A 56,156-nucleotide genomic window follows, 5' to 3' on the forward strand; every position below is an offset into this window, starting at 1 on the left:
CGACTTGCGCTGCTCGATGTTGGCCTTCACCTTGCGCTCGAACCCGGCGTAGGAGTGGATGACGTACCACTTGCCCTCGAGCGAACGGAGCTCCTGGCGGAACGCCTCGTACGGGTCGTCCGAGGTCTCGTCCTCGTCATCGCCGAGCTCGGGACCGTCGTAGGGGGCCACCTCGTCGGCTGCGGCCGCGGCGCGCTCGGCCTCTTCGTCGGCGAGCGACTCGGTGAGCACCTCTGCGGCGGCCTCGGCCTCGTCGGCCTGGTCGATCTCGAGCGCGTCGTTGACGATGCGGTCGGCTTCGGGGTCCTCGATCACGACGGCGTCCTCTCCGGTGGGCTCGTCCTCGACGGGCTCTTCGTCTTCGATGTGCAGCGCGGCGTGCTCGGCGGACTCGGCGGAACGCTCCTGGCCGGCCAGGACGTTGCCCTCCTGCGCCTCGTCGTCCTCACTGGACTGCTCCGCGGCGGTCGACCAGTCGGCGTCGTCGACATATCGTTCGGTCACGTCATTCACTTCCCTGCAGATTCGGCTTCGATGTTCGACGGCAACGCGGCGGGCGGTTCAGATGATCCGGGATGCCGTCCGTCACCGCGACGGATGATCGTCCCGACGTCACCTTGGAACGTCGAAGACGATGTTCGTGATCCAGGTGAAGAACAGGTCGAGCCCGTAGACGATGGCCATAACGACCACGACGAATCCGAGGACCACGAGGGTGAACTTCACCAGCTCCTGACGGGTCGGTGTCACGACCTTGCGGAGCTCGGCGATCACCTGGCGGATGAAAAGGGCGATCCGCTGGAAGAAGTTGAGCTTCTTCTCACGGGTGGCGCCGCTGCTGGCAGCGACGACCTCGCCGTTCGGCTCATCCTGGACCATTCAACCCACCTGTTGCTCGGTTCGAGTCAGCTGACGCTGACGCGCAGGGCGGACAGGAATCGAACCTGCAACCTGCGGTTTTGGAGACCGCTGCTCTGCCAATTGAGCTACCGCCCTAAGGTCTTGCGACCCGGGGATCCGCATTCCGTCCGACCCATGGGCACGGCAAAAGAATGCAGACAACTGCGTGGACAAGCATACGGCATGGCTCGGAGGGTGGCGAACGCGCGGCATCCCTCGCCGTCGTCCGTCGCCGTCGCTAGGCTTGATCGGCCGTCCCGCAGCCGGCGCATCGGGGGGCGCGGCATCGGACGAACGACGACTACCGAGGAGCGCGGTGACCGACAGTACTGCCGCCCAACAGTTCCAGGTCGACCTCCGCGGGGTCATCGACCTGTTGAGCCGCCACATCTACTCGAGTCCGCGCGTGTTCCTGCGCGAGCTGCTGCAGAACGCGGTAGACGCGATCGCGGCACGACGTGCGGTGGACGGTGGCGGCGGACGCATCCGCATCACGCCCGTCAGCGACCGTTCAGCGGAGTTCGTGATGCGCGACGACGGCGTGGGGCTCACCGAGGCCGAGGTGGCGGATCTCCTCGCGACGGTGGGACGCAGTTCCAAGCGCGACATCTTCGACCTGCCGCGAGGTGACTTCCTCGGTCAGTTCGGCATCGGGATGCTCTCGTGCTTCATGGTGTGCGACACGATCGTCATCCGTTCGCGGAGCGCCGCGGGGTCCGCTCCTGTCGAATGGACGGGGCACTCCGACGGGACCTTCACGGTTGCGCCGTATCCCGAGGACATCCCGGTCGGCACGAGTGTGCACCTCACGCCGCGCGCGGACACGCGATCCCTGCTCGGCACGAGCACGGTCATGGAGCTCGCCGAGGCATTCGGACGGTACCTGCCGCACGCGGTGGTGGTGGACCTCCCCGGCGGCGGCGAGACGACCGTCACCGAGCCCGCCCCCTTCCTCGACGGGGACCCGGAGCGCCAACTGGCGTACGGGCGTCAGCTCATCGGGGCGGAGCCGCTCGATGTCATCCCCCTGCACGTCCCGGGCACGCAGACACGAGGGGTCGCCTTCGTGCTGCCGTACGCCCCTCCCCCGTCGGCTCGTCAGAGCACCCGCGTCTACCTGCGGCGGATGCTGTTGACCGAGCGGGCTGACGAGCTCCTCCCGTCGTGGGCCTTCTTCGCTCGTGCGGTGGTCGACTCCGGCTCGCTCCACCCGACCGCCAGCCGGGAGTCGCTCGTCGACGACGACGCGCTCGAACAGACCCGTCAGGAGATCGGCGAGGCGATCCGCCGCTGGATCCTGGAGGTCGCGCTGCAGGACCCGGTGAGGTTGTCGCAGTTCGTCTCGATCCACGAGGTGGCGCTCAAATCGCTCGTCCGTCACGACGACGAACTGGCGCGGTTCATCGTCCGGTGGCTGTCGGTCGAGACGACGGCGGGTCGCCTGCGTGTGGAGGAGCTCGCCAGTCGGTTCCCTGTCGTGCGTTACGCCGAGACCGTCGACGAGTTCCGTCAGGTCGCCAGCATGACCTCGGCCGGTGGCATCCTCGTCAACGGCGGCTACCTCTACGACGCCGACCTCGTCCGCCGCATCCCGGAGCTGTTCCCCGGCGTCGAGGTGGAGCGCGTCGACGTCGTGGGCGAGATCGACCGACTCGACCTCGCGCCCCTCGACGACCGCGCCGCGGCGACAGCCCTCGAGGAGCGCGCCGCAGCGGCGCTGGAGGACGTCGACGTCGCGGTCCGCACGTTCGAGCGCGCCGACCTGCCGGGGCTGTTCGTCGCCGACCCCGAGGTGCTCCGCGCGCTCGATCGGGGCCGCGCGCGCAGCGCCGGCGGTGCGCTGTGGGGAGGCGTCCTCGACCGCGCAGCGAACATCGTCTCGGGCGGCCGCAGCGCGGACGCCCTCGCCGCGCGCCTGTGCCTCAACTGGACGAATCCGATGATCCGCAAGCTCGCCGCTACCCCGCCCGGTCGCGTGTTCGATCTGAGCGTGCAGCTGCTCTACGTGCAGTCGCTGCTCGCGGGGCACCATCCTCTCGGCCCCCGTGATCGCACGATGATGTCCGCCGCCCTCTCCGAGCTCGTCGATCGCGCGATCGACACCGACACCCCGCCCGCGGCAGAAGGAGCCTCATGACCGGTTACGCAACCCGCATCCGATCCCTCTTCGACGAGATCGACAACACCCCGTGGGGCCCGCAGGAGCAGGCGCTCGTCGCGCAGGCGGTCGCGCTCGCGCAGGAGAGCGGCGACGAACGCCTCGAATACGAGGCCCGCCTGCGGCAGACCTCGAGCGCGAACATGGGCGGCGACACCGACCTCATGCTGACGTCGTTCGCGTGGTGCCTGGCTCACCACGACGCCGACCCGGAGCGGTTCCCCGCCGAGGTCGAGGGCGCGGGCGACGTGCTCTGGCAGTACAAGTGGATGGCGAGTGCTCTCGGCAGCTCGCCCGAATTCCCGGCGGAGCAGATCGCCGCCGTGCTCGACGACATGGAAGCGCACTACCGACGCGCCGGTGTCGGTCCGAGCGGCGTCCTCATGGCTCGCTTCGAGGACGCTTGGGCCGCCGGTCGCATGGACGAGGCCGCCGAGCTGCAGCGCACGCTCGAGGCGACGCCCCGCGACGACTACAGCCACTGCGACGCGTGCGTCCGCAGCCAGTTCGCCGGGTTCTTCATCGAGACCGATCGGGAGGAGGAGGCGATCCGTCTCGTCGGCGAGATGATCGAGAACGGCTTCTCGTGCGGCGAGGAGCCCGAGCACGCCCTGGCGCGGATCCTCCTCCCCTACCTGCGGGCCGGAATGCTCGACGAGGCACGTACCGCGCACCTCCGTAGCTACCGCCTCGCGAAGGACAACCCCGACAACCTCGCGATCGTCGCCAAGAACGTCGTCTTCTGCGCCGTCACGGGCAACGAGGCGCGCGCCCTCGCGCTCGTCGAACGCCACCTGCCGTGGCTCGTCCACGACGGCCTCGACGCCGATGCGCACGCTGCGGCCCTCGGCGCCTTCGGGCTCACCCTCGACGCCGTCGGCGCCGCAGGCCATCCCGGACTCACCGTCCGCGGCTCGGACGCGGAGGCGCTGGTCCCCGTCTTCGGTGCGCACGACGGCCCGTGGCGCGTCGACGACCTCGCCGCAGCCGCCTGGCAGGCCGCCGGCGACATCGCCCTGGCATTCGACCGCCGCAACGGCACGGACGCCCACACCCGGAACCTCGAGCGTCTGCGCGAGGTCGGCGGGGAGCGCTACGACGTGCCGATCCGCTCGCACGACTTCTCGACGGTGGTCGCGCCCTCGCCCGTCCTGACGCGAGAGGACCGTGTCGCGCGCGCCGTCGCCCTGGCGCACGCCGGTTCGTCAGCCGCGATCGACCCGCTCCGCGAGCTGTTGACGGATGCCGCTCCCGCCGAGCGTGTGGTGCTGTCCTCGCACCTGCTGGGTGGCCTCGTCGCGACCGGTCGGATCGCCGAGGCCGAGGCGTTCCTGCCGGAGCGCCTGACCATCCTCCGCGCGGCCGGTCAGCCGGAGCAGGCTGATCTCGAGGAACGCCTCGGCCTCGTCCTGTTCGGGAAGGACCTCGCCGAAGCAGGCGACGCCCTCCGCGCCGAGGTGACGGCCGCAGCCGGAGCCCCCGCGGCGGTCCGGGCGGACCTCGTCGCGACGCTCGCGGTCGCGAAGATGTACGAGGGGTCGCACGCCGAAGCCCTCGAGGATGCCCGCGGGGCGGCGCGACTGTTCACCGAGGCGGGCGACGCGGTCCGCGCACAGGGGGTGCGACTGCTCGCGATCGACGCCGCCGCATCCGCTTCGCTGTTCGACGACGCGCGCGCCGATCTGGCCGCCCTCCTGGCGGAGCCGATCAGCGACGGTCGTCGCGCGCGAGCCCTGGCGGTGCAAGCCCGCCTGCACGGCGTGGCCGAGGAGTTCGCCGAAGGCGCGACCGCCGCCGACGACGCGGCGCGGCTCCTCCTCACGCTCGGTGCGGACGATGTGCGCATCGCCGAGGCGTTCGTGCTGGCCGGAGCGCTCCACGAGGATGCAGGAGAGGCATCGCTCGCCGCCGGCCGCTACCGCACCGCGGTCGAACGGTACGAATCGGCGGGCGCTCCGACGGCGGATCCGCGCTACCGGCTGGGGCGTGCCATGATCACCGCTGGGATGCCGGAGGAGGCCGTCGACGCGCTCCACCAGGTCCTCTCCGACGAGATCGCCGCGGACGTGCCCGCCGGATCCCGCGCCATCACGGTGGGGCTCCTCGCCCGGGCCTACGAGGGCGCCCGCGACTTCGGCAATGCCGTGGGTGCGTGGGGCTTCGCCGCCGACCTCCATGAGGAGGCCGGCGAGGCCGAGGGCCAGGCCTTCGCGCTCGTCGCGCAGGGCCGCCACCTCGGCAACTTCGGCGAGTACGACGACTCCGTGATCGCGCTCGAGACCGCCATCGGTCTGACCGGCGGACACGAGGACCGGATCGGCCTGCACGCCGAGGCGCTGCACCTCCTCGCGCAGGCGAAGATGCAGCGCGGCGACGAAGACGCGTTCGAGGTCATCGATCAGGCGCTGGCCCTCGGGCGCGCCAACGAGGCGCACTGGTACGTCGCCGATGTCCTCGACACCCGGGCGCGCCTGCTGGCTGCCCGCGAGCGCACCGATGAGGCGGTGGCGACCGCGCTCCAGGCCGCGGACGGATTCGCTCAGGCCGGCGACGCCGGCTCTGGGGCCGGATCCGAACTGCTCGCCGCGCGGCTGCTCGTCGGCGCCGAGCGACCGGCCGACGCCGTCCCGCTCTACCGATCCGCGATCGAGCACGCGGCCGAGAGCGAGAACGAGCCGCTCCGCCAGCAGGCGGCGCTGGAACTGGGCGACGTCTACGAAGGCCTCGGCCGTCACGGCGAGGCTGCGGAGATCCGCGCCACGACCTCGGCCTGATCCGCGAACGGTGAGGGGCGACATCCGATCGGATGCCGCCCCTCACCGTTCGTTCATCCGATGCGGACGAGCTTCTTGTTGACGAACTCCTCGGCGGCCAGGAGGCCCAGCTCACGACCCGTGCCGCTGCGCTTGATGCCGCCGAAGGGCAGGCCCGGCTCGTCGGCGAGGACGAGGTTCACGTAGACCATGCCCGCCTCGATGCGGTCCGCGACGCGGGTCGCCTGATCGGGGTCGGTCGTGTACACGTACGAGCCGAGACCGAACGGGGTGTCGTTGGCGACGCGGATCGCCTCGTCTTCATCGGCGACGCGGTACACGACACCGGCGGGGCCGAACAGCTCCTCGCGGTACACGTCCATGTCGGGAGTGACACCCGTGAGGACGGTCGGCGTGAAGAACGCCCCGTCGCGCGTGCCGCCGGTGACGATCGTCGCGCCCTGGGCCGCGGCATCCTGGATCTGCTTCTCGAGGCGCTCGGCCGCGGCGACCGACGACAGCGGGCCGAGGACGGTGTCGGTGCTCCACGGGTCGCCCACCGACGCCGCCGACATCTTGGCCGTGAACGCCTCGAGGAACGCGTCGTACAGGTCGTCGACGACGATGAAGCGCTTCGCGCCGTTGCAGGACTGGCCGGTGTTGTCCAAGCGCGCGTCGACGGCGGCCTGCGCGACCGCGTCGATGTCGTCGGTCGCGAGAACGATGAACGGGTCCGAGCCGCCGAGCTCGAGCGCGACCTTCTTGAGGTTCCGTCCGGCGACTTCGGCGACGGCGGCGCCGGCGCGCTCCGAACCCGTCACCGAGGCACCGTGCACGCGCACGTCGGCGATCACGTCGGCGGCCTGCTCGTTCGTGAGGTACACGTTCGTGTAGACCCCCGCCGGGAAGCCCGCGTCGCGGTAGATCGCCTCGATCGCGGCCGCCGACTCGGGGCACTGCGGCGCGTGCTTGAGCAGGATGGTGTTCCCGACCGCGACGTTGGGGGCGGCGAAGCGAGCCACCTGGTAGTACGGGAAGTTCCACGGCATGACGCCCAGCAGCACACCGAGGGGCGCTTTGCGGATGACGGCGGTCCCCTCTCCCTCGATCGGGATCTGTGCGTCCGCGGTGATCTCGTCGATGTGGTCGGCGTAGTACTCCGTGATGTCGGCGGCGAAGTCGACCTCGCCGAGGGCGCCGTCGATCTGCTTGCCCATCTCGCGGACGATGATCTTCGCCAGGTCCTCGCGCCGCTCGCGGTGCAACTGCGCCACGCGGCGAAGCAGGTCGGCACGCTCGGCGGGAGTCGACGTCCGCCCCCACCCCCGGGCCGCGTCGTCGGCGGCCCCGAGGGCGCGCTCCACCTCGTCGGCGGTGGCCGTCGGGTATGTCGCGTGGGTCTGGCCGGTGGCGGGGTCGATGACGGCGTAGTCGCTCATGGTGCTCCTCTGTACTTCCGTTCGGTCAGGGGTTCCGGTCAGGCCGGGATCAGGGTGTACTTCACGTTCAGGTACTCGTGGATGCCTTCGAGGCCGCCCTCGCGGCCGATGCCCGATTGCTTCACGCCGCCGAAGGGCGCTGCCGCGTTCGAGACGACACCGACGTTGAGCCCCATCATCCCCGTCTCGAGACGGTCGATCATGCGGTGCCCGCGCGCGAGGTCCTGCGTGAAGACGTAGGAGACGAGGCCGTACTCGGTGTCGTTCGCGAGACGCACGGCCTCGTCCTCATCCGAGAACGTGCTGATGGCGAGCACCGGGCCGAAGATCTCCTCGCGGAGGATCGCACTCCCGGGAACGACGCCCTCGACGACGGTCGGCTCGTAGAACGTGCCGGGTCCTTCCAGGGCGTTGCCGCCCACGACGACGCGGGCTCCCCGCTCGACGGCGTCACCGACGAGGTCCTTCGCCTTCGACACCGCCCGGTCGTCGATGAGGGGACCGATCTGCACACCGTCCTCCGTACCGCGCCCCACCGTCATCTCGCGGACCCGGTCGGCGACGCGGCGCGAGAACTCGGCAGCCACGGACTCGTGGACGATGAACCGGTTCGCCGCCGTGCAGGCCTGACCGATGTTTCGGAACTTCGCGAGCATGGCGCCGTCCACCGCCTTGTCGAGGTCGGCGTCGTCGAACACGACGAACGGCGCGTTGCCGCCGAGCTCCATCGACACGCGGAGGACGCCCTCGGCGGCCTGCGCGATGAGCTTCTGCCCGACCGGCGTCGATCCGGTGAACGAGAGCTTCCGCAGGCGCGGGTCGGCGATGATCGGGCCGGAGACCGCGCCGGAGGACGCCGTGGTGATGACGTTGACGACACCGGCCGGAACGCCCGCTTCGGCGAGCAGCTCGACGAAGAACAGGGTCGTCAGCGGAGTGAGCTCGGCCGGCTTGACCACGACGGTGCAGCCGGCGGCGAGCGCGGGGGCGATCTTGCGGGTCGCCATCGCGAGCGGGAAGTTCCACGGAGTGATGAAGAACGACGGTCCGACGGGGCGCTGCGAGACGACGATGCGCCCCGTCCCCTCGGGGTTCATACCGTACCGACCCGAGATGCGGACCGCCTCTTCGCTGAACCAGCGGAGGAACTCGCCGCCGTAGGCGACCTCGCCGCGCGACTCGGCGAGGGGCTTGCCCATCTCGAGCGTCATGAGCAGCGCGAGGTCCTCCTTGCGCTGCTGCACCAGGTCGAAGGCCCGGCGGAGTATCTCGCTCCGCTCGCGGGGGGCGGTCGCCGCCCACGCCTCCTGCGCGGCGACGGCGGCGTCGAGGGCGCGGATGCCGTCGGCCGGGGAGGCGTCCGCGATGCTGCGGATGACCTCGCCCGTCGACGGGTCGACCACGTCGAGGGTCTTCGCCCCCTCGGCATCCACCCACTCACCCCCGATGAAGAGCTGGTTCGGGATGCGGGACAGGAGGTCGGACTCGCGGGAGGTCATCGGTGGTTCTCGCTTTCTGCGCGCAGCTTTCGCGCGCTGGGGGGTGCGTCGAGGGACAGGGTCTGACCGCGGAAGAACGCGGGAGCGACGATACGCATCACGATCATCAGCACGATGCCGAGCACGATGATGCCGAGACCGAGGAAGAACACGATGCCGATGCCGAAGATGTCTTTGCCGCTCTCGGAGTACTCCGGGGCGGCCGAATCGATGAGCGTGGTCACGAACAGCACGGCCAGGATGATGCCGCCGACCAGCGGGAACAGGAAGGTGAAGAACACGTTCCGCACCGAGTCGAACCATTGGTGGCGGAAGTACCAGACGCACGCGAACGCCGTGATGCCGTAGTAGAAGCAGATCATGAGGCCCAGGGTGAGGATCGTGTCCCAGAGCGCGTTCTCACTCACCGCACGCATCACCGCGTAGAAGACCGCGGCCACGACCGCCGACACGACCGTCGCGAAGCCGGGGGTGAAGAATCGCGGGCTCACCCGGGCGAACTGCTTCGGGAGGGCGCCGTAGTGCCCCATCGCGAGGAGCGTGCGGGCGGGGCTCACGAAGGTCGACTGCAGCGACGACGCCGAGCTCGTCAGGACGGCAAGCGACACGAGGAACGCCAGCGGACCCAGGATCGGACCGGACAGGAAGAAGAACACGTTGTCCTGGATGTCGGCGTTGCCGAGCCCCAGCTCCCCGTCACCGGTGCCGGAGTACATGAGCATCGCGACGGCCAGCAGCAGATAGATGGTCACGATCGTGACGACGGTGATCGTCGCCGATCGCCCCGGGGTTCGCTCCGGGTCCTTCGTCTCCTCGTTCATCGTGAGGGTGACGTCCCAGCCCCAGAAGATGAAGATCGACAGCGACAGGCCTGCAGCGAGCGCGCTGAACGACGACACCGCGAACGGATTGAACCATTCCAGGTCGAACGGTTGGAAGTCGAAGCCGCCCCCGCTCACCGCCGCCGAGATGGCGGCGACGGCGAAGAACACCAGCACGATGACCTGGAAGCCGACGAGCACGTACTGCAGCTTCTGCGTCGTCTGCATGTCGCGGTACGAGATGAAGGTCGCCCCAGCGATGAACAGCAGGCAGACCACGATGTTGAGCTCGGGGATGCCGGCGAGATCGGCGATCGAGGGATCGCCCGTGATCTGCGACACGAGGAGGAAGAGGAAGTCGACCGCGACCCCGGCGAGGTTCGAGAGGACGAGCACCGTCGCGACGATGAGCCCCCATCCCGCCATCCACCCGATCCAGGGGCCGAAGGCGCGCGTCGCCCACGTGAACGACGTCCCGGCGTCCGGCATCCGATTGTTCAGCTCTCGATACCCGAAGGCCACCAGCAGCATCGGGATGAACCCCACGAGGATGACGGCGGGGATCTGGGCACCGACCGCCGATGCGGTCGGGCCGATCGCCGCCGTGAACGTGTACGCGGGCGCGATGCAGGAGATGCCGATGACGACGGCACCGATGAGGCCGATCGTCCCGGCACTGAGGCCCTTCTTCGAGAGGCCGCCGTCGGCGACGGGGGCTTTCTCGGCTGCGTGCTGGCTCATCGTCGAGCTCCTTCGGGTCAGCGGGACGAGTCGGTGGTGCGGGTACGGGGGACGACGACCATCGGCACCGGGATCTCGCTCAGCAGCTTCGCAGCGACGGAGCCGAGGAAGAGGCGCCGCGGCTGGGCGAGGCGGCTCGACCCGACGAGGATCAGCTCGCCCGGCAGCCAATCGAGGTGCGCCACGGCATCCTCGATGCTGTCGCCCTTCGCGGTCACGATGTCTGCGCGAACCCCCTCCGGGATCGCGGCGAGCACGTCGGCGAGCACCTTCTCGGCGTGCGCCGCGCCGGCGAGGCGGATGACGCCGGTGTCGACGGATGCCGGGAGGTCGACCGTCACGAGCGAGACGAGTCGCAACGAGGCACCGGTCGCCGACGCGAGGGCGACGGCCTCCTCGAGGAGGACGTCCGCTCCGGCGCGGGTGCCGACGGCGACGGTGAGTCGCGGGACACCGGCATCCGTCACCCGCTTGCGGGCACCGCGCGGGACGAGGACGACCGGCACGTCGGAGGAGTGGAGCAGCTGGCTCGTGGTGGAACCGAGCCGGTGCCGCCCACGGGCGCCGCCGTCGGCCGCACCGACGACGAGATGCGTCGCGCCGAACTCGTCGGCGGCCTCGACGAGCCCCTCGGCGAACGACTCGGCGTAGCGCGCGTGCTCACGGTGCACGACGCCCGTCTGCACCGATGCGGCGGCCTCGGCGAGCCAGGACTCCGCCTGGCCGAGCAGGTACCGGTCGTACGAGGCGTCCGGCGGGGTGATGACGCTCCGGCCCTCGCCGGGCAGGACGAGGACGATGTCGAGTTCGGATCCGGATGCCGCCGCGATCCCGCCCGCGACGGCCACCGCGTCGCGGCCCGCCTTCGTCGCGGTGTACCCGACGACGATGCGGCTCGTCATGCCCGGCCGTCCTCGAGGATGTTCCGCGCGGCGAGGCGACCCATCCGGATCGCGCCGTCGACGTGCTGGTAGCCGGCGCCGGCGATGTCGCTGCACGCGAACTGGATCGGACCGACCGGGGTGCGGACATCGGCGCCGTAGCGGTGGAGTCCGCCGAGGTCGAAGCTCGCGGCGTACGCGCCGCGCGTCCACTCCTCGGTGCCCCAGTCGCTCTCGTAGTAGACGACGGGGTCCTTCGCCTCGGGACCGTAGTAGTGCGCCAGCGATTCGAGGATGCGCTCCCTGCGCTCCTCGGCGCTGAGGCGGAACATGTCGTCCGCGTTGCGATCCGAGACGAAGCCGACGAGCGTCCCGCGCGGATCGTCGTGGTTCGTGTTGTCGTAGGCTTCGTGGCAGATCTCGTACGGGCTGAAGGCGGTGCCCGAGAGCCCCTTCTCACGCCAGAACGGCGTCTCGTAGACGGCGTGCACCTTGATCACGAAGCCCATCGAGATGTGCTGGTGCATCTGGTGCTGCAGGCGCGGCATCGGCGGGACGAACGAGATGCGGTTGTAGAGCACGGGTGCGACGGCGAGGACCGCGCTCCGGGCGCGGACCGTCAGCCCGTCGGCGTGCGCCGTGACCCCGGCATCCGACCACTCGACGGTACGGACGGGACGGTTCAGGAAGACGTCGTCGCCGAGGCGTTCGGCGAGGAGGACCGGAACCTGCTGGAGTCCGCCGACGACGCGCTTGTCGAGGATGAAGTCCGCGTCGACGAGGTGCGAATAGCTGCCCGCGCTCGCGGCCATGAGGAGCGACTGCAGCAGCGAGAACGCGTGGGTGGGCTTCGTGAGCATGGCGGATCCGGTCGCGAACGCCAGGTTGCGGACCGCCTCGTCGTCGTCGGTCTGCTGGCGCAGCCACGCGTCCCACGTGATCGTGTCCCACTCGGCGGCCTTGGGATGCGCGAAGGGACGGTCGGGGTCGATCTCGGCGACCATCGCGTCAAGGCGTCGGGTGATCTCGTCGATCGTCCGCTCGGTCTCGGGGCTCACCGGGAACATCTCCCCCGTGAAGCGCGAGACGGTGCCGTCCGGGCCGACGTAGACGCTGTCGCCTTCCCGGTAGCGGCTGAAGGTGTCGAGGCCCAGCTCGGCCACCGTGTCGATGAGCGCGTCCTGGTCGGGTGAGACCCACTGGCCGCCGAGCTCGAGCATCGCGCCCTCGACGACGTCGGTCCACAGTCGCCCGCCGACGCGCTCGCGCGCCTCGAGGACGGCGACCGACAGACCGGCCTTGCGCAGTTCGTTCGCGGCGGTGAGGCCGGCGGCGCCGGCGCCCACGATCACGACGTCTCGGGTGATCTCAGTCATTCACGACTCCTTCGTTGGAGGGGATGCGCTCGTTCGACGCGTGGTCGGGACGGCGACGGAGGTTGCGCCGCACGAGCGGCCAGAACACGAGCAGCACAGCCGTGGCGATGAGACTCGTCCACACCTGCGACCGGCCGGACTCGGACGTCAGCATGACGGCCACGACGGCGGCGATGGCCGCGATGAGGAGGATGTTGAGCCACGGGTGCAGCCATACCTTGAGCTTCAGCTTCGCGACCTCGTCGGGGGTCATCTTCTGCCGCAGACGCATCTGCGTGAGAGCGATGAAGACGTAGACGAACAGGGCCACGAGACCGGCCGAGTTCATGATGAAGTCGAAGATTCCCGAACTGGGTGCGACGAAGTTGACGAGCGTCGCGATCAGTCCGCCGATGGTGGAGGCGAGCAGCGCGATGACGGGGACGCCCGTTCGCGAGCGGGTCGCGACGACCTTCGGGGCGAACCCCTTGTCGGCGAGGGCGGCGAACATACGCGACGCCGAGTAGAGCCCCGAGTTGAGCACCGAGATGACAGCCGTGAAGATGACGAGCTGCATGATGACGTCGGCTCCGGGGATGCCGAACTTCGCCAGCGCGATCGTGAACGGCGCATTCGCGACGTCGGTCGGCACGGGGAGCTCGTCCCACGGGACGACGGTCACGATGACGAGGACCGAGCCGACGAAGAAGAGCAGGATGCGCCAGATGATCGTGCTCGTGGCCTGCCGGATGCCCTTGGCGGGATCGACCGATTCGGCCGAGGCCATGACGGCGATCTCCGTGCCGAAGTACGAGAAGATCACGAGCGCGACGCCCGTGAAGGCCACGCCGATGCCGTTGGGGGCGAAGCCGCCGTGCTCCCACAGGTTGGGGACGGCGACCGTCGCGTTCGGCCAGAGCCCCAGGGCGAACAGGATGCCGGCGCCCAGGAACACGACGATGGCGAGCACTTTGATGCTCGCGAGCCAGAACTCCACCTCGCCGAAGGTCCGCACCGAGATGACGTTCGTCCCCACGAAGATCGCGATGAGAATGAGCGACCACGCCCAGGACGGCAGGGCGGGGATCCAGGTGTTCATCGTCTCGCCGCCGAGCACCGCCTCGTAGGCGAGGACGCCGACCCAGAAGTACCAGTACAGCCAGCCCACGAGGTAGGCGGCCCAATCGCCGAGACCGACTCGGGCGTACTCCATGAACGAGCCGATGGCGGGGCGGGATGCCGCCATCTCGCCCAGCATCCGCATGGCGAAGAAGACGAGCAGGCCGCCGATCAGGTACGAGACGATCGCGGCGGGTCCGACCTCGCGGATCACGTTGCCGGATCCGACGAACAGACTGGCCCCGATGATCCCGCCGAGGGTGATCATCGTGACGTGTCGCGAGCGCAGCTTGTTCGAGCGTGCCTTCGTGACGGCGCCGAGCCCCGCCGACGTCTCGGGCGAGACGGGGTTCGACCAGTCGTTCGAGCCCGCCACGTTCAGGCCTTCCCGAGCGCCTCAGCGACGACGTCGAGGCCCTCCGCCAGGAGCTCGTCCGAGATCGACAGCGGAGGCAGGAACCGGATGACGTTGCCGTACGTTCCGCAGGTCAGGACGATGACGCCCGCCGCGATGCACGCCTTGGCGATCGCTCCGGTGAGCGCCGCATCGGGGGTGCCCGTGGTCGGGTCGACGAACTCCGCGGCGATCATGGCGCCGAGTCCCCGGACCTCGCCGATGCGGGGGTCGGATGCCGCGAGTTCGCGCAGCCGCGCCGTCAGGATCTTCTCGATCTCCTGCGCCCGCTCGATGAGGCCGTCGTTCTCGAACGCGTCCATCGCGGCAAGAGCGGCGGCGCAGGCGACGGGGTTGCCGCCGTAGGTGCCGCCGAGGCCACCGGTGTGCGTCGCGTCCATGATGTCGGCGCGTCCGGTGACCGCGGCCAAGGGCATTCCCCCAGCGATGCCCTTGGCCGTGGTGATCAGGTCCGGCACGATGCCGAAGTGCTCGCTCGCGAACATGGCGCCGGTCCGGGCGAAACCGGACTGCACCTCGTCGGCGATGAAGACGACGCCGTTCTCGCGACACCAGTCGACGACGGCGGAGAGGAATCCGTCGGCGGGGACGACGAAGCCGCCCTCACCCTGGATGGGTTCGATGATGACGGCGGCCAGGTTGTCGGCACCGACCTGCTTCTCGATCATCGAGATCGCGCGGGCCGCGGCATCCGCACCCGACAGCCCGTCGCGCAGCGGGTAGGAACCCGGCACGCGGTAGATCTCGGAGGCGAACGGACCGAAGCCGCTCTTGTACGGCATCGACTTGGCGGTCAGTGCCATCGTGAGGTTCGTGCGGCCGTGATAGGCGTGGTCGAAGGCGACGACGGCCTGCTTGCCGGTGAACTTGCGGGCGATCTTGACGGCGTTCTCGACGGCCTCGGCGCCGGAGTTGAACAGCGCGCTCTTCTTGGCGTGGTCGCCGGGAGTCAGCCGGTTGAGGGTCTCTGCGACCTCGACGTACGACTCGTAGGGCGAGATCATGAAGCAGGTGTGGGTGAGCTGGGCTGCCTGCGCCGCGATCGCCTCGACGACTTTCGGGTGGGCGTTGCCGACGGTGGTGACGGCGATGCCCGACCCCAGGTCGATGAGCGAGTTGCCGTCCGCGTCGAGCACGACGCCTCCGCCGGCGGCGACGGCCGCGATCGGAACGGTGTGCCCCACGCCCGCGGCGACGGCATCGGCCTTGCGCGCGAGGAGCTCCTGCGAGCGCGGGCCGGGGATCGCGGTCTCGAGGCGGCGTTCCTGCGGAAGGGAGGGTCCACCGAGGGGCGTGCTGACGGAGGCGATCGAGGTGCTCATGCGGCGAGCGTAGAGGTGTCCGCGCGTGCGGTCACTCTCCGCTGCGTCTATTCTCGGCACCAGACTATACACGCCGTACAAACAGGAGGTTGCGCATGGTCGCTCGGGACGCCGACCCCACGCTGCGCGCCCTCCTCACCCGCCGGGAACTCCGCCTGCGTCTGGCGGGCGCGGAGGACGACCTGCCCCCCGGTGCCCTCGACCGGGCGACGCGATGGGTGCACAGCTCCGACCTCGACGACCCGACCCCGTTCCTCGCCGACGACCTCGTGCTCCTCACGACCGGCACGCAGTTCCCCACCGGCATCCGCTACCCCTTCGACACCTACGTGCGGCGACTCGTCGACCGCGGCGTAGCCGCACTGGGGTTCGGGACGGAAGTGGCGCGCGACGGCATCCCGCCGGGACTGGCCTCCGCATGCCGCCGCGCGAACCTGCCGCTGTTCGAGGTGCCGTACGACACGCCCTTCATCGCCGTCGCGCGCGCCAATGCCGAGGCGGTCGCCGCCCAGGCGTACGCGCGGCGCAGCTGGGCACTGTCGGCGCAGCGTGCGATCGCGCTCGCGGCGCTGCGGCCCGACGGGCTCGACGCGACCATCGCCGAACTCGCACGTCAGCTCGACACATGGGTGGGGATGTACGACGCCGCCGGCGAGCTCGTGCGCGAACATCCTGCGAGCACGCTCACTCCCGAGGCGGCGGCGGTGCTGCGGGTCGAGGTCGACGCGGTCCTGCGGCGCGGCGCCCGGGCGGGCTCGTCGCTGCGCTCCGACACCGACGCGTTCACCCTGCAGACCCTCGGGCGGGGCGGGAGCCTCCGCGGCGTCCTCGCCATCGCCGCGAGCGAACTCGACCAGGCGGGACGCGACGTCGTGACCGCCGTGATCGCGATGGCGGGACTCGCCCTCGAGCAGCACCAGCGCCTCTCCCGCGCCCGCACGGCGCTCCGCTCCGGAATGGTCCGCTCGCTCCTCACCGGCGACCCCGCCCTGGCTCGGCAGATCTCGCGCGACGTCTGGGGGCCGTTGCCGTCCGCGCCGATCGTCGTGGCGGTGACGGATGCCGGGGGCCCCCGCACACACGCCCTCATCGACGTCCTCGAACTCCGCGCCGACGAGCGGCACGGCGCGCTGCTGTACGGCACCCTCGACGACGACGTCGTGATCGTGGTCCCCGCCTCCGCCGCAGCGACGCTCGAGGAGATCCCGGCGCGCTTCGCGGTCCGAGTCGGGGTGTCGGAACCGGCGGGATACGCCGACGTGGCCCGCGCCCTCGATCAGGCACGCGCCGCGCGGGGCCGCGCCGCGGCCCCCGGACTGTCGCACTTCGCGCAGGTGCAGACCCGCGGCATCCTCTCGGCGCTGTCGGCGGGCGACGCCGCCACCGTCGCCGCCGGGTACCTCGCGCCGTTGCGTGCGCACGACCGCGACACCGGCGGCCGGCTCGAGGAGACGCTGCGCGCCTGGCTCGAGTCCGACGGCTCGAACGAGCGCGCGGCGACGGCCCTCGGGGTTCATCGCCACACTGTGCGCACACGGCTCGCCGCGGCCGAGAAGGCGCTCGGCACGGATCTCGGCTCGTTCGCCGCGCGGGCGGAGCTCTGGGCGGCGTTCCACCTCGAGGGGTGACACGGCCCCAACGCGCACCGTCAGCCCACGGTCACCGCCGCGCGGCCCTGCTCGAGGCTGATCGGGGCGGTGTGCAGCCCGCGATAGATGTACTGCTCGTCCCACCCGTGGAAGACGAGCACATCGCCGTCCGGGGTCGCCACCACGTCCTGACCGCCGGGACCGCGGAACGCACCGTCACTGCCCGACGTCGACAGGATGGGGTCGCTCTGCTTCGCGTACGGGCCGGTCAGCGTGTCGGACCACGCCGCACCCACGGCGTAGGAATCCCCGCCGTAGTCGTTCGCGGAATAGAGGAGCGCGTAGCCGCCGTCCCGTGCGACGAGCGTCGGCGCCTCGACGAGCTTGTCCTCCCACGGCTGGTCCTGGGTGAGCAGCGTCACGGCGTCGCCGGTGAGAGACAGCCCGTCCTCGGACAGCGGCGCCATCCTCAGATGCGTGTCGAGGGCGCAGCAGTTGCCGTCGGTCTTCCACAGCAGGTAGCGCGTGCCGTCCTCGTCGTCGAACGTGGCTGCATCGATGGCGCCGCCCTCGTCGACGGGGCAGACGAGTGGTTCGTCGGATGCCGGAGCGAACGGTTCGTCGAGGGAAGCCGAGGTGGCCACCCCGATGCACTGCCGCCCGGACGCCGTGTGCTCCGCCGTCACGTACATGACGTATCCCTCGCCCAGCGGCGCGACCTCCGGCGCCCACGTGCGTCCGGTCGACGCCCAGGCGGGGAGGGTCGGGAGCGCGTCGCGCCTGTCGACCGTCCATGTCGCGAGATCAGGAGACGTCGCGACACGGATGTTCAGCCCGTGGCTCCCGGTCGCGAAGGCGACGTAGCCGTCATCCGTCGACACGACATCGGGGTCGGGGAAATCCTCGTCGAGCACGAACCCGGTTGCCGCTGCCGCGGACGGTTTAGACGGAGCGGACGCTGGGGCACCGCATCCGCTGATCAAGACGGCTCCGGCGAGCGCCATCGCAGCCGCGACGACCCGCCTCATCCCTTCACCGCCGCACCGGCCACGGAATCGACGATCTGCCGCTGAGCGAAGGCGAAGAGGATGAGCACGGGGATCGAGGCGATCGCGGCACCGGCCATGACGATGCCGAAGTGGGTGCGGAAGGCCCCCTGCAGCATGGCGAGTCCCGGCTGGAGCGTCATGTTCTCGGGCGAGAGCAGGACGTAGACGGGCCAGAGGAAGTCGTTCCAGTTGCCGAGGAACGACAGCACGGCCAGGGTCGCGAGGGCGGGTCGCGCGAGGGGGAGCGCGACCTGGAAGAAGATGCGGAAGTCCCCCGCGCCGTCGATGCGGGCCGCTTCCTCGATCTCGGGCGGAATGCCGAGGAAGAACTGGCGCAGGAAGAAGACTCCGAACGCGCTCGCCGCCCCCGGCACCGTGATCGCCAGGATCGAGTCGAGCCAGCCGAAGTTCTCGACCAGGAGGTAGTTCGGGATGAGGAAGACGACCGGCGGCACGAGGAGCGTCGCGATGATGAGCCCGAACACGATGTTGCGGCCGGCGAACTCGAGCCGGGCGAGCGCATAGGCGGCCATCGACGCGGTGACGAGGATGAGGACCGTCTGCAGCGTGGCCGCCGCGAAGCTGTTCCACAGCCAGAGGAAGATCGGCTGCTGACCGCTCAGAAGCAGTGTCTGATAGGCCTCGAGCGAGGGCGGGTCCGGAAGCGCGTACGGGTTGCGGACGGCATCCGCGTCGGTCTTCACCGAGGTCAGCAGCATCCAGATGAGAGGGAAGATCACGACGAGGGCGAGGGCGCCGAGAACGGCATACGAGGTGAGGTCACCCGCCCGGCGCGGAGATCGGCGGCGCGCGGGGCGCGCGTACGTCGGGGCGGGACGGACGGCGGTGTCGGTCATGAGGCGGCTTTCTCGCTGCGCTCGCGCTGCAGGCGGAAGTTGACGACGCTGATGATCGCCAGGAACGCGAAGAGGACGTAGCTCATCGCCGAGGCCGGCGCCATGTTGTTCTGGGACAGGCCCTGGTCGGCGATGTACATGATCGCGGTGCGGGTCTCGTTGCCGGGACCGCCGTTCGTCAACAGGAACGACTGTCCGAACATGTTCGCCGAGGCCAGGATGGTCGTCGTCGTGATGAAGATCATCACGGGGCGCAGTCCGGGCAGCGTCACACTGAAGAACGTGCGGGCGGCTCCTGCGCCGTCGAGAGCTGCGGCCTCGTAGAGGTCGGTGTTGATGCCCTTGAGTCCGGCCAGGAAGATGACGGTGTTGAGCCCGGCCGTCCACCAGACGGTGACACCGACGAGCGAGACCCACACCCACGGCGTGTCGACCACCCACGGGGTGTCGCTCGGGAGACCGAACAGCCCCAGCAGATGGTTCAGGATGCCGGACTGCGTGTCGAAGACGTAGCTCCAGATCACACCGACGATCGCGACACCGAGCACGTAGGGCGCGAAGAACACGGTCCGGAAGAAGGTGGCTCCCCGGAGCTTGCGGTTCAGGAGGACGGCGATGAACAGCGGCACGACCACGAGGAACGGGACGCTCAGGACGACGAACAGCCCCGTCGCCCGCATCGAGTTCCAGAAGTCCGCCGAGGTGGTCGAGCCCGCAGTGAAGAGGTCGAGGTAGTTCTTCAGGCCGATGAAGTCCTGGCTGTCGCGGAACGGTGACCAGTTGGTGAGGCTGATCCACACGCCGAACACGGCCGGCACGATGACGAACGTGACGAACAGCGCCAGGAACGGTGCGAGGAACAGGTAGGCGATGAGGGTGCGGCGCCGACGAGCGGCCGGACGACGGCCACGACCGCCCGGCCGACCGACGATGCGGTCGGCCGGGACGGCCGTCGTGGCGGCGAGGTCAATCGCCATACTTCTGCTGGTTCTGTTCGATGATCGCGTCCGCCTTCGCCTTCGCGTCGTCGAGCGCGGCCTGCGGCGTCTTCTTGCCGGTCAGCGCCTCATTGATCGCGGTGGTGATGAGCGCGTTGGCCTCGTTGATGCCGGGCGACACCGTCTCGTAGTGGGCGTAGTCGAGCTGCTCCATGAAGGGCTCGAGGTTCGGGTACTTCTCGAGGATGGTCGGATCCTCGCGGACCGTATTGGCCGCGGGCAGCTCGCCCGTCTCGGCCCAGCCTGCGGAGTTGTCGTTCATCCACTTCACGAAGGTCGCGGCGGCCGACGTCTCGTCGGCGCTCTGCCCCTTGTTCGCGGGGAACACCCAGTGCGTCGAGCTCGACCAGACGGCCTTCTCGTCGCCGATCTGCGGCACGGGGGCGGCTGCCCAGTCGAGGTCGCCGAAGGCGGTGTTGGTCGTCTGCCACACGCCGTTCCAGTTGAAGGCCGTGTCCCCGGCGAGGAGCGCCTTGATGTTGCCGTCCTGCGCGACGTTCTTCGGGCTGTAGCCCTTGTCGACGAGGTCAGTCATCCAGGTGAGCGCTTCGACGCCCGCCTCCGAGTTGAAGGTCGCCTCGGTCACGTCGTCGTTGTACAGATCCCCGCCGAACTGCCAGAGGAGGCTCTGGAACTCGAACGTCCCCGTGAAGACGTAGCCGTCGACCCACTCGCCCTGAACGCCGGCTGCCTTCAGCTTCTCGAGCGCATCGAGGTAGCCCTGACGGTCCGTCGGCACCTCGGTGAGGTCGGCCTTCTTCATGACGTCCTTGTTCGCGAACAGTCCGAGCGGCGTGACGCTCCACGGCACGGCGTACTGCGCGTCGCGGAAGTCCCCCATCTCGAACACGTCGGGCGGGAAGTCGCCCTCGCTGTAGCCGAGCCCCTCGATGATCTCGTCTGCCGGCTGCAGAAGGTTCTGCGCGGCATAGGTCGCGAGATCGTCGCCGTGGAGGACGGCGACGTCGGGCCCCTTGCCCGCCTTCACGGCGAGCGGCATCTTCGAGTTGATGTCGGCCCACTCCTGCGGGACGTTCTTGACCGTGATGTTCTCGTGCTCGGCGTTGAACTTGTCGATCAGCTTCGGGACGATGGTCGGCGCGGCGCCGCCCGTCCAGCCGTGCCAGAAGGTGACTTCGACGGCGGGGCCGTCGTAGTCCTCACCCGACACCCCGCCCTCGCTGGAGTCCGATGCGCCGCAGGCGCTGAGTGAGACGGCGAGCGCCGCAGCGACGCCGAGACCGAGGCCCCGCGAAAGTCGCGTAGTCATGTGATTGCTCTCCTTTGAGTACTCCCCGCCCGGAAGCCCGAGCGCGCTGTGTGAGTGCCGTCGAACTTACAGCGCTAGAAATTTCATGTCAACGGGGTCGGCTGTCGCCTGCCCTGGTGAGCGGGTCTGGCGCTGTACTGTGGCCCGCGAGCCGTTGAAGGGAGCCTCATGCGAGGACCACGCCTGCAGGACGTCGCCGAGCGGGCGGGCGTGTCGATGAAGACCGTCTCCAACGTCGTCCGCGATTACCCCCACGTCTCCGCCGCCATGCGCGAGCGGGTGCAACGGGCGATCGACGAACTCGGCTACCGCCCCAACGTCGTGGCCCGGCGCCTGGCGACCGGCCGGACGGGGTTCGTCGCCGTCGCTTTCGCGGATGTCGCGATCCCCTACTTCGCCGAACTCGCGCACGTCGCCTCCCGCCGGGCCCAGGATTTCGACTACCGCGTCCTGCTCGAGGAGACCGACGACACCCTCGAGGGTGAGCGTGCGCTGATCGCGAGCTCTGAGGCCGGCCTCGTCGACGGCATGCTGTTCCAGCCGTCGAAGATGAGTGCGTCCGAGATCGCCCAGCACCGATCGCAGATCCCGATCGTGCTGCTCGGCGAGATCCCGGCGCCGCTCACGATGGACCACGTCATGATCGACAACGTGGCGGCGGCCCGTGAGATCACGACGCACCTGCTCGATTCCGGCCGACGTCGCATCGGCTTCGTCGGGCACGAGACGACCGCCCTGAGCGAGACATCCCGCCAGCGCATCATCGGCTATCAGGAAGCATTGGCTGCGGCGGGCTTCCGTGCAGATCCGCGGATGCTCGTCGCCACGGCATCCATCGATGCCGCCGATACGGCCTCGGCCGTCCGTCAGGCGCTGGACGAGGGGTGGGACGTCGACGCCGTCGTGTGCCGCGACGACCTCGCCGCGATGGGGACACTGCGCGCCCTGCACGAGCGCGGAATCCGGGTGCCCGAGGACGTGGCGGTCACCGGGTGGGACGACACGCGCCTGAGCGCGGTGACCTTTCCGAGCCTGACGAGCGTCAGTCCCGACGTCGACGCTCTGTTCACCCGCGCGATGGAGCTCCTTCTCGAGCGCGTCGCGGGCTACGACGGCGTCGGTCGCCATGAGATCGCGCCCCACCGCATCGCCATCCGGGAGAGCGCACCCTCGGTTCGGACCACCTGAACGCGTCGACCGATTTCCAGGTTTACAGCGCTGCATGGCATGAGGCATGCTGGACGCCATGATCGATGACGACCACGGCGCCGTGCGTGCCAGCACGCAGGACGGCACCTACCCGAGGCCGCAGCTCGTCCGGCCGGCCTGGGCCGATCTCACCGGCACGTGGGCCTTCGCCCACGACGACGCCGACGTGGGTCTCGCCTCGGGGTGGCCGGCATCCGGCGTCACTCAGGGCGACATCGTCGTCCCCTTCCCGCCCGAGTCGGCCGCGTCGGGCGTCGCGGACACCGGGATGCACCGCGTCGTCTGGTACTCCCGCGACGTGACGGATGCCGACCTGCGGGCCGCCGGTCACGAGTCGGGCCGACGGCTTCTGCTGCACTTCGGCGCCGTCGACTACCGCTGCGACGTCTGGGTCGACGGCTCCCTCGTCGGGTCGCACGAAGGAGGTCACACGCCGTTCGCCCTCGACATCACCCGCGCCGCGCGGGCCGGGTCCCGCCTGGTCGTGCGTGTCGAGGACGACCCTCTCGACATCGCGCAGCCGCGCGGCAAGCAGGACTGGCGCAAGGATCCGCACGTCATCTGGTACCACCGGACGACCGGCATCTGGCAGCCGGTGTGGCTCGAGAGCGTGCCGCCCATCCACGTCGCCGCGCTCCGGTGGACGACGGACCCCCGCGCCGGGATCGTCACGGCCGACCTCGAGCTGTCCGGTCGGCCGATGTCCGCGACGGATGCCGCGATCTCGCTGTCGTTCGACGGTCGGCAGCTCGCGGCGATCCGCACCGTCGTGACGGAGAACGAGGCGACCATCGTCCTGCCCATCGCCGAGCTCCGCAACGGCCAGTCGTACGAAGAGCTCCTGTGGTCCCCCGAGCACCCTCGTCTCATCGACGCCACGGTCACGGTGGGCGACGACACCGTCGCCTCGTACCTCGGCATCCGTACCGCCCACGTCGCCCGCGGACGCTTCTGGCTCAACGACCGCCCCTGCTACGTCCGCTCCGTCCTCAACCAGGGGTACTGGCCAGACACGCACCTCGCCGCCCCGTCGGCGACGGCGCTGCGCGACGAGGTCGAACTGATCCGCTCGATGGGCTTCAACGCGACGCGTGTGCACCAGAAGTTCGAGGATCCGCGGTTCCTGCTCGCGGCGGATCAGCTGGGCCTGCTCATCTGGGGCGAGGCGCCGGGCACGTACACGTTCACGCAGACCGCGATCGAACGGACGACGCGGGAATGGCTCGAGGTCGTCCGACGCGACGCATCCCACCCCTCGATCGTGACGTGGGTGCCGCTCAACGAGAGCTGGGGTGTGCAGCACATCGCGAGCGACGCACGCATGCAGCATTTCGCGCGCGCGCTCGTGTCGCTGACGAAGTCACTCGATCCGACGCGTCCCGTCGTGTCGAATGACGGCTGGGAACAGGTCGACACCGACATCGTCGCGATCCACGACTACGAATGGCGTCCCGACGTCGTGCGGGAGCGCTACCTGACGGATGCCGGCATCCGTCACCTCCTGGAGACGACAGGCCCGGCGGGTCGCGATCTCATCCTCAGCGGCGACGTCTCGGACGCGCCCGTGATGCTCACCGAGTTCGGTGGCATCTCGTTCGACACCGACGCGGCCGACGGCGCGTGGGGCTACTCATCCGCGACATCGCCGGACGACTTCGCGGAGCGCTTCGAGGGACTCATGGCCGCTGTCCACGCGAGCGGGGTGCTGGCCGGGTTCTGCTACACGCAGCTCGCCGACACTCTGCAGGAGACGAACGGCCTGGTGACCGCCGACCGCACGCCGAAGATCCCGGTCGACCGCATCCGCGCCGCCATCACCGGGGGTGTCGACGGCTGAATCTCGCGGTTCTCGGGCGCGGGCAGGCCGGCGTGGCGCGAGCGTCAGCGGATGCAATAGATCCGGCGCGACACGCCGGACGATCAGTCCGGAGTACGGCGCGTCGCCCGCGAACCATTGCATCCGCGAACGCCGCGCCGCGGCATCCGCCCTGCCGGAGCAGGACCTGCCGAGCGGATGCCGTCAGTCGCGGCCGTGGCGCGGCTTGCGCTCCGGCCGGTCGTCGTACGAACGCTTGGGCCGGTCGTCGAACGAGCGCTTCGGACGCTCGCCGCCGGGACGGCCGCGGTCGGCACGGATCTCGATGAGCTGACCCGAGATGCGGGTTCCCTTCAGCCGCTCGAGGACCGAGGCGTCCATCGACGTCGGGAGTTCGACGAGCGAGAAGTCGGGACGGATCGTGATCGCACCGAAGTCGTCGCGACCCAGGCCGCCCTCGTTCGCGAGCGCGCCGACGATCTGACGGGGCTCGACACGGTGACGACGTCCGACCGCGATGCGGTACGTCGTGAAGTCGCCCTTGCCGCGACGCTCGCGCGGTGCGTCCGAGCGCGCCGGGCGGTCCTTGCGCGTGCCGCGCTCGGCGTCGGCGGCCAGCGTCTTCGCGAGCTGGTCGGATGCCGGGTCGAGCAGCAGCGGGGTCTCGCCCTGCGCCACGACGGCGAGGGCGGCCGCGACATCCTGCTCGGGCACGTCGTGGTTGCGGACGTAGTGCGCGATGACGTCGCGGAACCCGGCGATGCGGTCGGTCTCGGCGAGCGCGGCGGTGATCGCGTCGTCGAAGCGGGTCAGACGCGTGGAGTTGATGTCCTCGGTCGTCGGCAGCTGCATCTGCGTCGGCGCCTGGCGGGTCGCGCGCTCGATGTGGGCGAGCAGGTAGCGCTCGCGCGGCGTCACGAAGCTGATCGCGTCGCCCTTGCGGCCGGCACGCCCGGTGCGACCGATGCGGTGCACGTACGACTCGGTGTCGGTCGGGATGTCGAAGTTCACGACGTGGCTGATGCGCTCCACGTCGAGACCGCGGGCTGCGACGTCGGTCGCGACCAGGATGTCGAGCTTGCCGTCCTTGAGCTGCTGGATGCTGCGCTCGCGCTGCGGCTGCGGGATGTCGCCGTTGATGGGCGCCGCGCTGAAGCCGCGGGCCCGCAGCTTCTCTGCGAGGGTCTCGGTCTCGTTCTTCGTGCGGACGAAGATGATCATCCCGTCGAAGTCCTCGACCTCGAGGATGCGCGTGAGAGCGTCGACCTTCTGCTGGTACGACACGATCAGGTAGCGCTGCGTGATGTTCGTGTTGGTGGAGGTCTTGGTCTTGACCGTGATCTCCTCCGGGTCGCGCAGGTACTGCTGCGCAAGGCGACGGATGGATGCCGGCATGGTCGCCGAGAACAGCGCGACCTGCTTCTCCGCCGGGGTCTTCGCGAGGATCTGCTCGACGTCCTCGGCGAAGCCCATCTTCAGCATCTCGTCGGCCTCGTCGAGGACGAGGTTCTTGAGCTGCGAGAGGTCGAGGGTGCCCTTCTCGAGGTGGTCCATGATGCGGCCGGGGGTGCCGACGACGATGTGGACACCGCGGCGGAGGGCCGACAGCTGCACGCCGTAGCCCTGCCCGCCGTAGACGGGGAGGACGTGGACATTCTTCATGCGGGCGGCGTACGACTCGAACGCCTCGCAGACCTGGAGCGCGAGCTCACGGGTCGGGGCCAGGACGAGCGCCTGCGGCGTCTTCTGCGTCAGGTCGAGGTTCTCCATGATCGGCAGGGCGAACGCGGCGGTCTTGCCGGTGCCGGTCTGGGCCATGCCGACGACGTCGCGGCCGCCGAGGAGGACGGGGATGGTCGCGGCCTGGATCGCGGAGGGCGTCTCGTAGCCGAGGTCCTTGATGGCGGCGAGGACGGGACCGGTGAGGCCCAGCTCGTCGAAGCCGGGAAGGGCGGGGGTGTCTGCGGGTTCGGTCGGGGTCTGGGGGTCACTCACCTATCCACCGTAGTGGAGCGGGCTGGGAAGCGCCCGGGGCGCTCGACCCGTTCGAGGACCCGACGACCTCACCGGCATGGCGGAACCCTCCCGACCACGCCTCATCACGCGGACGTATGATTGTCCGTTGCGCCTGCCGACCGAACGGACTGCCTCGTGATCGAGATCCTCACCCCTGACCAGATCGACCGCGCCCGCACGACGGGCGGACTCGTCGGCGACATCCTCCACGGCATCAAGGAGCGGGTGAAGCCGGGCACGAACCTCCTCGAGATCGACGCATGGGCCAAGGACATGATCCTCGGCGCCGGCGCCGAGTCCTGCTACGTCGACTATGCGCCGTCCTTCGGCAGGGGCCCGTTCGGCCACTACATCTGCACGGCCGTCAACGACGCCGTCCTCCACGGCCGGCCTCGCGACCAGCGCGTCGCCGCGGGCGACCTGCTGACCCTCGACCTCGCGATCAAGACGAGCGGCGTGGCTGCGGACGCGGCGATCAGCTTCACCGTCGGCGGCGGCGCCCACGCCGAGAACGACCCGCTCATCACCGCGACCCAGGAGGCCCTGGCCGCCGGCATCGAGGCGGCGCAGCCCGGCGCGCGGATCGGCGACATCTCGGCCGCGATCGGCGACGTCCTCACCGCGGCGGGCTACCCCGTCAACACCGAGTTCGGCGGTCACGGCATCGGCACCACGATGCACCAGGACCCGCACGTGTCGAACATCGGCCGCGCCGGCCGCGGGTACCGCCTGCGCCCGGGTCTCATGCTCGCGATCGAGCCGTGGGTCATGGTCGACACCGACGAGCTGAAGGTCGACGAGGACGGCTGGACGCTCCGGAGCGCCACGGGATGCCGCACCGCGCACACCGAGCACACGGTGGCGATCCTCGAATCGGGCAACGAGATCCTCACGCGTCCCACGCGCTGACCCGCGTCGCACCTCTCGCCCGAGCGATGCCCGACGGTACGCTCGGAGGGTGACCGAACGCGCCCCCGTCTCCCGCAAGCTCTCCGCCATCGCCGAGTCCGCGACCCTCAAGGTCGATGCCAAGGCCAAGGCCCTCCAGGCCGCCGGTCGCCCGGTGATCTCGTACGCGGCCGGAGAGCCCGACTTCGCGACGCCGCAGTTCGTCGTGGATGCCGCAGCCGAGGCCCTGCGCGACCCCGCTAATTTCCGCTACACGCCCGCCGCCGGCCTGCCGGTCCTGCGCGAGGCGATCGCCGCGAAGACGCTCCGCGACTCGGGTCTCGAGGTCGCGGCCTCGCAGGTCATCGTCACCAACGGCGGCAAGCAGTCCGTCTACCAGGCCTTCCAGGCCGTCGTGAACCCGGGCGACGAAATCCTCCTTCCCGCCCCCTACTGGACCACGTACCCCGAGGCGATCGCCCTCGCCGACGGCGTGCCCGTCGAGGTGTTCGCCGGAGCCGACCAGGAGTACAAGGTCACCGTCGACCAGCTCGAGGCGGCCCGCACCGACAAGACGACGGTGCTCGTCTTCGTCTCGCCGTCGAACCCGACCGGCGCCGTCTACACCCCTGACGAGGTCACGGCCATCGGCGAGTGGGCCCTCGCCCACGGCATCTGGGTGATCAGCGACGAGATCTACCAGAACCTCGTCTACGAGGGCGCCCGCGCGCAGTCGATCGTCGAGGCCGTGCCGGAGCTCGCCGGCCAGACGATCCTGGTCAACGGCGTGGCGAAGACCTACGCCATGACCGGCTGGCGCGTGGGCTGGATGGTCGGCCCCGCCGACGCCATCAAGGTCGCCGGCAACCTCCAGTCGCATCTGTCCTCCAACGTCAACAACGTCGCCCAGCGCGCCGCCCTCGCCGCCCTGACCGGCCCGCAGGACGAGGCCGAGAAGATGCGACAGGCCTTCGACCGTCGTCGCGGCCTGATCGTCTCCGAGCTCGCGAAGATCGCCGGGGTCACGGTCCCGAACCCGCTCGGTGCGTTCTACGCGTACCCCGACGTGACCGGTCTGCTGGGCCGCGACTGGGACGGCGTCCGCATCGACACGTCGCTCGAGCTCGCGGACTTCATCCTCGAGCGCGCCGAAGTCGCGGTCGTCCCGGGCGAGGCGTTCGGCCCGTCGGGCTACCTGCGCCTGTCGTACGCACTCGGCGAGGACCAGCTGCTCGAAGGCGTCCAGCGTCTGCAGCGCCTGTTCGCCTGACGTCGACCTCCGTCGACGATCGTCGACGTCCCACTCCGGCCGGGAATGCGCACGCAGTTTCCGGCCGGAGTGGGACCTCGGCGCCGAGACCCCGAGTCAGAGCTCGACGTCGAAGAGCACCGGCTCGGGTTGCAGGAGCACACCGAACTCGGACTGCACGCGCTGCTGGATGAGACGCGCGAGAGCGGCGACCTCCTCGGCCGTCGCGCGGCCGCGGTTCGTGAGCGCGAGCGCGTGCTTGGTCGAGAGCGATGCCTGCGACCCGGGCAGGCGGAAGCCCTTGCGCATGCCGGCGTGCTCTATGAGCCAGGCGGCACTGATCTTGACGGGCGCGGGTCCCCCGGCCCGCGGCGGGATGAACCCGTCGAACCGGTCGAGCGGGATCACGCGGTCGGCCTCGAGGGCGGGCGCCATCGACCACCGGGGAGCCTCGGCGGGGAGGCTCGCGGCGAACTGCGCCGACACCACCGGGTTCTGGAAGAACGAACCGGCGCTCCACGTGTCGTTGTCGTCCGCGTCGAGGACCATTCCCTTGCGGGATCGGATGTCGAGGACCGTCTCGCGGATCCACGCGAGCGAGACCGCGGCATCCGCGTCGAGTCCCAGCGCCGACCGCAGCTGCGCTCCGCGCACGGGAACGGCGCCGTGGCCGACCTGCGCGAGCTCCAAGGTGACCGACAGGATGACGGCGGAACGCTCGGGTACCGAGCCGTAATGCTTCTTCAGGACCGAGGTGCGAAGCCCCAGACCCAGATCGGATGCCGGGACCACCGACACCTCACCGGTGGACTCGTCGATGAGCTCCACCTCGACGAGGGTCTCGACGATCTCCTGGCCGTAGGCGCCGATGTTCTGGATGGGTGCCGCGCCCGTGGTGCCGGGGATGCCCGCCATCGCCTCGATGCCGCTGAGTCCCGCCGCGACCGTCTGCGCGACGAGGTCATCCCAGGAGTGGCCCGCCTGCACCTTGAGTCGCACATGACCGGGGTTCGGCGAAGGCAACCGCTCGATGCCGGTCGTCCGGACGAGGATCACGGTGCCGTCGAACTCGTCGTCGGCGAAGAGCAGATTCGAGCCGCCGCCGAGCACCAGCCACCGCTCCCCCGCGGCCCAGACGTCGCGGAGCGCGTCGGCGACCTCGTCGGTCGAGCGCGCCTCGACCATGCGATGAGGCGTTCCACCGACGCGCAGCGTTGTGAGCTGCGAGAGGGGGACGGGCGTGATCTCGGGCATCAGGATGCCGCGCGGACGCGCACCTGCGCTTTGCCGAGGACCGTCGTGCCGTCGTGGCTGACGGTCAGATCGATGCGCACGGCGTCATCGTCGACCGCGCCGACCTTCGCGACGACGGTGACGTCGGCGCCGGTCTCGGTGTCGACGACGACGGGGCGCGTGAAGCGGACGCCGTACTCGAGGATGCGGCCGGAGTCCCCCAGCCATTCGACGATCGTCTCGACGGCGAGGCCCATCGTGAGCATGCCGTGGGCGAGGACGCCGGGCAGGCCGACGCGCGCGGCGACGGCGTCGTTGTAGTGGATGGGGTTGAGGTCCCCCGACGCGCCCGCATAGCGGACGAGGGAGGTCCTCGTCAGGTGGACGGTGCGCTCGGCGACGACGGTGCCGATCTCGAGAGTGGTCATTCGTCTCCTCCGACCAGCAGGACGGAGGTCGCGGTGACGACGTGATCGCCACCGGCATCCGTGATCTCGGCCTCGCTCGTCACCATCGCGCCCTTGCCGAAGGCGCGGATGCCGGTGACCGTGAGACGCCCGGTCAGCTCGTCGCCGGCGACGATGGGCCGCGTGTAGCGGAACCGCTGCTCGGCGTGGACGACGCGCTCGAGCACGATGCCGGAGCCCGGTTCGCTCAGCAGCTGCTGCAGCGTGAGGTCCTGGATCACCATCGCGAAGGTGGGCGGCGCGACGACGTCGGCGTAGCCGAGATCCCGGGCAGCGGCGGGGTCGTCGTGCTGCGGGTCGGTGGCGAACACGGCGCGGGCGAACTCGCGCACCTTCTCGCGACCGACGAGGTACGGGGCGGTCGGCGGGAACGCGCGACCGAGCAACTCGGGATTCACAGGCACCGGACGATCCTACCGTCCGGGTCCCGAGCGGGCTCAGCGCGCGCGGTGTGCGCGCACCGCCTTGATCCCGAGCTGGATTGCGATGAAGGTGAGATAGATCGCGAACAGGACGTTCGCCGTGAACGGATCGACGAGCGTCGCGAGCCACGCGCCGAGCGCGGTCGTCGTGCAGGCCGCCACACCGATGACGGCGGCCGCGACGAGGTCGACGTTGTGGCGTCGGAGGTTGCCGACCGTGCCCGAGATGGCGGTCGGGATCATCATGAGGAGCGACGTGCCCTTGGCGACGAGATCGCTCGTCCCGAAGAGGAACATGAGCGCCGGCACGACGATGACGCCGCCGCCGACGCCGAGCAGGCCCGCCATGATCCCGGTGAAGACTCCGAGAACCGCCAAGCCGGCCCCGATTCCCCAGGTCAGCGGCAGCTCCGCCTCGCGCGACGGGACGACGATGAAGAGCATCACGATCACCACGACGAGGAACGCGATGAACCCCCAGCGGATGACGTTCTGAGACAACCGCGCGAGCAGCCACGTGCCGATCTGCGCCCCGACGACCGCGCCCGCGGCGAGGATGATCGCGGGGATCCACGCCACAGCATCGACGACCGCGTAAGAGATGACGCCGACGGCCGCCGTCGGCACGATCGCCGCGAGCGACGTGCCTGCCGCGCGGCGCTGATCGAAGACGAGGAGCGTCAGCAGGAGCGGGACGATGACGGTGCCGCCGCCCACGCCGAACATGCCCGACATGAGCCCGGCGAGCAGGCCGATCGCGAGCGCGCCGAGGTAGTAGCGGGCGTTGCGGTCGGTCGTTGCGGGCGCGGTCACGGGAGCAGATCCGACTCGAAACGCATGCGTCGACCCTACTCCCGGGCGGACGCGGCGCCGCTCGCGGGGAGCGGCATACGATCGATCCATGTCGTCTTCACTCGTCCTCGTGGCCAACGCCGGTGACTCGTCGATCAGCACCTTCCGCGTGACCGATGACGGACTCCAACGGCTCGCCGTCACCTCCGGGACCACCGGCTGCTCGAACTTCGCCGTCGATGCGGAGCGGGGCCTCGTGTACGCGTCCGTGAAGGCCGACGACGACGACGGGGATGCCGGCATCCTCACCCTCTCCCTGAATCGGGAGACCGGCGAATTGACCAGTCTCTCTCGGGTTGCGTTGCCGGGCGGGGCCATGAACTACCTCTCTCTCACCCGCGGCGGATCGGCGCTCCTCGGCGCTGCGTACTCGGGCGGGTACGGCATCGTGTGCGGCGTCGACGACGCCGGCGTCGTCTCCCCGCCTGTCGCGGAGGTGCACCTCCCCCGGCTGCACTCCGTGCTCGCGAGCGGCGATGGCCGCCACGTCTACTTCGTCTCGCTCGAGACCGACCTCGTCGCCCAGTGCACGCTGGAAGCGGACCTCGCCCTGACCCCGCTCGACCCGCCGACCGCGGCCGCCCCGGACGGCAGCGGCCCGCGGCACCTCGCGTTCAGCGACGACGAGAGAAGCGTCTACGTCCTCACCGAGTTCACCGGCGAGGTCCTGCGATACCGTCGCGACCCGTCGACGGGAGCGCTCGACCTGGTCGATGCCACGCAGGCCCACGACCCGTCCGAGAAACTCCGCCACAGCGTCATCGACGAGGACCCGCGCGAGAACCATTACGTCTGGGGCGCGGACATCCACCTCACGGACGGCGTCGTGTGGGCGTCGGAGCGCACCGCGAGCACTCTCGCGGCTCTGCGCATCCTCGACGATGGGTCGCTGTCGGAACCCACCGGGTTCGTCGCGACCGAGACGCAACCGCGCGGGTTCGCCGTCAGCCCCGACCGCCGACTCCTCGTCGCCGCCGGTGAAGGGTCGACGACCGTGTCGCTCTACCGCGTCGACGGAACCGACCTGCATCTGCAGGGACGGTACGAGACAGGCCGCGGCGCGAACTGGGTGCGCTTCGCCTGACCCCGCTCAGCGGGACAACCCGCTCAGCGCAGGAACTGCTCGGGGTCGAACTCGTCGATCGGGATGATCCGCACGCGGGGAAGCTGCGCATCGAACGCGCTCGCGTCGTACTCGAGATCGAAGAAGCGGATGCCGGGGATCTGAGCGAACCCGGCGTTGCGGAACTCCTCGAAGGCCAGCACGCCGACGCGACGCGAGCCGTCGGCGAGGACGCCGAGATCGTCGACGAAGTCGCCGTCGTGGCTGACGAGGACGACGTCGTCACCGTGGCTCTGAAGCGCCTGGAGCGTCCGCTGGATGGCGAGGTCGACGACCTTCTCGTCCGCGTCGCCCGACAGCGGGACGGGCTGGTAGCCGAGCGCGAGCAGCGCCTGCACGAACGACATCGGCAGGTTCGTCGAGGCGTTGAGGAAGAACAGTCCGCGCGCGTCCTGATTCCACTGGTCGGCGACGAAGGAGAGGATGCGGTCCCACCGGGGCCGCTCGTCGGGCTGAGGACGTCGCCCCAGGATCGATCCGCCGAGGGTCGCGTCGATGTTCTCACCGTCGACGAGAATCCAGGTCCTCCGATTGCCGGCCATGCCGCCTCCTCCGCGCGCTCCGGAGCTGTGCCGGCGCGCCCGACTCATCCTAGGCGGCGGGCCGGCCCCCGCCTTCTCGTCACCAGCGCCGGCCGAACACCCCTGCCAGGAGCGCATGCCCGAGCGGGAGCAGAGAGCCCGTCATCAGCACCCCGCCCAGGACCGGGTCCTCCGGACGCAGCGTCGCACCGCCGATGAGCAGCGCGGCGAACACGAGGCCCGAGAGGGTGCGCCTGCCCAGCTGCTCCAGCCGGGCGACCCGCCGCTCCAGCGCCGGATCGGGGAACGAGACCCGACGGTCCTCGATCCGCGTGAGGAACCCGTCCACCCGCCCCGGCAGCCGTGACGCCGTGGTGATGCCGGTCACGGCGCGGCGCAGGACGTCGGCGACGGCGTTGCGACCTTCCTCGCGGACGAGCCGCGAGGCGTAGGGCTCGACGGCGTCCCAGAGGTTGAAGGCCGGATCCAGCGCACTGCAGACGCCCGACGTGAGCGACATCGCGCGCACGATGAGCAGGAAGTTCTCGGGCAGCTGGAACGGCAGCGACCGCACGACGTCCTGGAACTCGATCGCGAACGCGCGGAACTCCCGCGGGTCCACCTCGCGGAGCTCGGCGAAGCCCATGCCGCCGAAGCGGGCGAACAGCTGCGTCATGGCGCGCTCGAGCTCGGTCGTGTCGGCGCTGGGCAGGAGGACGCCCACGTCGCGGATGCTCTGGACGAGCGCGACGCCGTCACGGGCGGCGACGGCGATCATGAGGCGGCGAAGTCCGTTGCGCAGGCTCGGCGGAACCTCGCCCATCATGCCGAAGTCGATGAAGGTGAGGCGCCACGGCGGAGCGCCGGCACCGGCGGCATCCGTCCCCGTCAGCGGCGTCACGAAGATGTTGCCCGGGTGCGGATCGGCGTGGAAGAAGCCGTGGGTGAAGACCTGATCGAACATGACCGAGGCGAACACCTGGGCGACCTCCGCCGGGTCGATCCCCGCCGCGAGGAGCGCCTCGTGATCGGTGATCTTGATCGCCGTGACGTCCTCGAGCGTCAGGGTGCGTCGCGAGGTCCGCTCCCAGACGACCGCGGGGACCCCGACGCGGGGGTCACCGGCGAAGTCCGCCGCGAAGCGTTCGCCGTTGGCCGCCTCGTGCAGGTAGTCGATCTCCTCCAGGCTCGTCTCGGCGAACTCTTCGACGAGCTGCGGCGCATCGACGCGGTCCGAGACGATGCGGACGTGGCTGAGCCAACGACCGACGCGGCGGAGTGCGGCGAGATCCGTGTCGACGATCCGCTGGATGCCGGGGCGCTGCACCTTCACGACGACCGCGTCGAGTCCCGTGAGGGCGGCATCTTCCTCCGCCAGCCGAGCCCGATGGGCCTGACCGAGGGATGCCGCCGCCACCGGTACCGTCTCGACGCCGGCGAAACCGCGGTCGAGCGGAACGCCCAGCTGTCCTTCGGCCTCGGCGCGGATCTCGGGGAACGGGACCGCCGGAACCTCGTCCTGCAGTCCCTCCAGTTCTTTCGTGATCTCGGGCGGCAGGACGTCCAGGCGCGACGACATGAACTGGCCGACCTTGATCATCAGGCCGCCGAGGTCGATCGCGAGCCCGTGGAAGCGGCGCGCGATGCGCTGCATGCGTGCCGAACGCCCTCGCACGCCGATCCAGCCGAGGCCGATGCGTGGCAGGAAGAGCTCGAACCACCACGTGACGACGAGTGCTCTCGCCGCGAAGCGGAGGATGCGTCGGTAGCGCGCCCGCGCGTGGCGGTCGTCGGGAAGGTTCTCGCCTTCCCGACGCCGTGCTGCCACGCGGATCAGCCCTGCGCGAGCAGGGCGTAGAGCCGGCGGCGAGCCTCGTCGAGGATCTCCACGGCCTCCGCCACCTGCTCGGGCGACCCGGTGCGGGCGACCTGTGCCGCTGCCTGAGCCAGCTCGACGCCTGCCTTGGGCAGCGCAGTCGCACGGTGGTGGTGCTCCTTGGCGGGCGCCGCCGTCTCCCATGGGGCCGACCCCGTCGCCTCTTCGGCGACCATGCGGCCCGCGTCGGTGAGGGAGTACGTCTTCCGACCGCCCGCCTCCTCGGCGACGATGAGGCCCTCATCGGCGAGCAACTGCAGCGTGGGGTAGACCGAGCCGGCGCTGGGCTTCCACGATCCGCCGCTACGGGAGTCGATCTCCTGGATGATCTGGTATCCGTGCATGGGCTTCTCGACCAGGAGTGCGAGGACAGCGGTGCGCACGTCACCCCGGCTCATGCGTGAGGGCGTGGGGCGCTGATCGAAAGACGTTCGGAACTGCTCGAAGGCCTCCATGAGACCGGCGCCGAGGTTGCCGAGATCGAAGCCCTGCGGCCCCGATCCGAACCCGCGGCCGGTGCCGCCGAAGCCGCCCGAGCCGAAGCCCTGCGAACCGAATGAGCTGTTCATGATGTCTCCTTCAGGTGGTGACCGATACCCAACGATATATCGTTCGAAACTGTCACGACCCGACCTCAGGAACTTGCCAGGGTTCGTGATCAGGTCTTTTCCCGGCGGGGCGCGGATCGTCGATGCGCAGATAACGTTCGGGTAACGCTCAGGTTCGTGCACCAGAGTGGGCGACTCGTGCCCGCCCGAACGGTCACGCACGCTCCCTGGGGGCGTGTCCTCGCTACACGGAACCATTACTTCTGCATGCCTACTGACTCGAACTCCCCCGCCACACGCCGATCCATCCGCTCCACCCGAACCGAAGAACGTCGGCTCCGCCGCCGCCCGGTTCTCGTCCTCTCGACGCTGACCACAGCGTTCGTGATCGCCGCAAGCGCGACGGCCATGACACCCGCTCCGCAGGACGCGCAGGCCGAGACCACGGCTCCCGCCATCGCTCTCGCCTCGTTCTCGCGGACCCTCCCCGACTCCCTGACCGACGGCGTCGCGACCTCGGCGCCGCAGTCCGAGATCCGCTCGACGCTGGATGAGGCGAAGGCCGCGGTGGCCGCATCCACCGACGTCACCGCCGACATCGCAGCGTCGAAGCTCGACGTCGGGACGAAGGACACGACCGTGTCCACCGATGGCTTGGCGAAGGCCGTCGACGAGTTGGAGTCCGTCTCCGCTCTTCCTCTCCTGCTCGACACCCGCGATGCCACCGAGGCCGTGGAAGCCGAGGTCGCGACGGTGACGGAGAAGACCAGCGCGCTGCGCGGCCGTCTCGACGCGGCCGTCGAGAAGGAGAAGGAACGCGTCGCCGAGGAGAAGCGCAAGGCCGAGGCCGCCAAGAAGGCCGCCGCCGAGAAGAAGGCTGCCGAAGAGGCCGCCCAGGCCAGTGCCTCGCGCTCGGCGTCCTCCTCGTCCGGGTCCTCCTCGTCCGGCTCCTCCTCGTCCAGCTCCTCCTCGTCCAGCGCCGCTCCCTCCAGTGGCGGCACGTCGGCCGCGGCCGCCAAGGCCACCGCTCGCGCCATGCTCGGCGATTACGGCTGGGGCGACGACCAGTACTCCTGCCTCGTCTCACTGTGGAACAAGGAGTCCGGTTGGAACTACCGCGCCTCCAACCCGTCCAGCGGTGCCTACGGCATCCCGCAGGCCCTCCCCGGCAGCAAGATGGGAAGCGTCGCGTCCGACTGGCGCACCAACCCCGCCACCCAGATCGCGTGGGGCTTCGGCTACATCGACAGTCGCTACGGCAGCCCCTGCGGCGCCTGGGGCCACTCGCAGTCCGCGGGCTGGTACTGATCGCGGCCTGACACATCACCTGTGACACCGCGGATGCCGCGGGTCCCCGACATGACGTCGGCGGGCCCGCGGCATCCGTCGTTCTGCCGGACTCAGGCGGTGAAGAACGCCTCCGCCACGCGCGACAGGTCGTGCAGGTCGCTCACGCCGGCGAGCTCGCGCGCGGAGTGCATCGACAGGATCGGGATGCCGACGTCCACCGTCGCGATCCCGAGCCGGGTCGCCGTGATCGGACCGATCGTCGAGCCGCACGGCACGGCGTTGTTCGAGACGAACTCCTGCGAGCCGACACCGGCGGTGTCGCACCAGCCGTGCCACGCCGCCGCGCCGGCCCCGTCGGTCGCGTAGCGCTGGTTCGCGTTGATCTTGAGGATCGGGCCCGACCCGAGACGGGGCTGGACGACCGGGTCGTGCTTTTCTGCGTAGTTCGGGTGCACCGCGTGCCCGACGTCGCTCGACACGCACCACGAGGCGGCGAGCGCACGCAGCTGCTGCTCGCGATCGGCGCCGAGGGCGAGCTGGATGCGCTCGAGCACATCGGCCAGGAACGGGCCGGCGGCGCCCGAGCGGGTCGCGGACCCGACCTCCTCGTGGTCGAACACGGCGAGCATCGCGATGCGCTCCGCGTCGAAGCCGTCGGCTGCCCGCTCGAGGGCCACGACACCGGCGTGCACCGAGGCGAGATCGTCGAGGCGGCCCGAGGCGAAGAACACCTCGCCCTTGCCGAACACGGCGCCCCGGGCGGCGTCGGCCGTGACGACGTCGTACCCGCGGATGCGCGAGGCGTCGACACCGGCTTCTGCGGCGAGCTCGGCGAGCAGGTCGGCGGAGTCGGCGTCGCCGAGACCCCACACAGGCTGGGTCTGGCGCTGCTTGTCGAGGGCGAGGCCGTCGTTGACCTCGCGGTCGAGGTGGATGGCGAGCTGCGGCAGCCGCAGGAGCGCGCCGGTCGCGGCGAGGACGCTCGTGCCGTCGTCGAGCACCAGGCGGCCCGCGAGACGCAGCTCGCGATCGAGCCACGAGTTCAGGAGCGGCCCGCCGTAGACCTCGACGCCCGCCTGCAACCAGCCGAGGCTGCCCGTCGTCGGGCGGGGCTTGAGTTTCAGGGCCGGGGAGTCGCTGTGCGCGCCGAAGACATGCACACCGGTCGCGGCATCCGCTGCGTCCGGGACGACCCACGCCAGCACCGCACCGTCGCGCACGACGAAGAACCGCCCCCCGGGCTGGGCGGGCCACGCGTCGCGCTCGTCGAGCTCGTGGAATCCCGCCTCGCGAACTCGACGAGCGACCTCCGCCGCGGCGTGGTAGCTCGAGGGCGAGGCGGCGACGAAGTCCGCCAGGTCGGCGGCGTGGTCGAGCGCAGCCGAGCCGGTCAGGGGCGTGGACATGGGTGTACCTCCAGAGAAGGATGCCGGGCGGGACCCTCTGATCGTAGTTCGACCGCGTCCGCGCAACCCCGTGGCCCACGGGCACGCGCCGCGGTAGACCGGGCGCATGGCGAAGAAGGACGACGCGGTCACCCTCGAAGTCGACGGGAACGAGGTGCGGCTCTCGAGTCCCGACAAGGTGGTGTTCCCGGAGCCCGGGATCACCAAGCGCGAGCTCGCGGAGTACTACCTCGCGGTGGCTGACGGGGCCGTGCGCGGCGTCGCGGACCGGCCGATGGTGCTGAAGCGTTTCGTGAAGGGCATCGATCAGGAGGCGTTCTTCCAGAAGCGCGTCCCCGAGAATCGCCCCGACTTCGTCTCTTCTGCGACGCTCCGCTACGCCTCGGGAACGAGTGCGGAAGAAGCAGTGATCCGGGATGCCGCGGGCCTGGTGTGGGCGGTGGGACTCGGATGCCTCGACCTCAACCCCCACCCCGTCCGCGCCGACGACCTCGATCACCCCGACGAACTGCGCATCGACCTCGACCCGATGCCCGGCGTGGAGTGGTCGCAGATCGTCGACGTCGCCTTCGTCGCGCGCGATCTGCTGACGGACGTGGGGCTCGTCGGATGGCCGAAGACGTCGGGCTCGCGCGGCATCCACATCCTCGTCCGCACCGATCGCGCGCACGACTACGCGCAGGTGCGGCTCGGGGCGCAGGCGTTCGCCCGCGAGATCGAGAACCGCGCTCCGGGTCTCGCGACGGCGCACTGGTGGAAGGAGGAACGAGGCGAGAGCGTGTTCGTCGATTTCAACCAGAACGCGAAGGACCGCACGGTTGCCTCGGCGTACTCCGTCCGTCCCCTTCCGGATGCCCGCGTCTCGATGCCGATCGAATGGGACGCGCTGCGGACGGTCCGTCCAGAGGAGTTCACGGTCCGCACGATGCCAGGTCTCTTCGCGGAGCGAGGCGACGCTCACGCAGGCATCGACGACGCTCCCGGGTCTCTCGAGAAGCTGCTGGCGCTCGCGGACGAGCTCGGCCCCGCCGAACGCGCGCCGCGCGGCGGGGACGGATCGGGACGGCGGAAGTCGACGATGCCCCTCATCGAGATCTCCCGCGCAGCGACGAAGGACGAGGCTCTCGGCGGTCTCGACCGGTGGCGCGCGCGGCACCCCGAGGTCGCGGCGCATCTCTCCCCCGCCGACGTGATGGTGGACGGCATGCGCGGGTCGAGTTCGCTCTGGTACCGCGTCCGCGTGAACCTGCAGCACGTCCCCGACGCCGAACGCCCCACCCAGGAGCCGCTCGAAGTGGACTACGACCCGTGGACGCGCCCCGCCGCTCGCGACTCCTGAGCCTCGTCATCACGGCGCCGGCCGGCTCCGAGGGCGAACGTCGCACCCAGACCGATCACGAGGAAGCCCGCCGCCGTCAGAGCGGATGCGCGGGTGCCGTCGGAGAAGGCGGTGCGCGCGGCATCCGCGACCTGTGCCTGCGAGGGGTCCGCTTCGAGACCGGCGATGGCTGCTCCCGCGGAGTCGACGACGGCGGTGACCACCTTGTCCGCGGCGGCGGACGGGACGCTGGCATCGTCGAGGGACGCCGCCAGCACACCGCCGGTGGTGGTGAACAGCACCGTCCCGAGGATCGCTACGCCGAGTGCCGAGCCGACCTGGCGAGCGGTGGACTGCATGCCCGAGCCCTGCCCGGACTTCTCGACGGGGACGTCCTGCAGGATGACACCCGTGAGCTGCGCGGTCGCGAGCCCCACGCCGAACCCGTACACGGCGAGCGCGGGGATGAGCCAGCCCCAGGCGGCATCCGGTCCGATGATGAACCCGGCCCAGGCGATGCCGATGATCTCGGCCAGGATGCCGACGCGTACCACCACGACTGCGGGCACCTTCCCGCTGGATGCGCCCGCGGCGCCGCTGGCGACGAACGATCCGCCGGCGAGCGCGAGAAGCAAGAGACCCACCTGGAGCGCGTCGAAGCCGAGGACGAACTGCAGCCAGAGAGGCAGCGCGAGAATCAGGCCGAACTCGCCGAGCGAGACGACGAGGGCGGCTATGTTGCCGTTCCGGAACGACGAGATGCTCAGCAGCGAGAAGTCGATGAACGGATCCTGGCCCCGGCGACCGCGACGCAGGCCCCACCAGACGAACAGCACGAGCGCGACGAGGGTGATCCCGAAGGCGAAGGGAATGGGCGAGACGGAGAGCGGCCACTCCCAGCCGCCGATCGTGAGCCCGTCCTCCGCGGTCCACCAGCCGAACGTCCGCCCCTCGATCAGACCGAAGACGAGCGAGCCGAACATGATGACGGACAGCAGCGCGCCCACCCCGTCGATCGACCGCTTCCGGCTCTCGCGCGATTCGGCGACCGTCAGGAGCACGCCGATCACGATGATGATGCCGAGGGGGATGTTGATCCCGAAGGCCCAGCGCCATGAGAACGCCGTCGTCAACCAGCCGCCGAGGAGCGGGCCGACCGCGGCCATGCCGCCGATGGTCGAGCCCCAGACGGCGAACGCGATACCGCGCTCGCGGCCGCGGAACGTGGAGTTGATGAGCGAGAGCGTCGTCGGTAGGATCATCGCCCCGCCGACGCCCTGCACGAAGCGGGCGAGGATCAGCAGCTCACCCGTCGGCGCGAAGCTCGCCAGCACCGAGGAGGCGGCGAAGATCGATACGCCGAGAAGCATGATCCGCCGCCGCCCGAAGCGGTCCGCGAAGGCACCGAAGAGCAGCAGGAGCGAGGCGAAGACGAGGGTGTAGACCTCCTGCACCCACTGGACTTCGGTCGAGCTGATCTCCAGCTCTTCGACGATGGACGGGACCGCCACGTTGACGATGGTCGAGTCGACGATGATGAGCGACACCGCGACGCTGATGAAGACCAGACCCAGCCACCGACGGGAATCCTTCGCCATGAGATTTACCTCGCTTTTCTAGCAATCCGACAGCGATAGTACTCCTCCGACGACGGGGTGCAACCCGTCAGATGCTGCGGAGTTCGACAGTGCGGATGCCGCCGTCCGCCACCTCGACCACCATCAGCGTGTGATCGGGCTGCCGCCTGCGGTCCGTGGGCGATCCTGGATTCAGCAGACGCATCCCGCTCATCGCGGTCGTGTCCCAGGGGATGTGGCTGTGGCCGAACACGAGCAGGTCGGTCTCAGGGAAGGCGGCATCCATCCGCTCCTCGCGGCGCTGCTTCTGACCGGTCTCGTGCACGACCGCGATGCGGACTCCCTCGACCTCGCGCCGGGCCACCTCCGGCAGGACCGACCGCAGATCCTCGCCGTCGTTGTTCCCGTACACCCCGAGGACGTCGCCGTGCTGCTGCAGGTCCGCGAGGACGGATGCCGCGACCCAGTCCCCCGCATGGATGGTGAGGTCGGCGGCATCCGCTTCGCGCCGGACCGCATCCGGCAGGGTCCGCGCACGGCCCGGGATGTGCGTGTCGGAGATCAGCAGCAGTCGCGTGGTCACCGCGGCAGGGTAGCCCAGCCGGGCCCGGGGCGACAGCCCGTGCGCGAGGTGGACCGACGGAGCGAAAGTGGATGTCCATCACCTGGCGCCCCGTGACCCCCGGGCGCAGCCATCCGACGGAAGGAACCCCATGAGCACTCCCGATCAGCCCGCCGACGACGGCATCCGCCTCGACCCGAGCGACGCCCCCACCGAAGACACCACCGTCGGTGACACCGAAGCGGCCGATGCCGAGTTCGAGGGCCGTCTGCCCGACGACATCGAGACCCCGGCGGACCCCGGTGAGACGTATGCCGATTCGGGCATCCAGCCCGAGTCCCAGGGCGAAGACCCTGTGATCGTGGAGCTCGGTGAGGAGGGCGAGGGCGACCTCTCCCCCATCGACGTCTGATCTCCCGTCGGCATCGTGCCCGCCGATGCAAGGGATCGGGAGTGACACGCCGCCCATCGACTCGGTGAGGCGGCGTGCCGCGTTCGATCCCGTGCGTCCGCCGACGGATCAGGATGCCGGGCTTCCGGCGCCGCTGACCCGCGGCGCGCAGAAGGTGCTTGCCGCAGCGAGCCGGCTCTTCTACGAGCGTGGTATCGCCTCTGTCGGTGTCGATGCGATCGCCGAGCATTCCGGCGTCACCAAGCGCACCCTCTACGACCGGTTCGGGTCGAAGGACGCACTCGTGCTCGCGTATCTCCGCGAGCGGGATGCCGCGTGGTCGGCACGGTGGGAAAGACGCATCATGTCCTCCCCCGGGCCGCGGACCCTGACGGTCTTCGACTCCTACGCCCACGACGTAGACCCGGTCGGCCACGGCTGCGCGTTCCTCAACGCGGCCGCGGAGCTGCCGCCTGACCACGCCGGGTGGAGCGTCATCCGCGACCACAAGGCCAGGGTCGCGCACCGCGTCGGCGAGCTGGTGGCCGAAGATCTCGGCGAGGATACCCCCGAGATCGCGGGGACGATCTTCCTCATGCTCGAGGGCGCCATCGCGCATCAGCGCGTGGACGGTGATTCCCGCCGACTCGCCGACGCGCGCCGGCTCGCCGATACGCTCCTGACCAGCCACCGGTGGCACCGTTCCCGATCGATCTGTGACAGATTCGGTCCATGATGGCCAGAGCCGGACGCCGAGTCCCTTTCTCATTCGTCGATGTCACCGTTCACACCCTCACGACGTGGGCTCTCGCATCGATCCTCGTGAGCGCCTACTGGGTCGTGGAGTTCACGGCTAACGGCAGCGGAGGTGACTACCTCGGGGCGTTCATCACCGCCAGCATCCTCGCTGTGTTCGTCTTCACGTGGTTCGGGTCTCCACTGGCCTGGCTGACGGGGCGTGCCCTGCGCTCCGTCACGGCGAGATGGGTGCACGTCGCCGTGTTCTGGGCGCTGGGCGCACTCGCGTCCGTGCCCGTGATGTGGCTCATGATCCCGTGGACCGGGCTCGACGGCGAGCCGCATCTCGGGCCTCGGATAGTGGGAGCGGCCGCACTCTGCGGCGCATTCGCTGCGGCAGGGCGCGCACTGGCGTTCACCGCTCGCGCACGCCGCGAGCGGCGGCCACCGCGCCCCGCTGACCCGGAGGATGTGCTCCTCGACGCTCAGGAGTCGGGCCGCTGACCTTCGCCCGTCCGCCCCGGCGAGCGGAAATAGACAAAACCCCCGGGTGGAGCCGGGGGTTTTGCGTAGCGGGAGCGGGGCTTGAACCCGCGACCTCACGATTATGAGTCGTGCGCTCTGACCAGCTGAGCTACCCCGCCGTGGCGCATCTGAAGGATGCTGCGAGCCCCGAGTCAGGATTGAACTGACGACCCCTTCCTTACCATGGAAGTGCTCTGCCACTGAGCTATCGGGGCGTGCTGCCCGCAAGCGGGCAACTAGAAGAGGATACCAGAGTCGCGGCATCCCTCTGTAACCGGGTCAGCCTCGCGTGTGCTCCTTCAGCCACGGAAGCGGATCGATGCGCGTGGTGCCGCCGATCAGCACCTCGAGGTGCAGGTGGGGGCCGGTGGACTTGCCGGTACTGCCGACCTGTCCGATGACCTGGCCGGCCTTCACGGTCTCGCCGGGCGAGACGCGAAGGGACCCGTACTCCATGTGCCCGTAACGGGTCGACACGAGCTGACCGTCGATGATGTGGTCGATGACGACGGTCACACCGTAGTCGCCGCCGGCCTCGGTCGCGATGCGGACCGTTCCCGCGGCGACCGCGTGGATCTCGGCTCCCCGGCCGGGGGTGAAGTCGGTGCCGTGGTGGGCGCGCGAGAACTTCGAGAGGTAGGACGTCGAACCGAACTGCGCCGAGATGGGCACGCCGACGGGGAAGGGCCACTGCACGGCTGCCGTCGCGTCGTTCACCCAGGTGCCCGCGAACTTGGTGACACCGGAGTCGGCGGCGACGTCGGCCATCGACTCGATGTCGTACTCGTCGGATCGGGCGAGATCCTTGGCCGCCGTGGCAGAGCCCGCGACGTACGCCTGGATCTCGGGGGCATCGACGTCGGTCGCATCGCTGGCGAGCGTCATGTCGCCGCGAACCTCCTGGCCGAACGCGCCGACCGCGGCGACGGGCGTGGTGGTACCGATCGCGAGAAGGCCCACCACGCCGACGACGCTGACCGAGAAGGATGCCGCGGCGACACGCTTGAACATGACCCGGCCGCGGCGGGGTCGAGCGGGCTGGTCGGCCATGCGCACCCGGGTCGTGGGCTTCGGCTGCTCGTCGGCCTCCGCCGCCGCTCGGGCGACCTGGATCGGGGTCTCGCCGGTGAAGGAGAACACCTTGGCGGCGAGCTCGAACTCGTCGATGCTCGACGTCGCGTCGTGAGCGGACGAGTGAACAGAATCCGCGGCCGGGAGGACGATGGTCTCGTCGAGGAACTCCCGCACGGGAACCTCGGGGACCGGGACCGCGGGGGCGGCCGGCCGGGACGATCGGCGACGCCGCGGAAGAGCGGCTGCAGCTGCCTCTGCGACGACGGATTCAGCGATCGACGCCCGCACTTTGGTCGCCTCCGGCTCGACAGCGACGGATGAGGCGAAGACAGGTCCCGAGAGGGCCGGCTCTGCCGCGCCGGCGTCGACGACGGAAGAAGCGTCGCGCGAGCGGCGACGGCGCAGGATGGGAGCCTCTGCCGCGTGAACTGTCGCGGCGGCCTCGCCTGCGACGCCGGACCCGTCAGCCTGTCGCCGGTACTCCGCGCGGGTCAACGGCGCGGAGCCGGACACAGCGGGTCGCCGGCTGCGACGCGCTGCGGGCGCGTCAGTCGGGGTGGCATCGAAAGTCAAACGTGCGGGCTCTCGCGTAGAGCGGCCGGGGGCCGCGGGCTTCAGGGGTCGATCTCCTCCGCTCGGGCAGCGAAGGTAACGATCAGATAAACACGCTACACGACGGAGGCTGAGAATGGGGTCCCTGTTCACACACCGATCGTCGCGACCAGCCGTTCGAAGAGCTCGGGACCCGCAGCGATGGTCATCTCGCGGCCCGGGGCGCCGCCGGGAGCCCCCGTGATCAGTCCGCCCGCCTCGGCGACCAGCAGCCCACCTGCCGCGTGGTCCCAGGGATGCAATCCCCGTTCGAAGTAGCCGTCCAGCCGGCCGGCGGCGACGTAGGCCAGGTCGAGCGACGCAGCTCCCGCGCGTCGTAGGTCGCGCAGAAGCGGCATCACGGCGGCGACCCGGGCGAGGTCTTCAGCGTGGTGCTTCGGGTCGTACCCGAACCCCGTGGCGACGAGCCCACCGGCTTCGCCCACGCTCGACGCGGAAAGCCGGTGCTCGCCCAGCCACGCACCGCCGCCTCGGATCGCGTGGAAGGTCTCGTCGACAGCCGGGTTGTGGACGACCCCCGCCAGAGCGGTCCACGTCGGCGGCGTCGGGTCGCCCGACACCGCCGCGATGCTGACGGCGTAATGCGGCATCCCGTAGGCGTAGTTCACGGTGCCGTCGATGGGGTCGACGACCCAGGTGATGTCGGAGGTCCCTCGCTCGGCGCCGGACTCCTCGCCGAGGAAACCGTCGTCCGGCCGCTCCGCGGCGAGACGGGCACGGATGAGCGCTTCGACCTCACGGTCAGCCTCGGTCACGATGTCGGCGAGCGCCGACTTGGTGGCGGCGATCGCGACGCCTTCCTCACGGCGCGTGCGGGCGAGTCGGCCCGCTTCGCGAGCGATGTCCAGAGCGAGATCGGCGAGCGCGGCGGCATCCATCCCTCCACGGTACGCCGCCGGGGGCCGACTCCCGCGGAACGCGGAACCGCCCGCGACATCCGGCCGATGGCGAGGTGTCACGGGCGGTTCGCGCCGTGCTGGTCAGTAGCGCGGCGGCGGCGGAACGTCCGGCGTCCCCGGAGCCGGGGGCATCGGCGGCGCCGGCTGGTCGGGGTGCGCGGGCGGAGCAGGCGGCGCGGGCGGAGCAGGCTCGCCGGGTGCGGGCGGAGTTGGGCCCTCGTTGTGCTGCGGAACCGGAGGCGCGGGGGGCACGTCACCGCTCGCACCGTAGGCCTGCTGCGGGTAGGTCGGCTGGCCGGTGTAGTAGGCGTTCCAGTCGGGGCTGCCGTCGGGCATCACGGGAAGCGGGGTACGACCGTCCGCATAGGTCGGCCAGGCCTGGACGGGTGCCGACGGCGCGGCGTCCTGCGCCGCGTACGGCAGCTGCTGCGGGTAGCCCGGTGCACCGTATCCCGCAGCGCCGTAGCCGATGGCCTGGGGGCGTTCCTTCTTCGGGGCGAAGAGGGCGTTCACGAGCGGGACGAGTGCCGTACCGACCGCGGCGAGGATCGCCGCGGAGACGAGCACGCGCCAGTAGATGTCGCGGAAGTCGACGAACTCACCGAGCATCAGCGGGATCACGAGCATGAACGCGAGGATGACGACGAGGCCCATCGTGACGTACGCCACGATGCTGGTGAACGTCGTCTGGTGGCGCGTGAACGACTTCACGTAAAGACGGATGTGAAGGAGAGCTCCCTGCAGGACGAGCAGGATGACGATGTACTTGAAGAACCGCTCGACGCCGACGCCGTAGTTGTCGCCCGCATCCGGCATCCAGATCAGGAACGCGCCGATGATGAGCGCGATCACCCACGACACGATGCTGGCCAGCGCGAACCACGCCGGTCGGCGAGGGGCGAGGGATGCCTCGAGGATCGACAGTCCGGCGAAGGCCGCCAGCAACAGGATCGTGAGGAACGCCCGCCCGACGATGCCGGCGGAGTCGCCGACGATGACCCAGACGACGCAAACGATCGCGGCAGCGATCAGCGCGCCGATGGCGACCCAGATCGCTGCTCTGAAGATCTTGCTCGAACTGGGGGCGGTGATCGGTTCGCTCATCCTCGACATCCCTTCGGCGGAGGCCTCCCCCCGCCCTCGCTCCCATCCTGTCAGACCGCGCCGTCCGTCAACGGAATGTCCACAGGGGTTGCTCGACCCGCGGCGGGAATGAGAAAGAGCCACGGATTGCTCCGCGGCTCTTCATGAGGTGGTGGCGAGTGAGGGATTCGAACCCCCGAATGCAATGCAGTCTGATTTACAGTCAGATCCCTTTGGCCGCTTGGGTAACTCGCCAGGTGCGCACCCGCCCGGCTTTCTCAGTCGACCGGAGGCGCGATCACCGATACTACCCTCCCCGAGGGCTTGTCGAAAACCGAGCCGTCAGGCGGCCGTCGCGACGCGCTCGACGAAGGATTCGAGGCGGTGTCGAGTGCCGTCGATCCGCCGATCGACGCTCGCGCGGATCTCGCTCGGCGCGAGCGGCGCGGCGATCCGCACGTTGTCGTGGCAGGTCAGATCGGCGCACACGTAGGTGCCGACACTGTCGCCGCGATCACCGGCATCCCCCGCACGTCGCGCGGTGAACATCGTCACCTGATTGCCCGGCTGCATCGTGTGGCAGATGTTGCACATCGCCGAGCGCGCGTGGGCGGCGCCGTTCGCGGCCCGCAGGACGATGCCCGTTGGCTCACCGCCGATCTCGGCGACGACGTAACCCCGGCTGCGCGTCGTGGGGTCTCGCCAGGCGAGGAAATCGAGGTGATCCCACTCGAGGATCGGAAAGTCGTGGGGCAGTTCGAGACGTTCCCGCTCGTCTCTCGTCGCATTGACGAGCACGTCGCGCAACTGGTCCTCTGTCAGCGGCCGCATCACTCCAGTCTACGAAGCGGGGGATGCCGCGGCTCCGTCGTCAGCGGCCGATCGCGAGGATGATCGACGCGGCGCCGACGAGTCCGATCCCCAGGACCGTGCCGATCGCGGGCCAGACGAACCCACTCCGACGGACGCCGGCGAAGACAAGACCGACGATTCCGGCGAGCATTGCCGCCGAACCGCCCGCGACCAGCATCGCGAAGGTGACGATGAGAAGCCACCCGTACTGCTCGTCCACCGTCGCGACAAGGAAGAGGACCAGGAAGGTAGGCAGGACCGACAGGACAACGATGACGCCAGCCGCGATGCCCCAGGCACGCTGCGCGAGCTGAGGGGATGCGGGCGTGCTCACCTGGTCAGAGTAAAGGCGCGAGCCGCGCGGTCATGTTCGGCGCGCGGTGGTCATCCCTTCGCCTCGATCGACCGGCTCGTCGGGCGAAGCTGCACGCGGTCTCCAGGTTGCAGGACGCGCTCCGGCCCGCCGGCCTGATTGAACTGCTGCACGGTGATCGCGTCGACGCAGAACCGGTCGCCGATGCCGCGATACGTGTCACCCGGCTGGACTGTGTAGAACGTCGGTGCCCCGTCGACCTTCTCGACCGGCCCCTCCGCGTACTCCCCCACACCCGAGTCGACGAGCTTCCCCGTCATGCTCACGGCGATCCGACCGGACGAATCGGGCTCGGACAGCTCGATGCGCGCGATGCCGTCGCAGTCCTGATGAGTGCGGTAGCCGCCCTTCTTCGCCTCGTTGAGAGCCAGCGCGGTCTCCATGCCCTCGGGGAGGATCGCGAGGTAGTCGCCCTCGTAGATGTCGCCGGCCCCGTCGAACGCGTTCGCGGCGTCGAACTCGCCGCTGTCGAGGCAGAACCGCTCGACGATCGCCCAGTACGAATCGTTCGACACCACGCGGTAGACGGTCGCGAGCCCCTTCGCGTTCGACCGCTCGACGACACCCGTCGCTCCGGGCGAGATCGACCCGCGATCCTTCCCGGGTGCGACGCCGAGGCATTTGCTCTCGGGCGGGGCGGGAGTGGTTTCGACCGGGGCGGGCTCGGAGGGCTCCGGAGTCGGCGTGGGCGTCGGCGTCGGGGTCGCTATGCGCTCCGGGGTGGCAGACGACGACGGCGCTTCCGCGACCACCTCGTCGGTCGGGATCATGCCGATGACCGCCGGCGCCGCGAGCGCCAGCAATACCACCACGGCCCCCACGGCGATTCCGAGCATGATCTTCCCCCGACGATCCATGCCTCGACGCTAGCGGTCCCCGATCACGGGCGCGCAACGATGCGGATGCCGGGACCCGCGGCATCCGCTCGGTACAGCGGTACCCTCGAACGCATGGCATCAGACTCTTCGTTCGACGTGGTCAGCAAGGTGGATCGTCAGGAGGCGGACAACGCCCTCAACCAGGCGCGCAAGGAGGTCGAGCAGCGCTACGACTTCAAGGGCACCGGCGCCTCGATCGAGTGGAGCGGCGAGTCGATCCTCATCAAGGCGAACAGCGACGAGCGGGCGAAGGCCGTGCTCGACGTCTTCCAGTCGAAGCTGATCAAGCGCGGCATCTCGCTGAAGAGCCTCGAGTCCGAGGACCCGCAGCCGTCGGGCAAGGAGTTCCGTCTCGTGTCGACGCTCAAGGAGGGCATTTCCTCCGAGGACGCGAAGAAGATCACGAAGCTGATCCGCGATGAGGGACCCAAGTCGGTCAAGGCGCAGATCCAGGGCGACGAGCTGCGCGTGCAGTCGAAGTCGCGCGACGATCTGCAGGAGGTGCAGCGGATGCTGAAGGCTGCCGACCTCGACGTCGACCTGCAGTTCATCAACTACCGGTAGCGCTACCCCGCTGACCTGGGGTTCTTTGTTCTCGGTCCGCAGCGAGTCCGCAGGACGCACCACAGAAGCCATGAACTCGGCCGTCGCGGCTCTGGTGCGGTCCTCGGCGGAGGGCCACAGGTGGCTGTAGACGTTCAGGGTGATGCTCGGCTGCGAATGGCCGAGAGCGCGCTGAACGGTCACGACGTCGCACCCGGCAGCGATGAGATTCGACGCGAAGGTGTGCCGCAGGATGTGCAGCGTCACATCCTGTGGAAGCCCGGCTTCCTCGCGGACGCGGCGCCACTCTTCGCCGGCGCTGTTGCGCTGCCAGAGTCGCCCGAGGGGCGTGCGGAAGAGTTGCTCGCCCGGGTCGCTCAGCGACGCTCGAACGACGTGCACGCTGAGCGAGGCGGTCAGTTCGGCGGGCACGCAGATCGTGCGCTCACTGCCGTACTTCGGCGGCACTAGCGTCGCTGACGTGTTAGTCGCGCCCTGCACCTGTCGGCGCACGTCGATCGCGCGAGCAAGGAACTGCACGTCGCCGACCTGTAGGCCCGACGCCTCACCCAGCCGCAGGCCAGCGAAGAGACACACCTCGACGAATGGCCGGAAGTCCTCCGCCACGTCTAGGATCGCCCGGATCTGATCGAGGGTGAGGGTCCGCATCGCGACGTACGCACGGCGGGCTCGAGGCGCCTTCACGGTCCCGGCCAGGTTCGAGGAGATCACGCGGTCGAGCACGGAGCGGGCGAATACCGCGTGTGGGCTGAGGACGAGACCGGCGGCGAGGCGTATATTCCGCTGCACCCGTCGAAGCGTCGGCGGTCTGAGCAGATCCTGGCGGACACCGCACGCCGGTTCGGCGGCACGTACGTCTCCGGCGACGCAGCATCTTACGCGCAGTGCGCCGTGGTCGGCGAGACGGCATCCGCCGGGCACCTCCTGCCCAACATCACCCAGAAGATCGTCTTCGTCAACCCGACCGTGCGTGACCCCGAGAAGGACGCAGCGAAGGCCGGGCGCGTGCTCGGCGGCATGGTCATGGGAGGGATGCCGTGACGTGACGACGCGCCATCATGGACTAACGAACCACCCCCGCTCCGCCTCACGGCTGGGCGGGGGCGGTTTCGTCGGTTTCAGCGGAGCCGTGGCGCGCTCTGGAGCATCAATCGCGGCGAAGGCTCCCACAGACGTGCAGAGAGCGCCGACCTGCATGGCGCGCGTCAGCGACACAGACCTCGACAGCGTGCCTCCCGGATATACGCTCCGGATATACGCTCGCCTTTGGAAGGGACGATGACTGCGGTGAACATCAGCAGCTCGCAGGTGAACAAGGCCGGGTCAAGGATCCGGAAATTCTTGCGCGGCGAACTCGAGGACCGGGCACAGCTCGACCACGCCATTCGGGTGATCGAAGCCTTCCGGGCGGCGCATCAGTACCCATTGGTCAAGGCCAACAACGGCCTCCGTTCGATGATTTCAACCGAACGTTGCCAGGTAGAGGTGTCCCAGCGAATGAAGCGCTTCATGACCATTCTCGACAAGCTTCACCGCGAACCGACGCTGGCTCTCTCTCGCATGCAGGATGTCGGTGGGTGTCGCGCGATCTTGTCTAGCGTGGATGAGATCAGGCGAGTGGAGGCCCGCCTGCGCAAGCGGCGTCCGGTGGTGGGTTACAGCGACTACATCAGCAATCCACGGGCTTCGGGGTATCGCGGAGTGCACGTCGTGGTGGAGTATGATAGTAGATGTATCGAGATCCAGTTGCGTACCCGGCTGATGCATCTGTGGGCAATTACGGTCGAACGTCAGTCAGCACTGATCGGAGAGAATCTCAAGCAGGACGGTTCACACGACGTGCAGCAGTTCATGGCTGCCATGTCCGAAGCGATGGCCCTTGATGAGTCCGGACAGGCTATCCCCCAAACGCTCCTAGCTAGTATTCAAGACCTTAGACTTCGAGCAGACCCCTACCTCGCGAAAGGAACCGTGTAATGGCCGCGATCCAGCACTTCATCTTGGTGTTCGATCACACGAAGGGACGCCTGATACAGGACCCGCTTGCGTTCGGTGAGGACAGCAAGAGTGCTCTGGCTCACTACTCTGACCTGGAGCGCACCTACCGGGAGAACCCGAACATGGACATCGTCATGGTCGGTTCCGACTCGATTGAAACCGTGAAGGTTACCCACGCGAACTACTTCGACGGGACTGCGGCGTTCGCCAAATATCTCAGGGAGATCGAGCTCAGCCGCTCTGTCTGAACCCCCAAGGACGAACCGCCCCCGCTCGGCCTCACGGCTGGGCGGGGGCGGTTTCGTTGTCACACGACCGCGAGGAGCACAAGCTTCACAATCTCGACGATGCCTCGGACGATGGTCCGCACGTTGCGGTGGTTCATGCCATCACCTCCATTTCTGCCGGCAACCCGGCAGCCGTGAAGTCTCTATTATTGGGAGCTCACGAGGGCGGGGATGCTGGCACGAATTACCCTGCGGCGACTGCCGTGTCGGCGATCGGCGTGAGGATCGGCGGATGCCCGACTGGCACCCGATGCTCGCGACCGAGGAGCGCACCCCGGGGGTGTGGACGATGGTCGCGCCCGACGGTGTCGAGTATGGCCGGGTCGAGATCCGCCGGGCCGGCAACGCCGTCTTCTATCGGTGCTGGTTCCGCGACGTCGAGCTCGAGCCCACCCACACTCTGCGCAACGCCGCGGCGCGCGTGCACCATGCGTTCATTGGGACGATGGCCCCGGGGTATCAGCCGGGGAAGACGCACCCCGGAGCGTAGCCCCCGCGCACCTAGGCTGGCCGCGTGCAACTCGACGATGACCTCGACGCCGGCGCTCAGCCGACGTGCCCGACCTGCGGGACTGTCATGCGGGAGACTGACGGTTTGTACGAATGCGCCCGGGGTGGCGCGACGATCGATATCCCGTTGGTTGAGCGGCCACGTGGCGGTGACGGACTGCCCGCGGTCTGCTGCGGTCTATTTCTCAGCACCACCGTGTGTGCGCTCCGTCAGGAACGCGGCCAACGCATCTTCGCCGACGCGTTGATTCTTGCGGGTGTCGCCGAGTTCGATCACTGCGAGCTCCCCCTGCTGAATGCGAGCGTAAACCCAATCGACGCCGGCGCCGAGCCGTTCGGCGACTTCGACCACCTTGAACAGGCGTGGGACGGAGCTCACAGGTGCCTCCAGTGCATGGGGTGCCGGTGGGTGCGTTTGCAGCCAAATCCTGGCGTACTCCTCGTATGCCTCGACCAGGCACTCCTCCATCGTCGGAGTGCGATTCTCTCTGACGTACGCCGGAACACTCAAGCGACGGCCTCGACCTTGGTGCGCGTGAGAAGGTGCGCGAGATGACCGGGCATCAGGCGCGGGTGTAGTCGGGTGCGACGCCCGGAGACGACCGCGGCACGTCATCGGGATCCGAGGGCCGGCCGCCCAGCGCGTGCACAAGCCACATCCCGTACTCGGGACGCCAGACGAGCGTGAGCCACAACGCGGGATACACGACACGATCCGCTGTCTCCTGTCGTGCCTCAGGCTCGTTGCGGAGGATCTTCACGTAGGCGACGTCAGGCGCATCGGCGGCGGGTTCGGGGTATGAACCCATCCCCCAATCCTGGACGGCCTCGACCGCCGCCTGCGCCTCGCTGAAGTCCCCCCAGGCGGCGAGCGACTCTGGGGTCACGACATCGGAGAACTTCTCGACGTCGAGAGGGTCCTGCTGGATGAGTTCCATGAACGCGAGAGCGGGAAGGAAAGGCTCTGTCAGGCCATAGCCCGCGATGGAAGCAGCAGCGTCGTCGGAGGCGTCCCAGGAATCGCTCATGCGGCCGATCGTAGCGGCGGAGTGGAGCAAGAGATCTGCACGCCACCCCGGCTCACCCACTTACTTCAGTAGCCCTCTTCGGCTTCGGCGTTTTTCGCCTTCGTGGGGAGCGGGACAACCTGGACTGCGGGATCGCCGCGCTTGACGACTGACTCGGAGGCGTCGATCTCCTTCTCTGCGAATCCATCGCTGGACCGGAGCGTTTCTACCACCTGCTTCTCCGGTTCGTAATTGTCCATTCCGAGCAAGCTCGCTGCTCGGTACACCGAGAAGCGATTCCCGACCTCCGGGATCGTGATCGTGCGAAACGTCCTCCCAACCGCCATGTGCGGTTGCACGCTCACGACCTTGACCTCAGTCTTCGGCCACTCGACGTTGCCCAACGGCTCGTTCGTGTCTGGGTCGGTGATCTGGATGCCGCCCGGGTAAAGGATCTTGAATCGCATGCCGATCTCTACCCCCTCCTCCGCGCCGACATTCAGCACCAGCTCGCGCTCGTTGAGAACAGTTGCGACCTTTCCCTCGATGCGGCTCATTGGTCCTTCTCCTGGAGTTTCTTGATGGCTTCGGGATGGAACTCTGCCCAGTCGAGAGCGGCGCTGGCAACACCTTCTTCGATCCCGGCTAGCTCGACTGTGAGCAGGCCCATGCTCGACTTCATCTCGCTCGCGGTGGCATTCTCGTACGCCGTTTCAGCTCGAACACGAGCTCGTTGGGTGGTCGCAGTCAAGTCAATCAGCCGACGGACGGCTGTTCGAGCGAGCGAGGGGTCGGCCCGGCCAATGCTGCCAAACGTGAACGCGCTGCCGCCTTGAAGCACGGCAGCGAGGATGACCAGAAGCGCACTCACGAGGGGAGTGCTCACCGTGTCTTGGGGCAGGCAGGCGAGGAAGATCGTGACGCCCACTCCGGCAGCGAACAGTGCGACGCCGAGTACGACGCGCCCACTCGGCCGCTTCTTCGATGGCTGATCGTTCCCCACTCGCTCATGATGACGCACGGCGAGGAGCGCGTGCGAACAGACTCGCGGGGCAGTCCGCACTCAGTCCGCAGGATCCTCAATGTCGAGCAATCACATGTAATTAGTCGCAATCAAGAAATCCCTTGCCTATCGGCAGTCGATGACCTGGCCAATCATCAGCAATCATCGGGTTGCGATTCATCAACTACCGCTGACGCGCGGGGAAGTACCTCGTCGGGGTTGTCAAGCCCGGGTGGACCGCCCTCCCCCTCGCCTACCGTGGCTAGTCAGCACCACGAGCAAGTGAGGTTTCCGTGCCCGAGCACCACTCAACCCCCGGCACGGTCTGGGCCCGCGTCGAAGACGGCTTCCACGTCGGCAGCCGCGACGGCAACTTCCTCGGCTACATCGAGCGGGGCACCGACGGTCGGTACGCGGCCTTCGACATGCGGTCGGCTCTGATCGGAACGTTCGCCGACCTGGTGTCGGCGATGCGCACGCTCTCGTCGGCTCCGACGTCCGCACCGGGCGCGAACGGCATCCTCACGATCCGGGAGAACCGATGACCACCACCGACGACACCGTGTTCTCCGTCGTGTACTCCAGTACCGCGACCGAGCCGTTCAGCGACGAGGCACTCGGTGACCTGCTCCAGCAGTGCCGGGACGCGAACGCGGAGCGGGACATCACCGGGATGCTGCTGTACCGGAACGGCCGCTTCATCCAGATCCTCGAGGGTCCTGAGCAGGCCGTCCGCGAGACGATGGGCAAGATCGAACGCGATCCGCGCCACGACCATCTGCGCGTCCTCATCGACGAATTCATCGAGGAACGCAACTTCGCCGAGTGGACGATGGGCTTCGAGCCCATCACCATGCCCGACAAAGACGCTCCCGAGGGCTTCCGCGACACCTTCGACGACCTCGAATCGCACGGCGATCCGTCGGCCACCCTGCGCGCCGCACGCGAACTGAGCCTCTGGTTCCGCGTACGCGCGCAGCAACCGCGCTGACGAACGAACGACGGCCCGGACCCCTGCGAGGGGATCCGGGCCGTCGCCCTGTCAGCTGATCAGAGCGTGCTGGCGAAGGGGTCGAAGTCGACCGGCACCGCGGGCACCGGCGCGACCGTGCTGTCGATCTCGAGGTACTGGCCGGTCTCGGCCGAGTCCTGTGCCGACAGCAGCACATCGAGCACGTGGAAGCCGAGCTCGCCGGTCGCGACGTGCGTGCGGCCCTCCGCGATCGCGCGGACCATGTCGAGGACACCGAGACCACGGCCGACGACCGTGCCCTTCTGCTCGACGTCGATCCACTCCTGCTCGGTCTTCATCCCGTCGCGGAAGACGCCGAGCGGCTTCACGTAGCGGGTCGGACCGTCGAAGCGGTTGGGGTCGGGCAGCACGATCGAGCCCTCGGTGCCGTGGATCTCCACGACGCCGTGACGCTCGAGCGCCGAGTCGAAGCTCAGCAGGTGCGTGCCGTGCTGGCCGCCCTCGAAGGTCGACAGGACCTGCACCGACGAGGGCACCTCGACGGGGAAGGTCTCCCCCGCGCGGGGACCCGTGTGGATGTGACGCTCCGTGCGGAAGCGCGATCCGCGGGCCGCGACACCGGCGATCGGTCCGAGCAGGCTGACGAGCGCCGAGAAGTAGTACGGCCCCATGTCGAGGAGGGGACCGGCACCCTCCGCGAACAGGAACGCAGGCTCGGGATGCCACAGGTCGGGGCCCTGCGTCTGGAACGCCGTCTGCACGAACAGGGGCGTACCGATGACGCCCTCGGCGATGGCGCGCTTCGCGGACTGGAAGCCCGGGCCGAGGATGGTGTCGGGCGCCGAGCCGA

General features: G+C 69.3%; 55 protein-coding genes, 4 tRNA genes and 1 pseudogene (2 of these 60 only partly in view). 20 read left to right on the forward strand and 40 right to left on the reverse strand.

What is annotated here, in order from left to right; translation table 11 throughout:
• The 3 genes from nusG to BBA86_RS09705 form a co-directional block, all read right to left on the reverse strand.
• Positions 1-504, reverse strand: the 5' portion of a protein-coding gene (gene nusG, locus BBA86_RS09695; protein ID WP_065572254.1) for a transcription termination/antitermination protein NusG. Its footprint begins 504 nt before the window's first position; 504 of the gene's 1,008 nt are visible here — the first part of the coding sequence; it begins with the start codon at positions 502-504; its stop codon lies beyond the left edge, outside the window.
• A gap of 108 nt (positions 505-612) precedes the next feature.
• A complete protein-coding gene (gene secE / locus BBA86_RS09700; protein WP_065571373.1) occupies positions 613-879 on the reverse strand; it encodes a preprotein translocase subunit SecE in 267 nt (88 codons plus the stop codon).
• A 44-nt stretch (positions 880-923) separates the two neighbouring features.
• Positions 924-996, reverse strand: a tRNA-Trp gene (locus BBA86_RS09705).
• Positions 997-1,216: 220 nt separating this feature from the next.
• On the opposite strand from BBA86_RS09705, the gene BBA86_RS09710 reads away from it, so the two are divergent.
• Together BBA86_RS09710 and BBA86_RS09715 are read left to right on the forward strand one after the other, a co-directional pair.
• The gene (locus BBA86_RS09710; RefSeq protein WP_065571374.1) at positions 1,217-3,037 is read left to right on the forward strand and encodes an HSP90 family protein; all 1,821 of its coding nucleotides are present in this window, start codon (positions 1,217-1,219) and stop codon (positions 3,035-3,037) included.
• A complete protein-coding gene (locus BBA86_RS09715; RefSeq protein WP_065571375.1) occupies positions 3,034-5,832 on the forward strand; it encodes a hypothetical protein in 2,799 nt (932 codons plus the stop codon). The genes BBA86_RS09710 and BBA86_RS09715 overlap by 4 nt, the downstream gene beginning before the upstream one ends.
• Before the next feature lie 53 nt (positions 5,833-5,885).
• Here the strand turns inward: BBA86_RS09715 and BBA86_RS09720 are convergent, their stop codons facing one another.
• Genes BBA86_RS09720 through gabT form a run of 7 tightly spaced genes read right to left on the reverse strand, consistent with a single transcriptional unit; the run spans position 5,886 to position 15,403 of the window.
• On the reverse strand, positions 5,886-7,250 hold the full coding sequence (locus BBA86_RS09720) for an NAD-dependent succinate-semialdehyde dehydrogenase (protein WP_065571376.1): 1,365 nt from the start codon (positions 7,248-7,250) through the stop codon (positions 5,886-5,888).
• Positions 7,251-7,288: 38 nt separating this feature from the next.
• On the reverse strand, positions 7,289-8,749 hold the full coding sequence (locus BBA86_RS09725; RefSeq protein ID WP_065571377.1) for an NAD-dependent succinate-semialdehyde dehydrogenase: 1,461 nt from the start codon (positions 8,747-8,749) through the stop codon (positions 7,289-7,291).
• A complete protein-coding gene (locus BBA86_RS09730; RefSeq protein WP_065571378.1) occupies positions 8,746-10,311 on the reverse strand; it encodes an APC family permease in 1,566 nt (521 codons plus the stop codon). Before BBA86_RS09730 ends, BBA86_RS09725 begins: the two co-directional genes overlap by 4 nt.
• A gap of 17 nt (positions 10,312-10,328) precedes the next feature.
• Positions 10,329-11,213: a universal stress protein gene (locus BBA86_RS09735; protein WP_065571379.1), complete on the reverse strand. Its 885-nt coding sequence runs from the start codon at positions 11,211-11,213 to the stop codon at positions 10,329-10,331.
• Entirely contained in the window at positions 11,210-12,568 is a 1,359-nt protein-coding gene (locus BBA86_RS09740; RefSeq protein WP_065571380.1) for a flavin monoamine oxidase family protein, read from the reverse strand. The genes BBA86_RS09735 and BBA86_RS09740 overlap by 4 nt, the downstream gene beginning before the upstream one ends.
• The gene (locus tag BBA86_RS09745) at positions 12,561-14,042 is read right to left on the reverse strand and encodes an amino acid permease (protein WP_065571381.1); all 1,482 of its coding nucleotides are present in this window, start codon (positions 14,040-14,042) and stop codon (positions 12,561-12,563) included. The genes BBA86_RS09740 and BBA86_RS09745 overlap by 8 nt, the downstream gene beginning before the upstream one ends.
• 2 nt (positions 14,043-14,044) lie before the next feature.
• Positions 14,045-15,403 (reverse strand): 4-aminobutyrate--2-oxoglutarate transaminase, encoded by a 1,359-nt coding sequence (gene gabT, locus BBA86_RS09750; RefSeq protein WP_065571382.1) that lies wholly within the window; start codon positions 15,401-15,403, stop codon positions 14,045-14,047.
• A 95-nt stretch (positions 15,404-15,498) separates the two neighbouring features.
• On the opposite strand from gabT, the gene BBA86_RS09755 reads away from it, so the two are divergent.
• Complete coding sequence (locus BBA86_RS09755) at positions 15,499-17,031, forward strand: PucR family transcriptional regulator (RefSeq protein ID WP_065571383.1); 1,533 nt, start codon at positions 15,499-15,501, stop codon at positions 17,029-17,031.
• Between the two features lie 20 nt (positions 17,032-17,051).
• Here the strand turns inward: BBA86_RS09755 and BBA86_RS09760 are convergent, their stop codons facing one another.
• The 4 genes from BBA86_RS09760 to BBA86_RS09775 are packed head-to-tail and all read right to left on the reverse strand — an operon-like array spanning position 17,052 to position 21,166.
• Positions 17,052-18,020 carry a glycoside hydrolase family 43 protein gene (locus BBA86_RS09760; protein WP_065571384.1) on the reverse strand — a complete coding sequence of 323 codons (969 nt, stop codon included), beginning with the start codon at positions 18,018-18,020 and terminating at the stop codon, positions 17,052-17,054.
• Positions 18,017-18,898 (reverse strand): carbohydrate ABC transporter permease, encoded by an 882-nt coding sequence (locus BBA86_RS09765; protein WP_065571385.1) that lies wholly within the window; start codon positions 18,896-18,898, stop codon positions 18,017-18,019. The genes BBA86_RS09760 and BBA86_RS09765 overlap by 4 nt, the downstream gene beginning before the upstream one ends.
• Positions 18,895-19,875, reverse strand: a complete 981-nt coding sequence (locus BBA86_RS09770; RefSeq protein WP_065571386.1) for a carbohydrate ABC transporter permease — start codon at positions 19,873-19,875, stop codon at positions 18,895-18,897. Before BBA86_RS09770 ends, BBA86_RS09765 begins: the two co-directional genes overlap by 4 nt.
• On the reverse strand, positions 19,865-21,166 hold the full coding sequence (locus BBA86_RS09775; RefSeq protein WP_065571387.1) for an ABC transporter substrate-binding protein: 1,302 nt from the start codon (positions 21,164-21,166) through the stop codon (positions 19,865-19,867). Before BBA86_RS09775 ends, BBA86_RS09770 begins: the two co-directional genes overlap by 11 nt.
• A 216-nt stretch (positions 21,167-21,382) precedes the next feature.
• Between BBA86_RS09775 and BBA86_RS09780 the strand changes: the two genes are divergently transcribed.
• Both BBA86_RS09780 and BBA86_RS09785 read left to right on the forward strand, forming a co-directional pair.
• On the forward strand, positions 21,383-22,354 hold the full coding sequence (locus tag BBA86_RS09780; protein ID WP_065572255.1) for a LacI family DNA-binding transcriptional regulator: 972 nt from the start codon (positions 21,383-21,385) through the stop codon (positions 22,352-22,354).
• Positions 22,355-22,412: 58 nt separating this feature from the next.
• Positions 22,413-24,212 (forward strand): glycoside hydrolase family 2 protein, encoded by a 1,800-nt coding sequence (locus tag BBA86_RS09785; protein WP_065572256.1) that lies wholly within the window; start codon positions 22,413-22,415, stop codon positions 24,210-24,212.
• A gap of 183 nt (positions 24,213-24,395) precedes the next feature.
• Here the strand turns inward: BBA86_RS09785 and BBA86_RS09790 are convergent, their stop codons facing one another.
• Positions 24,396-26,186 carry a DEAD/DEAH box helicase gene (locus BBA86_RS09790; protein ID WP_065571388.1) on the reverse strand — a complete coding sequence of 597 codons (1,791 nt, stop codon included), beginning with the start codon at positions 26,184-26,186 and terminating at the stop codon, positions 24,396-24,398.
• Positions 26,187-26,342: 156 nt separating this feature from the next.
• Here BBA86_RS09790 and map point away from each other — a divergent pair, with 156 nt between their 5' ends.
• Together map and BBA86_RS09800 are read left to right on the forward strand one after the other, a co-directional pair.
• Entirely contained in the window at positions 26,343-27,116 is a 774-nt protein-coding gene (gene map, locus BBA86_RS09795) for a type I methionyl aminopeptidase (RefSeq protein ID WP_065571389.1), read from the forward strand.
• A gap of 49 nt (positions 27,117-27,165) precedes the next feature.
• Positions 27,166-28,365 carry a pyridoxal phosphate-dependent aminotransferase gene (locus BBA86_RS09800; RefSeq protein ID WP_065571390.1) on the forward strand — a complete coding sequence of 400 codons (1,200 nt, stop codon included), beginning with the start codon at positions 27,166-27,168 and terminating at the stop codon, positions 28,363-28,365.
• Between the two features lie 96 nt (positions 28,366-28,461).
• On the opposite strand, the gene BBA86_RS09805 is transcribed toward BBA86_RS09800, so the two are convergent.
• From BBA86_RS09805 to BBA86_RS09820, 4 genes are read right to left on the reverse strand one after another with little or no spacing between them, the layout of a single operon-like run.
• A complete protein-coding gene (locus BBA86_RS09805; RefSeq protein ID WP_065571391.1) occupies positions 28,462-29,598 on the reverse strand; it encodes a UDP-N-acetylmuramate dehydrogenase in 1,137 nt (378 codons plus the stop codon).
• Positions 29,598-30,005, reverse strand: a complete 408-nt coding sequence (locus BBA86_RS09810) for a MaoC/PaaZ C-terminal domain-containing protein (protein WP_065571392.1) — start codon at positions 30,003-30,005, stop codon at positions 29,598-29,600. The genes BBA86_RS09805 and BBA86_RS09810 overlap by 1 nt, the downstream gene beginning before the upstream one ends.
• The gene (locus BBA86_RS09815) at positions 30,002-30,448 is read right to left on the reverse strand and encodes a MaoC family dehydratase N-terminal domain-containing protein (protein WP_065571393.1); all 447 of its coding nucleotides are present in this window, start codon (positions 30,446-30,448) and stop codon (positions 30,002-30,004) included. The genes BBA86_RS09810 and BBA86_RS09815 overlap by 4 nt, the downstream gene beginning before the upstream one ends.
• A 33-nt stretch (positions 30,449-30,481) precedes the next feature.
• On the reverse strand, positions 30,482-31,279 hold the full coding sequence (locus BBA86_RS09820; RefSeq protein WP_065571394.1) for a sulfite exporter TauE/SafE family protein: 798 nt from the start codon (positions 31,277-31,279) through the stop codon (positions 30,482-30,484).
• Between the two features lie 88 nt (positions 31,280-31,367).
• Between BBA86_RS09820 and BBA86_RS09825 the strand changes: the two genes are divergently transcribed.
• Positions 31,368-32,402 (forward strand): lactonase family protein, encoded by a 1,035-nt coding sequence (locus tag BBA86_RS09825; RefSeq protein WP_065571395.1) that lies wholly within the window; start codon positions 31,368-31,370, stop codon positions 32,400-32,402.
• A gap of 23 nt (positions 32,403-32,425) precedes the next feature.
• Here the strand turns inward: BBA86_RS09825 and BBA86_RS09830 are convergent, their stop codons facing one another.
• The 3 genes from BBA86_RS09830 to BBA86_RS09840 all read right to left on the reverse strand — a co-directional run bounded on the left by BBA86_RS09830 (position 32,426) and on the right by BBA86_RS09840 (position 35,407).
• Positions 32,426-32,983 carry an NYN domain-containing protein gene (locus BBA86_RS09830; RefSeq protein WP_065571396.1) on the reverse strand — a complete coding sequence of 186 codons (558 nt, stop codon included), beginning with the start codon at positions 32,981-32,983 and terminating at the stop codon, positions 32,426-32,428.
• A 79-nt stretch (positions 32,984-33,062) separates the two neighbouring features.
• Entirely contained in the window at positions 33,063-34,790 is a 1,728-nt protein-coding gene (locus BBA86_RS09835) for an ABC1 kinase family protein (RefSeq protein WP_065571397.1), read from the reverse strand.
• Positions 34,791-34,795: 5 nt separating this feature from the next.
• The gene (locus BBA86_RS09840; RefSeq protein WP_065571398.1) at positions 34,796-35,407 is read right to left on the reverse strand and encodes a PadR family transcriptional regulator; all 612 of its coding nucleotides are present in this window, start codon (positions 35,405-35,407) and stop codon (positions 34,796-34,798) included.
• Positions 35,408-35,653: 246 nt separating this feature from the next.
• On the opposite strand from BBA86_RS09840, the gene BBA86_RS09845 reads away from it, so the two are divergent.
• The gene (locus tag BBA86_RS09845) at positions 35,654-36,694 is read left to right on the forward strand and encodes a lytic transglycosylase domain-containing protein (RefSeq protein WP_065571399.1); all 1,041 of its coding nucleotides are present in this window, start codon (positions 35,654-35,656) and stop codon (positions 36,692-36,694) included.
• A gap of 92 nt (positions 36,695-36,786) precedes the next feature.
• Here BBA86_RS09845 and BBA86_RS09850 read toward each other — a convergent pair whose 3' ends face one another.
• Positions 36,787-38,082, reverse strand: coding sequence for a M18 family aminopeptidase (locus BBA86_RS09850; protein WP_065571400.1), 1,296 nt, complete (start codon positions 38,080-38,082; stop codon positions 36,787-36,789).
• 106 nt (positions 38,083-38,188) lie between these two features.
• Here BBA86_RS09850 and ligD point away from each other — a divergent pair, with 106 nt between their 5' ends.
• Positions 38,189-39,421, forward strand: coding sequence for a non-homologous end-joining DNA ligase (ligD, locus tag BBA86_RS09855; RefSeq protein ID WP_065571401.1), 1,233 nt, complete (start codon positions 38,189-38,191; stop codon positions 39,419-39,421).
• Here ligD and BBA86_RS09860 read toward each other — a convergent pair.
• Together BBA86_RS09860 and BBA86_RS09865 are read right to left on the reverse strand one after the other, a co-directional pair.
• The gene (locus BBA86_RS09860; protein ID WP_065571402.1) at positions 39,382-40,998 is read right to left on the reverse strand and encodes a DHA2 family efflux MFS transporter permease subunit; all 1,617 of its coding nucleotides are present in this window, start codon (positions 40,996-40,998) and stop codon (positions 39,382-39,384) included. The genes ligD and BBA86_RS09860 overlap by 40 nt on opposite strands.
• Before the next feature lie 67 nt (positions 40,999-41,065).
• Positions 41,066-41,560 carry a metallophosphoesterase family protein gene (locus BBA86_RS09865; RefSeq protein ID WP_189318450.1) on the reverse strand — a complete coding sequence of 165 codons (495 nt, stop codon included), beginning with the start codon at positions 41,558-41,560 and terminating at the stop codon, positions 41,066-41,068.
• 130 nt (positions 41,561-41,690) lie between these two features.
• Between BBA86_RS09865 and BBA86_RS09870 the strand changes: the two genes are divergently transcribed.
• From BBA86_RS09870 to BBA86_RS09880, 3 genes are all read left to right on the forward strand, one after another.
• Positions 41,691-41,951, forward strand: a complete 261-nt coding sequence (locus BBA86_RS09870) for a hypothetical protein (RefSeq protein WP_065571404.1) — start codon at positions 41,691-41,693, stop codon at positions 41,949-41,951.
• 64 nt (positions 41,952-42,015) lie between these two features.
• On the forward strand, positions 42,016-42,666 hold the full coding sequence (locus tag BBA86_RS09875) for a TetR/AcrR family transcriptional regulator (protein ID WP_223247067.1): 651 nt from the start codon (positions 42,016-42,018) through the stop codon (positions 42,664-42,666).
• Positions 42,667-42,752: 86 nt separating this feature from the next.
• Positions 42,753-43,172: a hypothetical protein gene (locus tag BBA86_RS09880; RefSeq protein WP_189318451.1), complete on the forward strand. Its 420-nt coding sequence runs from the start codon at positions 42,753-42,755 to the stop codon at positions 43,170-43,172.
• Positions 43,173-43,238: 66 nt separating this feature from the next.
• Here BBA86_RS09880 and BBA86_RS09885 read toward each other — a convergent pair.
• The 9 genes from BBA86_RS09885 to BBA86_RS09925 form a co-directional block, all read right to left on the reverse strand.
• A tRNA-Met gene (locus BBA86_RS09885) sits at positions 43,239-43,312 on the reverse strand.
• A 24-nt stretch (positions 43,313-43,336) separates the two neighbouring features.
• A tRNA-Thr gene (locus tag BBA86_RS09890) sits at positions 43,337-43,408 on the reverse strand.
• A gap of 64 nt (positions 43,409-43,472) precedes the next feature.
• On the reverse strand, positions 43,473-44,780 hold the full coding sequence (locus tag BBA86_RS14765; protein WP_065571406.1) for a M23 family metallopeptidase: 1,308 nt from the start codon (positions 44,778-44,780) through the stop codon (positions 43,473-43,475).
• A gap of 188 nt (positions 44,781-44,968) precedes the next feature.
• Positions 44,969-45,757 carry an inositol monophosphatase family protein gene (locus BBA86_RS09900; protein ID WP_065571407.1) on the reverse strand — a complete coding sequence of 263 codons (789 nt, stop codon included), beginning with the start codon at positions 45,755-45,757 and terminating at the stop codon, positions 44,969-44,971.
• A 102-nt stretch (positions 45,758-45,859) separates the two neighbouring features.
• The gene (locus BBA86_RS14585; protein ID WP_065571408.1) at positions 45,860-46,882 is read right to left on the reverse strand and encodes an ABC transporter permease; all 1,023 of its coding nucleotides are present in this window, start codon (positions 46,880-46,882) and stop codon (positions 45,860-45,862) included.
• A 149-nt stretch (positions 46,883-47,031) separates the two neighbouring features.
• Positions 47,032-47,116 (reverse strand) — tRNA-Tyr (locus BBA86_RS09910).
• A gap of 87 nt (positions 47,117-47,203) precedes the next feature.
• A complete protein-coding gene (locus BBA86_RS09915; RefSeq protein ID WP_065571409.1) occupies positions 47,204-47,692 on the reverse strand; it encodes an FBP domain-containing protein in 489 nt (162 codons plus the stop codon).
• A gap of 40 nt (positions 47,693-47,732) precedes the next feature.
• Positions 47,733-48,047, reverse strand: a complete 315-nt coding sequence (locus BBA86_RS09920) for a hypothetical protein (RefSeq protein WP_065571410.1) — start codon at positions 48,045-48,047, stop codon at positions 47,733-47,735.
• Between the two features lie 50 nt (positions 48,048-48,097).
• A complete protein-coding gene (locus BBA86_RS09925; protein ID WP_065571411.1) occupies positions 48,098-48,943 on the reverse strand; it encodes a LysM peptidoglycan-binding domain-containing protein in 846 nt (281 codons plus the stop codon).
• A gap of 93 nt (positions 48,944-49,036) precedes the next feature.
• Between BBA86_RS09925 and BBA86_RS09930 the strand changes: the two genes are divergently transcribed.
• Entirely contained in the window at positions 49,037-49,528 is a 492-nt protein-coding gene (locus BBA86_RS09930) for a YajQ family cyclic di-GMP-binding protein (RefSeq protein ID WP_028497481.1), read from the forward strand.
• A 129-nt stretch (positions 49,529-49,657) separates the two neighbouring features.
• Here BBA86_RS09930 and BBA86_RS14785 read toward each other — a convergent pair.
• Positions 49,658-50,176, reverse strand: a pseudogene (locus BBA86_RS14785) (tyrosine-type recombinase/integrase); the annotation flags it as partial.
• Between the two features lie 93 nt (positions 50,177-50,269).
• On the opposite strand from BBA86_RS14785, the gene BBA86_RS09940 reads away from it, so the two are divergent.
• From BBA86_RS09940 to BBA86_RS09955, 4 genes are all read left to right on the forward strand, one after another.
• Entirely contained in the window at positions 50,270-50,569 is a 300-nt protein-coding gene (locus tag BBA86_RS09940) for a hypothetical protein (RefSeq protein WP_065571413.1), read from the forward strand.
• 246 nt (positions 50,570-50,815) lie between these two features.
• Entirely contained in the window at positions 50,816-51,505 is a 690-nt protein-coding gene (locus BBA86_RS09945; RefSeq protein WP_065571414.1) for a RelA/SpoT domain-containing protein, read from the forward strand.
• Complete coding sequence (locus BBA86_RS09950) at positions 51,505-51,774, forward strand: hypothetical protein (RefSeq protein ID WP_065571415.1); 270 nt, start codon at positions 51,505-51,507, stop codon at positions 51,772-51,774. The genes BBA86_RS09945 and BBA86_RS09950 overlap by 1 nt, the downstream gene beginning before the upstream one ends.
• Before the next feature lie 271 nt (positions 51,775-52,045).
• Positions 52,046-52,303, forward strand: coding sequence for a hypothetical protein (locus BBA86_RS09955; RefSeq protein WP_065571416.1), 258 nt, complete (start codon positions 52,046-52,048; stop codon positions 52,301-52,303).
• A 198-nt stretch (positions 52,304-52,501) separates the two neighbouring features.
• Here BBA86_RS09955 and BBA86_RS09960 read toward each other — a convergent pair whose 3' ends face one another.
• From BBA86_RS09960 to BBA86_RS09975, 4 genes are all read right to left on the reverse strand, one after another.
• Positions 52,502-52,792, reverse strand: coding sequence for a hypothetical protein (locus BBA86_RS09960; protein ID WP_189318452.1), 291 nt, complete (start codon positions 52,790-52,792; stop codon positions 52,502-52,504).
• A 94-nt stretch (positions 52,793-52,886) separates the two neighbouring features.
• Complete coding sequence (locus tag BBA86_RS09965) at positions 52,887-53,351, reverse strand: hypothetical protein (RefSeq protein ID WP_141677859.1); 465 nt, start codon at positions 53,349-53,351, stop codon at positions 52,887-52,889.
• A 65-nt stretch (positions 53,352-53,416) separates the two neighbouring features.
• On the reverse strand, positions 53,417-53,887 hold the full coding sequence (locus BBA86_RS09970) for a hypothetical protein (RefSeq protein ID WP_065571419.1): 471 nt from the start codon (positions 53,885-53,887) through the stop codon (positions 53,417-53,419).
• The gene (locus BBA86_RS09975; protein WP_065571420.1) at positions 53,884-54,258 is read right to left on the reverse strand and encodes a hypothetical protein; all 375 of its coding nucleotides are present in this window, start codon (positions 54,256-54,258) and stop codon (positions 53,884-53,886) included. Before BBA86_RS09975 ends, BBA86_RS09970 begins: the two co-directional genes overlap by 4 nt.
• 368 nt (positions 54,259-54,626) lie before the next feature.
• Here BBA86_RS09975 and BBA86_RS09980 point away from each other — a divergent pair, with 368 nt between their 5' ends.
• Positions 54,627-54,878: a hypothetical protein gene (locus BBA86_RS09980; protein ID WP_065571421.1), complete on the forward strand. Its 252-nt coding sequence runs from the start codon at positions 54,627-54,629 to the stop codon at positions 54,876-54,878.
• Positions 54,875-55,324 (forward strand): BLUF domain-containing protein, encoded by a 450-nt coding sequence (locus BBA86_RS09985; protein WP_065571422.1) that lies wholly within the window; start codon positions 54,875-54,877, stop codon positions 55,322-55,324. Before BBA86_RS09980 ends, BBA86_RS09985 begins: the two co-directional genes overlap by 4 nt.
• Before the next feature lie 59 nt (positions 55,325-55,383).
• On the opposite strand, the gene BBA86_RS09990 is transcribed toward BBA86_RS09985, so the two are convergent.
• Positions 55,384-56,156: the 3' portion of a Gfo/Idh/MocA family protein gene (locus BBA86_RS09990; protein WP_065571423.1), read on the reverse strand. The gene runs 355 nt beyond the window's last position; the window shows 773 of its 1,128 coding nt (coding positions 356-1,128); its start codon lies off the right edge, out of view; the stop codon is at positions 55,384-55,386.

It is taken from the genome of Microbacterium oleivorans, from assembly GCF_001691565.1.
GTDB classification, from domain to species: domain Bacteria; phylum Actinomycetota; class Actinomycetes; order Actinomycetales; family Microbacteriaceae; genus Microbacterium; species Microbacterium oleivorans_B.

Coding starts and splice junctions, on each gene's coding strand:
- secE (WP_065571373.1), bottom strand. CDS start 879: ATGGTCCAGGATGAGCCGAACGGCGAGGTCGTCGCTGCCAGCAGCGGC.
- BBA86_RS09715 (WP_065571375.1), top strand. CDS start 3,034: ATGACCGGTTACGCAACCCGCATCCGATCCCTCTTCGACGAGATCGAC.
- BBA86_RS09720 (WP_065571376.1), bottom strand. CDS start 7,250: ATGAGCGACTACGCCGTCATCGACCCCGCCACCGGCCAGACCCACGCG.
- BBA86_RS09725 (WP_065571377.1), bottom strand. CDS start 8,749: ATGACCTCCCGCGAGTCCGACCTCCTGTCCCGCATCCCGAACCAGCTC.
- BBA86_RS09730 (WP_065571378.1), bottom strand. CDS start 10,311: ATGAGCCAGCACGCAGCCGAGAAAGCCCCCGTCGCCGACGGCGGCCTC.
- BBA86_RS09735 (WP_065571379.1), bottom strand. CDS start 11,213: ATGACGAGCCGCATCGTCGTCGGGTACACCGCGACGAAGGCGGGCCGC.
- BBA86_RS09740 (WP_065571380.1), bottom strand. CDS start 12,568: ATGACTGAGATCACCCGAGACGTCGTGATCGTGGGCGCCGGCGCCGCC.
- gabT (WP_065571382.1), bottom strand. CDS start 15,403: ATGAGCACCTCGATCGCCTCCGTCAGCACGCCCCTCGGTGGACCCTCC.
- BBA86_RS09755 (WP_065571383.1), top strand. CDS start 15,499: ATGGTCGCTCGGGACGCCGACCCCACGCTGCGCGCCCTCCTCACCCGC.
- BBA86_RS09760 (WP_065571384.1), bottom strand. CDS start 18,020: ATGAGGCGGGTCGTCGCGGCTGCGATGGCGCTCGCCGGAGCCGTCTTG.
- BBA86_RS09765 (WP_065571385.1), bottom strand. CDS start 18,898: ATGACCGACACCGCCGTCCGTCCCGCCCCGACGTACGCGCGCCCCGCG.
- BBA86_RS09770 (WP_065571386.1), bottom strand. CDS start 19,875: ATGGCGATTGACCTCGCCGCCACGACGGCCGTCCCGGCCGACCGCATC.
- BBA86_RS09775 (WP_065571387.1), bottom strand. CDS start 21,166: ATGACTACGCGACTTTCGCGGGGCCTCGGTCTCGGCGTCGCTGCGGCG.
- BBA86_RS09780 (WP_065572255.1), top strand. CDS start 21,383: ATGAAGACCGTCTCCAACGTCGTCCGCGATTACCCCCACGTCTCCGCC.
- BBA86_RS09785 (WP_065572256.1), top strand. CDS start 22,413: ATGATCGATGACGACCACGGCGCCGTGCGTGCCAGCACGCAGGACGGC.
- BBA86_RS09805 (WP_065571391.1), bottom strand. CDS start 29,598: ATGCCCGAGATCACGCCCGTCCCCCTCTCGCAGCTCACAACGCTGCGC.
- BBA86_RS09810 (WP_065571392.1), bottom strand. CDS start 30,005: ATGACCACTCTCGAGATCGGCACCGTCGTCGCCGAGCGCACCGTCCAC.
- BBA86_RS09825 (WP_065571395.1), top strand. CDS start 31,368: ATGTCGTCTTCACTCGTCCTCGTGGCCAACGCCGGTGACTCGTCGATC.
- BBA86_RS09830 (WP_065571396.1), bottom strand. CDS start 32,983: ATGGCCGGCAATCGGAGGACCTGGATTCTCGTCGACGGTGAGAACATC.
- BBA86_RS09840 (WP_065571398.1), bottom strand. CDS start 35,407: ATGAACAGCTCATTCGGTTCGCAGGGCTTCGGCTCGGGCGGCTTCGGC.
- BBA86_RS09845 (WP_065571399.1), top strand. CDS start 35,654: ATGCCTACTGACTCGAACTCCCCCGCCACACGCCGATCCATCCGCTCC.
- BBA86_RS09850 (WP_065571400.1), bottom strand. CDS start 38,082: ATGTCCACGCCCCTGACCGGCTCGGCTGCGCTCGACCACGCCGCCGAC.
- ligD (WP_065571401.1), top strand. CDS start 38,189: ATGGCGAAGAAGGACGACGCGGTCACCCTCGAAGTCGACGGGAACGAG.
- BBA86_RS09860 (WP_065571402.1), bottom strand. CDS start 40,998: ATGGCGAAGGATTCCCGTCGGTGGCTGGGTCTGGTCTTCATCAGCGTC.
- BBA86_RS09870 (WP_065571404.1), top strand. CDS start 41,691: ATGAGCACTCCCGATCAGCCCGCCGACGACGGCATCCGCCTCGACCCG.
- BBA86_RS09900 (WP_065571407.1), bottom strand. CDS start 45,757: ATGGATGCCGCCGCGCTCGCCGATCTCGCTCTGGACATCGCTCGCGAA.
- BBA86_RS14585 (WP_065571408.1), bottom strand. CDS start 46,882: ATGAGCGAACCGATCACCGCCCCCAGTTCGAGCAAGATCTTCAGAGCA.
- BBA86_RS09915 (WP_065571409.1), bottom strand. CDS start 47,692: ATGCGGCCGCTGACAGAGGACCAGTTGCGCGACGTGCTCGTCAATGCG.
- BBA86_RS09925 (WP_065571411.1), bottom strand. CDS start 48,943: ATGGATCGTCGGGGGAAGATCATGCTCGGAATCGCCGTGGGGGCCGTG.
- BBA86_RS09930 (WP_028497481.1), top strand. CDS start 49,037: ATGGCATCAGACTCTTCGTTCGACGTGGTCAGCAAGGTGGATCGTCAG.
- BBA86_RS09950 (WP_065571415.1), top strand. CDS start 51,505: ATGGCCGCGATCCAGCACTTCATCTTGGTGTTCGATCACACGAAGGGA.
- BBA86_RS09955 (WP_065571416.1), top strand. CDS start 52,046: ATGCCCGACTGGCACCCGATGCTCGCGACCGAGGAGCGCACCCCGGGG.
- BBA86_RS09960 (WP_189318452.1), bottom strand. CDS start 52,792: ATGGAGGAGTGCCTGGTCGAGGCATACGAGGAGTACGCCAGGATTTGG.
- BBA86_RS09965 (WP_141677859.1), bottom strand. CDS start 53,351: ATGAGCGATTCCTGGGACGCCTCCGACGACGCTGCTGCTTCCATCGCG.
- BBA86_RS09970 (WP_065571419.1), bottom strand. CDS start 53,887: ATGAGCCGCATCGAGGGAAAGGTCGCAACTGTTCTCAACGAGCGCGAG.
- BBA86_RS09985 (WP_065571422.1), top strand. CDS start 54,875: ATGACCACCACCGACGACACCGTGTTCTCCGTCGTGTACTCCAGTACC.